The 54,699-nt window shown below is 70.5% G+C and carries 57 protein-coding genes and 4 pseudogenes (1 of these 61 only partly in view); 39 read left to right on the top strand and 22 right to left on the bottom strand.

All coding sequences use genetic code 11. The features are described from left to right. Both ACWDZ4_RS27370 and ACWDZ4_RS27365 read right to left on the bottom strand, forming a co-directional pair. A protein-coding gene (locus ACWDZ4_RS27370) for a DUF397 domain-containing protein (protein WP_451511049.1) crosses the window boundary here: on the bottom strand, positions 1-112 show its 5' end (the start). 137 nt of this gene lie to the left of the window's left edge; the window shows 112 of its 249 coding nt (coding positions 1-112); its start codon is at positions 110-112; the stop codon falls past the left edge of the window. After that, positions 109-933: a helix-turn-helix domain-containing protein gene (locus ACWDZ4_RS27365; protein WP_451511048.1), complete on the bottom strand. Its 825-nt coding sequence runs from the start codon at positions 931-933 to the stop codon at positions 109-111. Before ACWDZ4_RS27365 ends, ACWDZ4_RS27370 begins: the two co-directional genes overlap by 4 nt. 112 nt (positions 934-1,045) lie before the next feature. Between ACWDZ4_RS27365 and ACWDZ4_RS27360 the strand changes: the two genes are divergently transcribed. Continuing rightward, positions 1,046-1,456, top strand: a complete 411-nt coding sequence (locus ACWDZ4_RS27360; RefSeq protein WP_451511047.1) for an ATP-binding protein — start codon at positions 1,046-1,048, stop codon at positions 1,454-1,456. On the opposite strand, the gene ACWDZ4_RS27355 is transcribed toward ACWDZ4_RS27360, so the two are convergent. Continuing rightward, the gene (locus ACWDZ4_RS27355; RefSeq protein ID WP_451511046.1) at positions 1,431-2,318 is read right to left on the bottom strand and encodes an NAD(P)-dependent oxidoreductase; all 888 of its coding nucleotides are present in this window, start codon (positions 2,316-2,318) and stop codon (positions 1,431-1,433) included. The two genes, ACWDZ4_RS27360 and ACWDZ4_RS27355, sit on opposite strands and share 26 nt — an antisense overlap. 188 nt (positions 2,319-2,506) lie before the next feature. On the opposite strand from ACWDZ4_RS27355, the gene ACWDZ4_RS27350 reads away from it, so the two are divergent. Next, the gene (locus tag ACWDZ4_RS27350) at positions 2,507-2,779 is read left to right on the top strand and encodes a DUF1876 domain-containing protein (RefSeq protein WP_451511045.1); all 273 of its coding nucleotides are present in this window, start codon (positions 2,507-2,509) and stop codon (positions 2,777-2,779) included. A gap of 59 nt (positions 2,780-2,838) precedes the next feature. Here the strand turns inward: ACWDZ4_RS27350 and argS are convergent, their stop codons facing one another. After that, positions 2,839-4,605: an arginine--tRNA ligase gene (gene argS, locus ACWDZ4_RS27345; protein ID WP_451511044.1), complete on the bottom strand. Its 1,767-nt coding sequence runs from the start codon at positions 4,603-4,605 to the stop codon at positions 2,839-2,841. Between the two features lie 146 nt (positions 4,606-4,751). On the opposite strand from argS, the gene lysS reads away from it, so the two are divergent. Both lysS and ACWDZ4_RS27335 read left to right on the top strand, forming a co-directional pair. After that, positions 4,752-6,533, top strand: a complete 1,782-nt coding sequence (lysS, locus tag ACWDZ4_RS27340; protein ID WP_451511043.1) for a lysine--tRNA ligase — start codon at positions 4,752-4,754, stop codon at positions 6,531-6,533. A gap of 186 nt (positions 6,534-6,719) precedes the next feature. After that, complete coding sequence (locus tag ACWDZ4_RS27335; RefSeq protein ID WP_451511042.1) at positions 6,720-6,920, top strand: hypothetical protein; 201 nt, start codon at positions 6,720-6,722, stop codon at positions 6,918-6,920. Here the strand turns inward: ACWDZ4_RS27335 and ACWDZ4_RS27330 are convergent. From ACWDZ4_RS27330 to ACWDZ4_RS27320, 3 genes are all read right to left on the bottom strand, one after another. Next, positions 6,917-8,245, bottom strand: a complete 1,329-nt coding sequence (locus ACWDZ4_RS27330) for a DUF2637 domain-containing protein (RefSeq protein ID WP_451511041.1) — start codon at positions 8,243-8,245, stop codon at positions 6,917-6,919. The two genes, ACWDZ4_RS27335 and ACWDZ4_RS27330, sit on opposite strands and share 4 nt — an antisense overlap. 176 nt (positions 8,246-8,421) lie before the next feature. Next, the gene (locus ACWDZ4_RS27325) at positions 8,422-9,132 is read right to left on the bottom strand and encodes a DUF3558 family protein (protein WP_451511040.1); all 711 of its coding nucleotides are present in this window, start codon (positions 9,130-9,132) and stop codon (positions 8,422-8,424) included. A gap of 41 nt (positions 9,133-9,173) precedes the next feature. Next, positions 9,174-10,124 (bottom strand): DUF3558 domain-containing protein, encoded by a 951-nt coding sequence (locus ACWDZ4_RS27320; RefSeq protein ID WP_451511039.1) that lies wholly within the window; start codon positions 10,122-10,124, stop codon positions 9,174-9,176. A gap of 159 nt (positions 10,125-10,283) precedes the next feature. Here ACWDZ4_RS27320 and ACWDZ4_RS27315 point away from each other — a divergent pair, with 159 nt between their 5' ends. From ACWDZ4_RS27315 to ACWDZ4_RS27295, 5 genes are all read left to right on the top strand, one after another. After that, positions 10,284-11,477, top strand: a complete 1,194-nt coding sequence (locus ACWDZ4_RS27315) for an RtcB family protein (protein ID WP_451511038.1) — start codon at positions 10,284-10,286, stop codon at positions 11,475-11,477. A gap of 373 nt (positions 11,478-11,850) precedes the next feature. Continuing rightward, positions 11,851-13,068: a Cmx/CmrA family chloramphenicol efflux MFS transporter gene (locus tag ACWDZ4_RS27310; protein ID WP_451511037.1), complete on the top strand. Its 1,218-nt coding sequence runs from the start codon at positions 11,851-11,853 to the stop codon at positions 13,066-13,068. 336 nt (positions 13,069-13,404) lie between these two features. Further along, the gene (locus tag ACWDZ4_RS27305) at positions 13,405-14,106 is read left to right on the top strand and encodes a hypothetical protein (protein WP_451511036.1); all 702 of its coding nucleotides are present in this window, start codon (positions 13,405-13,407) and stop codon (positions 14,104-14,106) included. Between the two features lie 70 nt (positions 14,107-14,176). Further along, on the top strand, positions 14,177-14,557 hold the full coding sequence (locus ACWDZ4_RS27300; RefSeq protein WP_451511035.1) for a phage holin family protein: 381 nt from the start codon (positions 14,177-14,179) through the stop codon (positions 14,555-14,557). Beyond that, positions 14,533-15,210 (top strand): DUF3618 domain-containing protein, encoded by a 678-nt coding sequence (locus ACWDZ4_RS27295; RefSeq protein WP_451511034.1) that lies wholly within the window; start codon positions 14,533-14,535, stop codon positions 15,208-15,210. Before ACWDZ4_RS27300 ends, ACWDZ4_RS27295 begins: the two co-directional genes overlap by 25 nt. Positions 15,211-15,444: 234 nt before the next feature. On the opposite strand, the gene ACWDZ4_RS27290 is transcribed toward ACWDZ4_RS27295, so the two are convergent. Both ACWDZ4_RS27290 and ACWDZ4_RS27285 read right to left on the bottom strand, forming a co-directional pair. Continuing rightward, positions 15,445-16,200, bottom strand: a complete 756-nt coding sequence (locus ACWDZ4_RS27290; RefSeq protein WP_451511033.1) for an SDR family NAD(P)-dependent oxidoreductase — start codon at positions 16,198-16,200, stop codon at positions 15,445-15,447. A gap of 10 nt (positions 16,201-16,210) precedes the next feature. After that, the gene (locus tag ACWDZ4_RS27285; RefSeq protein WP_451511032.1) at positions 16,211-16,573 is read right to left on the bottom strand and encodes a YnfA family protein; all 363 of its coding nucleotides are present in this window, start codon (positions 16,571-16,573) and stop codon (positions 16,211-16,213) included. A 101-nt stretch (positions 16,574-16,674) separates the two neighbouring features. Between ACWDZ4_RS27285 and ACWDZ4_RS27280 the strand changes: the two genes are divergently transcribed. Then, entirely contained in the window at positions 16,675-17,307 is a 633-nt protein-coding gene (locus tag ACWDZ4_RS27280) for a TetR/AcrR family transcriptional regulator (RefSeq protein ID WP_451511031.1), read from the top strand. A 43-nt stretch (positions 17,308-17,350) separates the two neighbouring features. On the opposite strand, the gene ACWDZ4_RS27275 is transcribed toward ACWDZ4_RS27280, so the two are convergent. From ACWDZ4_RS27275 to ACWDZ4_RS27265, 3 genes and pseudogenes are all read right to left on the bottom strand, one after another. Continuing rightward, positions 17,351-18,094: a Mut7-C RNAse domain-containing protein gene (locus ACWDZ4_RS27275; protein WP_451511030.1), complete on the bottom strand. Its 744-nt coding sequence runs from the start codon at positions 18,092-18,094 to the stop codon at positions 17,351-17,353. Between the two features lie 72 nt (positions 18,095-18,166). Beyond that, positions 18,167-18,449, bottom strand: a pseudogene (locus tag ACWDZ4_RS27270) (PH domain-containing protein); the annotation flags it as partial. Positions 18,450-18,458: 9 nt separating this feature from the next. Next, positions 18,459-19,049 (bottom strand): hypothetical protein, encoded by a 591-nt coding sequence (locus ACWDZ4_RS27265; RefSeq protein ID WP_451511029.1) that lies wholly within the window; start codon positions 19,047-19,049, stop codon positions 18,459-18,461. 116 nt (positions 19,050-19,165) lie between these two features. On the opposite strand from ACWDZ4_RS27265, the gene hemL reads away from it, so the two are divergent. The 8 genes from hemL to ACWDZ4_RS27225 all read left to right on the top strand — a co-directional run bounded on the left by hemL (position 19,166) and on the right by ACWDZ4_RS27225 (position 28,051). Further along, positions 19,166-20,482, top strand: coding sequence for a glutamate-1-semialdehyde 2,1-aminomutase (gene hemL / locus ACWDZ4_RS27260; RefSeq protein WP_451511028.1), 1,317 nt, complete (start codon positions 19,166-19,168; stop codon positions 20,480-20,482). Beyond that, complete coding sequence (locus ACWDZ4_RS27255) at positions 20,479-21,153, top strand: histidine phosphatase family protein (protein WP_451511027.1); 675 nt, start codon at positions 20,479-20,481, stop codon at positions 21,151-21,153. Before hemL ends, ACWDZ4_RS27255 begins: the two co-directional genes overlap by 4 nt. 153 nt (positions 21,154-21,306) lie before the next feature. Next, the gene (locus tag ACWDZ4_RS27250; protein WP_451511026.1) at positions 21,307-22,563 is read left to right on the top strand and encodes a hypothetical protein; all 1,257 of its coding nucleotides are present in this window, start codon (positions 21,307-21,309) and stop codon (positions 22,561-22,563) included. A gap of 67 nt (positions 22,564-22,630) precedes the next feature. Further along, positions 22,631-23,254 carry a TlpA family protein disulfide reductase gene (locus ACWDZ4_RS27245; protein WP_451511025.1) on the top strand — a complete coding sequence of 208 codons (624 nt, stop codon included), beginning with the start codon at positions 22,631-22,633 and terminating at the stop codon, positions 23,252-23,254. A gap of 4 nt (positions 23,255-23,258) precedes the next feature. Continuing rightward, positions 23,259-24,026, top strand: a complete 768-nt coding sequence (locus tag ACWDZ4_RS27240; protein WP_451511024.1) for a cytochrome c biogenesis CcdA family protein — start codon at positions 23,259-23,261, stop codon at positions 24,024-24,026. 5 nt (positions 24,027-24,031) lie between these two features. Continuing rightward, positions 24,032-25,801, top strand: coding sequence for a cytochrome c biogenesis protein ResB (gene resB, locus ACWDZ4_RS27235; RefSeq protein WP_451511023.1), 1,770 nt, complete (start codon positions 24,032-24,034; stop codon positions 25,799-25,801). Then, positions 25,798-26,883 carry a c-type cytochrome biogenesis protein CcsB gene (gene ccsB / locus ACWDZ4_RS27230; RefSeq protein WP_451511022.1) on the top strand — a complete coding sequence of 362 codons (1,086 nt, stop codon included), beginning with the start codon at positions 25,798-25,800 and terminating at the stop codon, positions 26,881-26,883. Before resB ends, ccsB begins: the two co-directional genes overlap by 4 nt. Positions 26,884-27,058: 175 nt before the next feature. Further along, the gene (locus tag ACWDZ4_RS27225; protein ID WP_451511021.1) at positions 27,059-28,051 is read left to right on the top strand and encodes a hypothetical protein; all 993 of its coding nucleotides are present in this window, start codon (positions 27,059-27,061) and stop codon (positions 28,049-28,051) included. On the opposite strand, the gene ACWDZ4_RS27220 is transcribed toward ACWDZ4_RS27225, so the two are convergent. After that, positions 27,999-28,415, bottom strand: a complete 417-nt coding sequence (locus tag ACWDZ4_RS27220) for a PLD nuclease N-terminal domain-containing protein (RefSeq protein WP_451511020.1) — start codon at positions 28,413-28,415, stop codon at positions 27,999-28,001. The two genes, ACWDZ4_RS27225 and ACWDZ4_RS27220, sit on opposite strands and share 53 nt — an antisense overlap. 89 nt (positions 28,416-28,504) lie before the next feature. Here ACWDZ4_RS27220 and ACWDZ4_RS27215 point away from each other — a divergent pair, with 89 nt between their 5' ends. Both ACWDZ4_RS27215 and mqnP read left to right on the top strand, forming a co-directional pair. Next, positions 28,505-29,962 (top strand): menaquinone biosynthesis decarboxylase, encoded by a 1,458-nt coding sequence (locus ACWDZ4_RS27215; RefSeq protein ID WP_451511019.1) that lies wholly within the window; start codon positions 28,505-28,507, stop codon positions 29,960-29,962. Next, entirely contained in the window at positions 29,959-30,861 is a 903-nt protein-coding gene (gene mqnP, locus ACWDZ4_RS27210; RefSeq protein WP_451511018.1) for a menaquinone biosynthesis prenyltransferase MqnP, read from the top strand. Before ACWDZ4_RS27215 ends, mqnP begins: the two co-directional genes overlap by 4 nt. Here mqnP and ACWDZ4_RS27205 read toward each other — a convergent pair. Next, the gene (locus ACWDZ4_RS27205) at positions 30,851-31,468 is read right to left on the bottom strand and encodes a rhomboid family intramembrane serine protease (protein ID WP_451511017.1); all 618 of its coding nucleotides are present in this window, start codon (positions 31,466-31,468) and stop codon (positions 30,851-30,853) included. The genes mqnP and ACWDZ4_RS27205 overlap by 11 nt on opposite strands. A gap of 93 nt (positions 31,469-31,561) precedes the next feature. Here ACWDZ4_RS27205 and ACWDZ4_RS27200 point away from each other — a divergent pair, with 93 nt between their 5' ends. The 7 genes from ACWDZ4_RS27200 (at position 31,562) to ACWDZ4_RS27170 (ending at position 37,731) form a co-directional block, all read left to right on the top strand. Then, positions 31,562-32,254 (top strand): UbiX family flavin prenyltransferase, encoded by a 693-nt coding sequence (locus ACWDZ4_RS27200; protein WP_451511016.1) that lies wholly within the window; start codon positions 31,562-31,564, stop codon positions 32,252-32,254. Between the two features lie 67 nt (positions 32,255-32,321). Continuing rightward, entirely contained in the window at positions 32,322-32,777 is a 456-nt protein-coding gene (locus ACWDZ4_RS27195; RefSeq protein WP_344496238.1) for an Lrp/AsnC family transcriptional regulator, read from the top strand. A 91-nt stretch (positions 32,778-32,868) separates the two neighbouring features. Then, positions 32,869-34,047 carry an aminofutalosine synthase MqnE gene (mqnE, locus tag ACWDZ4_RS27190; RefSeq protein WP_451511015.1) on the top strand — a complete coding sequence of 393 codons (1,179 nt, stop codon included), beginning with the start codon at positions 32,869-32,871 and terminating at the stop codon, positions 34,045-34,047. Positions 34,048-34,132: 85 nt separating this feature from the next. Next, a complete protein-coding gene (locus tag ACWDZ4_RS27185) occupies positions 34,133-34,657 on the top strand; it encodes an N-acetyltransferase family protein (RefSeq protein ID WP_451511014.1) in 525 nt (174 codons plus the stop codon). A gap of 144 nt (positions 34,658-34,801) precedes the next feature. Next, entirely contained in the window at positions 34,802-35,056 is a 255-nt protein-coding gene (locus tag ACWDZ4_RS27180; RefSeq protein ID WP_451511067.1) for a DUF4229 domain-containing protein, read from the top strand. 379 nt (positions 35,057-35,435) lie between these two features. Further along, complete coding sequence (locus ACWDZ4_RS27175) at positions 35,436-36,782, top strand: dicarboxylate/amino acid:cation symporter (protein ID WP_451511013.1); 1,347 nt, start codon at positions 35,436-35,438, stop codon at positions 36,780-36,782. A 193-nt stretch (positions 36,783-36,975) separates the two neighbouring features. Beyond that, entirely contained in the window at positions 36,976-37,731 is a 756-nt protein-coding gene (locus tag ACWDZ4_RS27170) for a restriction endonuclease (RefSeq protein ID WP_451511012.1), read from the top strand. Positions 37,732-37,763: 32 nt separating this feature from the next. Here ACWDZ4_RS27170 and ACWDZ4_RS27165 read toward each other — a convergent pair whose 3' ends face one another. Then, a complete protein-coding gene (locus tag ACWDZ4_RS27165) occupies positions 37,764-38,051 on the bottom strand; it encodes a hypothetical protein (RefSeq protein WP_451511011.1) in 288 nt (95 codons plus the stop codon). A 120-nt stretch (positions 38,052-38,171) separates the two neighbouring features. Beyond that, positions 38,172-38,375 (bottom strand): cold-shock protein, encoded by a 204-nt coding sequence (locus ACWDZ4_RS27160; protein WP_003984261.1) that lies wholly within the window; start codon positions 38,373-38,375, stop codon positions 38,172-38,174. Positions 38,376-38,737: 362 nt separating this feature from the next. Here ACWDZ4_RS27160 and ACWDZ4_RS27155 point away from each other — a divergent pair, with 362 nt between their 5' ends. The 5 genes from ACWDZ4_RS27155 (at position 38,738) to ACWDZ4_RS27135 (ending at position 43,344) form a co-directional block, all read left to right on the top strand. Continuing rightward, entirely contained in the window at positions 38,738-39,601 is an 864-nt protein-coding gene (locus tag ACWDZ4_RS27155; protein WP_451511010.1) for a menaquinone biosynthetic enzyme MqnA/MqnD family protein, read from the top strand. Positions 39,602-39,762: 161 nt separating this feature from the next. Continuing rightward, positions 39,763-40,959 (top strand): cyclic dehypoxanthinyl futalosine synthase, encoded by a 1,197-nt coding sequence (mqnC, locus tag ACWDZ4_RS27150; protein WP_451511009.1) that lies wholly within the window; start codon positions 39,763-39,765, stop codon positions 40,957-40,959. Positions 40,960-40,969: 10 nt separating this feature from the next. Further along, positions 40,970-41,623, top strand: coding sequence for a hypothetical protein (locus ACWDZ4_RS27145; protein ID WP_451511008.1), 654 nt, complete (start codon positions 40,970-40,972; stop codon positions 41,621-41,623). A gap of 106 nt (positions 41,624-41,729) precedes the next feature. Then, on the top strand, positions 41,730-42,425 hold the full coding sequence (locus ACWDZ4_RS27140) for a demethylmenaquinone methyltransferase (protein ID WP_451511007.1): 696 nt from the start codon (positions 41,730-41,732) through the stop codon (positions 42,423-42,425). 7 nt (positions 42,426-42,432) lie between these two features. After that, on the top strand, positions 42,433-43,344 hold the full coding sequence (locus ACWDZ4_RS27135) for a glutaminase (protein WP_451511006.1): 912 nt from the start codon (positions 42,433-42,435) through the stop codon (positions 43,342-43,344). Positions 43,345-43,577: 233 nt separating this feature from the next. Here the strand turns inward: ACWDZ4_RS27135 and ACWDZ4_RS27130 are convergent, their stop codons facing one another. Then, complete coding sequence (locus tag ACWDZ4_RS27130) at positions 43,578-43,751, bottom strand: hypothetical protein (RefSeq protein WP_451511005.1); 174 nt, start codon at positions 43,749-43,751, stop codon at positions 43,578-43,580. Between the two features lie 316 nt (positions 43,752-44,067). Here ACWDZ4_RS27130 and ACWDZ4_RS27125 point away from each other — a divergent pair, with 316 nt between their 5' ends. Continuing rightward, positions 44,068-45,351 carry a geranylgeranyl reductase family protein gene (locus tag ACWDZ4_RS27125; RefSeq protein ID WP_344496210.1) on the top strand — a complete coding sequence of 428 codons (1,284 nt, stop codon included), beginning with the start codon at positions 44,068-44,070 and terminating at the stop codon, positions 45,349-45,351. A gap of 276 nt (positions 45,352-45,627) precedes the next feature. Here ACWDZ4_RS27125 and ACWDZ4_RS27120 read toward each other — a convergent pair. Next, a pseudogene (locus ACWDZ4_RS27120) lies at positions 45,628-46,483 on the bottom strand (IS5 family transposase). Positions 46,484-46,816: 333 nt separating this feature from the next. Between ACWDZ4_RS27120 and ACWDZ4_RS27115 the strand changes: the two are divergent. The 3 genes from ACWDZ4_RS27115 (at position 46,817) to ACWDZ4_RS27105 (ending at position 50,193) form a co-directional block, all read left to right on the top strand. Next, the gene (locus ACWDZ4_RS27115; RefSeq protein WP_451511004.1) at positions 46,817-47,641 is read left to right on the top strand and encodes an alpha/beta fold hydrolase; all 825 of its coding nucleotides are present in this window, start codon (positions 46,817-46,819) and stop codon (positions 47,639-47,641) included. Positions 47,642-47,878: 237 nt separating this feature from the next. Continuing rightward, a complete protein-coding gene (locus ACWDZ4_RS27110) occupies positions 47,879-48,676 on the top strand; it encodes a hypothetical protein (protein WP_451511003.1) in 798 nt (265 codons plus the stop codon). 68 nt (positions 48,677-48,744) lie between these two features. Next, positions 48,745-50,193 (top strand): endonuclease/exonuclease/phosphatase family protein, encoded by a 1,449-nt coding sequence (locus tag ACWDZ4_RS27105; RefSeq protein ID WP_451511002.1) that lies wholly within the window; start codon positions 48,745-48,747, stop codon positions 50,191-50,193. Between the two features lie 277 nt (positions 50,194-50,470). Here the strand turns inward: ACWDZ4_RS27105 and ACWDZ4_RS27100 are convergent. Further along, positions 50,471-51,100: pseudogene (locus ACWDZ4_RS27100) on the bottom strand (MarR family transcriptional regulator); the annotation flags it as partial. Between ACWDZ4_RS27100 and ACWDZ4_RS27095 the strand changes: the two are divergent. Next, entirely contained in the window at positions 51,035-51,661 is a 627-nt protein-coding gene (locus tag ACWDZ4_RS27095) for a DUF4097 family beta strand repeat-containing protein (protein ID WP_451511066.1), read from the top strand. The pseudogene ACWDZ4_RS27100 and the gene ACWDZ4_RS27095 sit on opposite strands and share 66 nt — an antisense overlap. Before the next feature lie 190 nt (positions 51,662-51,851). Here the strand turns inward: ACWDZ4_RS27095 and ACWDZ4_RS27090 are convergent, their stop codons facing one another. Together ACWDZ4_RS27090 and ACWDZ4_RS27085 are read right to left on the bottom strand one after the other, a co-directional pair. Then, positions 51,852-52,277 (bottom strand): DUF6003 family protein, encoded by a 426-nt coding sequence (locus tag ACWDZ4_RS27090; protein WP_451511001.1) that lies wholly within the window; start codon positions 52,275-52,277, stop codon positions 51,852-51,854. Between the two features lie 106 nt (positions 52,278-52,383). Continuing rightward, positions 52,384-53,766, bottom strand: a complete 1,383-nt coding sequence (locus ACWDZ4_RS27085) for a serine hydrolase domain-containing protein (RefSeq protein WP_451511000.1) — start codon at positions 53,764-53,766, stop codon at positions 52,384-52,386. Between the two features lie 110 nt (positions 53,767-53,876). Here ACWDZ4_RS27085 and ACWDZ4_RS27080 point away from each other — a divergent pair, with 110 nt between their 5' ends. Beyond that, complete coding sequence (locus ACWDZ4_RS27080) at positions 53,877-53,999, top strand: hypothetical protein (protein WP_451510999.1); 123 nt, start codon at positions 53,877-53,879, stop codon at positions 53,997-53,999. Positions 54,000-54,049: 50 nt separating this feature from the next. Here ACWDZ4_RS27080 and ACWDZ4_RS27075 read toward each other — a convergent pair. Beyond that, positions 54,050-54,231 (bottom strand): annotated as a pseudogene (locus ACWDZ4_RS27075) (helix-turn-helix domain-containing protein); the annotation flags it as partial. Between ACWDZ4_RS27075 and ACWDZ4_RS27070 the strand changes: the two are divergent. After that, on the top strand, positions 54,231-54,542 hold the full coding sequence (locus ACWDZ4_RS27070; RefSeq protein WP_451510998.1) for an imine reductase family protein: 312 nt from the start codon (positions 54,231-54,233) through the stop codon (positions 54,540-54,542). The pseudogene ACWDZ4_RS27075 and the gene ACWDZ4_RS27070 sit on opposite strands and share 1 nt — an antisense overlap. The last annotated feature ends 157 nt before the right edge of the window (positions 54,543-54,699 follow it).

The following is a 54,699-nucleotide window of genomic DNA, read 5'->3' as shown; positions in this document are numbered from 1 at the left end:
CGCCTTGCTCGCTGCTGTAGCTGGACTTGCGCCAGGTGTAGGCGACTTCGAGGCAGTTGCCGCCGTCGCTGCCGCTGTACGTCGACTTGAACCAGTGCAGTGCGGTGCTCATAGCTCTCCCAGCAGACGATCCAGCAGGCCACGGGAGTCCTCGGGGGTGAGGGCCTGTGCCCGCAGCATCGCATACCTTCGCGCCACGATGGACACCTCGCCCGGGTCGGAGACCCACTGACTGCCGCGTTGGGTCTCGGCGTAGGCGAGGTGCTGGTGGTCGGGAGTCTCCAGCAGGACGAAGGGGCCGTCCAGTGCGGCATGAGCTGTGCGGTTCAGTGGGAGAAACTGAACAGACAAGCAGGGGAGTTCAGATTTCACGCGTAGGTGGGCCAGCTGTTCAGCGTGGACCTGGCGGTTGCCAAGAGGGAGGCGGAGAACCGGCTCCCAGATGACGTAGCTGACGGTAGGCGGGACTCTGCGGTGCAGGATCTCCTGGCGCTCGATACGGGCAGCGATCTGAGCTTCCATCTCATCTTCGTCGTACGCCGGGACACGGCTCCGGAAGACTGCGCGGGCGTACGTCTCAGTCTGGAGCAGACCTGGCAACACCTGGTTGTCGTACGAGGACAGCGCGATGGCTTCGCGTTCATGGTCGAGGAACTGCTCCGCCCACAGGGGGAACAGATCGATTTCGGGGAGGTTCTCCACACCTGCCGACAGTGCGCCCTTCGTGTCGAGCAGTTTGTCGAGCGTCTCGGCCAAGTCCGCCTTCAACGGCCGTCTGCCCTGCTCGATCGAGGCGATCGTCTCCTCGTCGGCTCCGATGCGCTCACCGAGCGAGCGCTGGGTGTAGCCCGCCGCCCGGCGGAACGCCGCCAGCTGGGCCCCCAGCATCTTCATCGCCGACGCGTTCTTCTTCGGACGTTTCCTGGGGCTCATGCCGTCCAACTCCCCACATCTGCCCGTGCTTGACCCGGTGCGAACCCGTACAAGAAATCTGTACGGGTTGGCTCAGTGCTCCACGCTAGTCACTCTCCGCAACCCTCGTCCCGTGAACGAGACAGAACAACTGCTGTTGCTGTGCGAGAGGTTCTACCGGCGGGACCGGCGCTCCGTGTCCGCCGCCAGGGAGTTCGCACGCCGGGCTCTGGCCGACTGGGGCATGGACGCGCGCATGGACGACGTACTGCTGTGCGTGAGCGAGCTGGCGACCAACGCGCTGGTGCACGGCGTTCCACCGGGGCGGGGGTACCGGTTGCGCCTGTGGCTGTACGGGGGAGGGGTACTGCGTATCGAGGTGCACGACAGTGGTGACGGGCTGCCCCGCGTGCGGGAGCCGGACGGGGAGTCCGGGCGGGGGCTTCTGCTCGTGACGGCGCTCGCCGACCGGTGGGGGGTCGGCGAGCGCGAGCCCGGGAAGGTCGTGTGGTGCGAGTTCACCGTGCTGGACGCTCCTTCTTGAGCAGGTCGGCGAGGCGGGAGAGGCCGTCCGCCGCGTGGCCCTCCTCCACCGAGCGGTCCAGGAGCTTCTGGAAGGGGACGAAGAGTTCGGGGCTGACGCCCTGGTCGTCGTACGTGGTGAGGAAGTTCCGGAAAGCCGCCTGGTTGATGCCGAGGCTGGAGACGTCGGTGAGGTGCTGCCCGGAGTCGATGGCCGTGGCCATCTCCGGGATCAGTCCGCTCAGCATCGCCGAGACCCAGGCGCGCAGCGGCTCGGCGAACTCGGTGGCCGTGACGTTCTCCGTACGGATCAGGGCGAATGCCTGCGCCACGCCGATCACCATGCCGTACATGCCGGTGAGGAGCGACAGGTCGTGGAGGGCCGCGCGGCCCGGGTCGGTGCCGACCCACTGGGTGCCGCCGAGGGCGGCCAGGGTGGGCCGGTGGGTCTCGTACGCCTGCTCGTCGCCGCTGTAGAGGATGTACGCCGCCGGGGTCGCGATCATCTGCGGGACCGCCATGATCCCGCCGTCGATGTACGCGGCGCCCTGCTTCCCGGCTCGGGCGGCGAGGTCGCGGGCCTGGGCCGGGGTGCCGTTGGTGAGGTTGACCAGGGTCTTGCCGGTGAAGTCGACGTCGGCGAGGGTCTCGGTGACGTTGTCGTTGGTGGTGAGGCAGACGATCACCAGCGGGCTCGCAGCCACGGCGTCGGTGACCGTCCCGGCGGGGGTCGCCCCCCGCGCGGCCAGGGAGCCGGTCCTGGCGGCGGAGCGGTTCCAGACGGTGACCGGGTGGCCGGCCTTCAGGAGGGCGGCGGCCAGGGCGCCGCCCATCATGCCGAGGCCGAGGACGGACACGGGAGGCAGGGGAAGGGGCTGGGACACCGAGGCTCCTGGGGGGAGGTTTCTGATGTTTCCGGGGCCCTTTGATCCTCGCCGGGCGCTGAGTCGGCGACAAGTACCGACCAATAAGTCAGGTACTCACCTTCTGGTAAGTGGGGAGTGGTGATCAGCGGTCCGGCGGCGCACCCTGGAAGGAGAAGGGGGAAGGGAACTGCTGGAGGTGAGCGGCCATGCACACACTCGTCGGATGGCACATCGAGATGGAGTTCGAGGAGCACGACGGCAGGACCAGGGCGGCCGCGATGGTGCGGCTCAGCGACGGCGTGGAGCTGCGGGCCCACGGGTACGCCAAACGGCACCCGACCGACGCCGAACAGCTGCGGGTCGGCGAGGAGGTCGCGGGCGCGCGTGCGCTCATGGACCTCGCGTCGCAGCTGCTGGGGAAAGCCCACGGTGAGATCGACGAGGCCGCCGGGCGGCCGTCGTATCCGCTGACTCCGTGACCGGACGCGGAGATGCCCCCACCGGATGAACCCGGTGGGGGCATCTCCGCGTCGCGTGGTCAGAGGCGCTCGGGCGTGCGGATGCCGAGCAGGGCCATGCCCCGGTGGAGCGTGCGGGCGGTCAGGTCGCAGAGGAGGAGGCGGTTCTCGACCTGGGCCGGGGACTGTGCCTTCAGGACCGGGCACTCCGAGTAGAACGTCGTGTAGTGCGAGGCCAGCTGGTACAGGTACGCCGCCAGCTTGTGCGGCTCGTACGCCGACGCCGCCTCGGCCAGGCTCTCCGCGAACCGGTCCAGGTGCAGACCCAGCGCCCGCTCGGCGTCGGCGAGTTCGAGCTCCGGGTGGGCGGCCGGCTTCACGTCGCCCGCCTTGCGGAGGATCGACTGGATACGGGCGTACGCGTACTGGAGGTACACCGACGTGTCGCCGTTCAGCGACACCATCTGGTCCAGGTCGAACTTGTAGTCGCGGGACGCGGAGGTGGAGAGGTCGGCGTACTTCACCGCGCCGATGCCGACCTGCGTGCCGCGCTCGGCGATCTCCTCCTCGGTCAGGTCCTGGGCCTTCTCGCGCACGACGGCCGACGCGCGCTCGATCGCCTCGTCGAGGAGGTCGACGAGCCGGACCGTCTCGCCCTCACGCGTCTTGAACGGCTTGCCGTCCTTGCCGAGGACCGTGCCGAAGGCGAGCTGGACCGCCTGCACGTCGTCGCCCAGCCAGCCGGCCCGGCGGGCGGTCTCGAAGACCATCTTGAAGTGGAGGGACTGGCGGGCGTCCACGACGTACAGCAGTGTGCTCGCGCCGAGGTTCTGGACGCGGTCGCGGATGGCGGAGAGGTCGGTGGCGGCGTAGCCGTAGCCGCCGTTCGACTTCTTGACGATCAGCGGGGACGGCTTGCCGTCCGGGCCCTTCACGTCCTCGAAGAAGACGCACAGCGCGCCGTCGGAACGGATCGCCACGCCCGAGTCCTCCAGGATCTGGCAGGTCTCTTCGAGCATGGCGTTGTAGCCGGACTCGCCGACGACGTCCTCGTCGTGGATCTCCATGTCGAGCTTGTCGAAGACCGAGTAGAAGTAGATCTTCGACTCGTCGACGAAGCGCTGCCAGAGGGCGAGGGTCTCCGGGTCGCCGGCCTGGAGGGCCACGACACGGTCCCGGGAGCGCGCCTTGAAGTCCTCGTCGGAGTCGAAGAGCGCGCGCGACGCCTTGTAGAGGCGGTTGAGGGACGACATCGCCGCCTCGCCCTCCTCCGGGCCGCCGTGCCGGTGGTCCAGCTCGTGCGGGTGCTCGGTCAGGTACTGGATGAGCATGCCGAACTGGGTGCCCCAGTCGCCGATGTGGTGGCGGCGTACGACCTTCTCACCGGTGAATTCGAGGATCTCGACCATCGCCGCGCCGATCACGGCGGAGCGCAGGTGCCCGACGTGCATCTCCTTGGCGACGTTCGGCTGCGCGTAGTCGATGACGGTCGTGCCCGGCCGCTCGGCCGACGGTACGCCGAGACGGTCGTCGGCGGCGCGGGCCGCGAGGGTCTCGATGATCGCCTTGTCGGCGACCGTGATGTTCAGGAAGCCGGGGCCGGAGACCTCGATGTCCCTGATCAGGTCGTCGCCGTCGGCGGGCAGCCCGGCGACGACCCGCGTGGCCAGCTCGCGCGGGTTGGCCTTGGCCTTCTTGGCGAGCGCGAGGATGCCGTTCGCCTGGAAGTCGGCCCGGTCGCTCCGTCGCAGCAGCGGGTCGGCGGCGCCGGCCTCCGGCAGGGCTGCCGAGAGGGCGTCCGCGACGCGCTGGTTGACGGTCGAAGCGAGGGAATGGACCGAGGCCATGAGCTGCCGTTCCTGTCGAGAGGAAAGTGGAATGTGCAGACGAGTATTTCATGTGGGGTGGGGGGTGGTCCCCTCGTATAAAGGCAGCCTCGGCGGGGCCGCTCCGTCTGGGAGAATGGCTGTGCCAGCTATCGAGGAAGAAGGACGTGCCGATCGTGGCTCAGAGCAGCACAGAGACCGACTGGGTCTCCCGGTTCGCGGACGAGGTCATCGCCGAGTCGGAGCGACGTGCCCCTGGGGCGAAGCACGATGGTGCCGGCGCACCGGTGGTCGTCGTCGCGTCCGGCCTCTCCCCCTCCGGGCCGATCCACCTGGGCAACCTGCGCGAGGTCATGACCCCGCACCTGGTCGCGGACGAGATCCGGCGGCGCGGGTACGAGGTCCGGCACCTCATCTCGTGGGACGACTACGACCGGTACCGCAAGGTGCCGGAGGGCATCCCCGGGGTCGACAAGGCCGCGTGGACCGAACACATCGGCAAGCCGCTGACGTCGGTGCCCGCGCCGGCCGGGTCGGCGTACCCGAACTGGGCCGAGCACTTCAAGGCCGCCATGACCGAGGCGCTCGCCGAGCTCGGTGTCGAGTACGACGGGATCAGCCAGACCGAGCAGTACACGAGCGGGGCCTACCGCGAGCAGATCCTGCACGCGATGAGGCACCGGGCCGACATCGACGCCGTGCTCGACCGGTACCGGACGAAGAAGGACCCCGGGCAGCAGACCAAGAAGCAGGGGCAGAAGCAGGGTCAGAAGCCGGTCGACGAGGCCGAGCTGGAGGCCGCCGAGGGGTCCGGGGCGGCGAACGAGGACGACGGCAGCGGCGGCGGCGCGGGGTACTTCCCGTACAAGCCGTACTGCACGGTGTGCGGCAAGGACCTCACCACGGTGACGGCGTACGACGACGAGAGCACCGCTCTGTCGTACGTGTGTGCCTGCGGGCACTCCGAGACCGTGCTGCTGAGCGAGTTCAACGGCGGCAAGCTGGTCTGGAAGGTCGACTGGCCGATGCGCTGGGCGTACGAGGGCGTGGTCTTCGAGCCGAGCGGTGTCGACCACTCGTCGCCGGGGTCGTCGTTCGTGGTGGGCGGGCAGATCGTGCGTGAGGTCTTCGGCGGCGTGCAGCCGATCGGGCCGATGTACGCCTTCGTCGGCATCAGCGGGATGGCGAAGATGTCCAGCAGCAAGGGCGGCGTGCCGACGCCGGCCGACGCGCTGAAGATCATGGAGGCGCCGCTGCTCCGGTGGCTGTACGCGCGCCGGCGGCCCAACCAGTCCTTCAAGATCGCTTTCGACCAGGAGATCCAGCGGCTCTACGACGAGTGGGACTCGCTGGAGAAGAAGGTCGCCGAGGGGACGGTCCTGCCGGCCGACGCGGCGGCCCACTCGCGTGCGATCAGGACGGCCGCCGGTGAGCTGCCGCGGACGCCGCGCCCGCTGCCGTACCGGACGCTCGCCTCGGTGGCCGACATCACCGCCGGGCACGAGGACCAGGCGCTGCGCATCCTGAGCGAGCTGGACCCGGAGCACCCGGTCACCTCGCTGGACGAGGTGCGGCCGCGCTTCGACCGCGCCGAGAGCTGGATCACCACCCAGGTCCCGGCCGAGCAGCGCACGGTCGTGCGCAGTGAGCCGGACGCGGAGATCCTGGGGTCGCTGGACGAGGCCGGGCGGGAGTCGCTGCGGCTGCTCGTCGACGGGCTCGACTCGCACTGGTCGCTGGACGGGCTCACGACGCTCGTCTACGGCGTGCCGAAGGTGATGGCGGGGCTGGAGCCGGACGCGAAGCCGACGCCGGAGCTGAAGGTCGCGCAGCGGTCGTTCTTCGCGCTGCTCTACCAGCTGCTGGTCGGGCGGGACACCGGGCCGCGACTGCCCACGCTGCTGCTCGCGGTGGGGGCGGACCGGGTGCGCAAGCTGCTCGGGGCGTAGCCGCTCCCGCGTCGACGCGCCGACGGAAGGGCCGCCGCCCCCGGATCGACTGCCGGGGGCGGCGGCCCTTCCGTGTGCGGGCGGAGGCGCGGGGGAGGGGTGCCCGGTGGCGCTGCGTCCTTCGGCGTACCCGGGGTTCGGCCGGGGCGGGACGCCCCCGAGGGGGCGGCGGGCGAGCGTAGGGATATGAGGGGAATCACCGAAGCAGCCGGCTGGATCATCGGTATCCAGGGCGCACTCGGAGTCGTCGGAAGCGTCCTCGGGGACAACCCCTGGGGCCTGTCGCCGCAGTGGTGGGGCATTCCGGCCGGGGGCTGCATCGCCCTCGCCGTGGCCGCGGCCGTCCTGGCGCCGTGGGGAGGGGCGGCACGCAAGAAGCGGGCCTAGGCGATGTGTTCGGCGTCGAGTTCGTGCTGGTGGCGGACCTGGAAGCGGTTCGTGTACTCCGTCAGTTCACCGGGGGTCGGGACCTCGGCGTACATGTCCTGGAGGTAGGAGCCGAACTGGCGGGGCGTCGGGACGGCGTTGTACTCGCCCAGGTACTTGCGGAACGCGTCGTAGTAGATCTCTTCGGGGGAGATCTCTTCGGGCTCGGGGTGGTGCCCGGCGTCCGGGTACCGCGCCGGGTCCTGCTCGTGGCGCGGGCCCGGGATGGAGCCGAGGGGGTGGGCGGGGTCCGGGGCCTCGGCGTACGCCGCCGGGCCGTAGGCGTTGCCGTACGTCTGCTGTGCCTGCTGTGTCTGCTGTGCCTGCTGTGCCTGCTGTGCCTGCTGTGTCTGGGGTGCGGCGAACCACGGGCTCTCGTGCGAGCCGGGGCCCTCCTCCGGGGCGGCGTGGGTCTCGTCCTCGCGCTCGTGCTCGTGGTCCATGTCCGGGGCTTCCAGCCACTCCTCGTCGGGGTGGGGCTGCCCGTGCGCCGGCGCCTGTTCCTGTTGCTCCCGTACCGGCTGGGTGTGGGCCTGGGCCTGGGGCGGCAGTGCCCGGCGTTCCTGGGGCCGCGTCCCGATCTCCGGGGCCGGGGGCAGCAGCGCCGGCTCGATGCCGGCCGCGGCCAGGCCCGCGGCGGCCGTGTCCGCGAGCGGGACGCCGTACTTCGCGAGACGCAGCGGCATCAGCGACTCGACGGGGGCCTTGCGGCGCCAGGCACGCCCGTACCGGGCCTGGAGGCGCGCCTGGTAGATCAGGCGGTCCTGCTCCAACTTGATGACCTGCTCGTACGAGCGCAGCTCCCACAGCTTCATGCGCCGCCACAGCTTGAACGTCGGCAGGGGCGAGAGCAGCCAGCGGGTCAGGCGTACGCCCTCCATGTGCTTGTCGGCCGTGATGTCGGCGATCCGGCCGACCGCGTGCCGCGCCGCCTCGACCGAGACCACGAAGAGGACCGGGATGACGGCGTGCATGCCGACGCCCAGCGGATCGGGCCAGGACGCCGCGCCGTTGAAGGCGATCGTCGCGGCGGTCAGCAGCCAGGCCGTCTGGCGGAGGAGGGGGAACGGGATGCGCATCCAGGTCAGGAGGAGGTCCAGCGCCAGCAGGACGCAGATGCCCGCGTCGATGCCGATCGGGAAGACCAGCGAGAAGTCCCCGAAGCCCTTCTCCTGGGCCAGCTCGCGCACGGCGGCGTACGAGCCGGCGAAGCCGATCGCGGCGATGACCACCGCTCCGGCGACGACGACACCGATCAATATGCGGTGCGTGCGTGTCAACTGCATCGCGGCCACCCGCGATCCCCTCCCGTTACGTCGAACTTGGCGGGGTCAGCCTGGCACATGTGTGCGGGTCCCGTTGCGCGGGTACGGGCGGAGCCCGGCCTCCGGGGGGAGGGCCGGGCTCCGTGAGCTGCCGGAAATCAGGCGGTAAGCGCTGGTTTCCCTTCTCCTGCCGAGTGCTACTTGGTCGCCGCGGCGACCGAGGCCACCGCCTCCTTGGCCGCCTTCTGGGCGCCCTTCAGCAGGTCGGAGACCTTGGGGGACGTGGCGCCCTGGTAGCCGGCGCCGTTGTAGACGACGGTGGCGACGACGTTCTCCGTACGTGTCACGACCGTTGCGTACTTGAAGTCCGCGTCCGTCTTGCGCAGGTCGTACGTCACCACTGTCGCCTGGTCGCCGATGGAGTCGGCGGCCTGGGACTCGACCTTCTTCGCACCCTCCGTCGCCTTCGCGCCGTCGACCTGCTTCGCGTAGTACTCCTCGGCCAGCTTGTCGCCGGGGCCGCGGGTCTGGTCGGAGTCGTACCGCATGAAGGAGACGGAGAGCCAGCGGTACTGGGAGCCGTCGACGCCCTTGTTGTCCAGGCCGTTCCAGGAGCAACCGCCGCGTGTGGAGACGTCGTTGGACTTGTCGGTCGTACCGGACCTGTCCTTCGCCTCGGGCACCAGCGAGTCGACCGTCTTCTTCTTGACCGACTTGCACGGCTCGGGCAGCTTCGAGAACGCCGCGGGCTCGACGGTCGGCGTCGCCGACACCGTGGGCGAGGCGCTGGCGGACGGGGACGCGTCCTTCTCGCCTTCGGAGTCCGAGGAGCAGCCGGCGGCGACGAGCATCACCGGGACGGCTGCGCAGGCGAGAATGCGAGAGAGTCGCGGGGCTGATCGGTGCATGGTTCCTTCGCTCATGGGTCGGCTGATCACTGGTCGGCTGATCACTGGTCGCTGAACTGCTCGGCGAGCCTGCGGGCCAGGGCCCGCGTCTTCTCCTGCAGTTCCTTGCTGTCGGGGACATCGGTGGTCAGGGAGGGCTGCGCGCTGTACTGGACGGTCACGATGACGTTCGAGGTGCGGAACACCACGCTGACGGTGCGGCGCTGGGTGGTCGAGCCGGAGCGGGCCAGGGTGTCGTCCAGGAAGGCGGCGTCGCCGAGGCCGGTGAGGACACGGGGCTCCAGACCTTCGGGGGTCTGGGTGCCGGTGCCGGGCGCGGTGCCGGACTCCGTGCCGGGCCCGGCGCCGTTCTCGCCGTCGGACGCGTCGCTGCCGGGAGTCGGGGCGCCGGACTCGCCGCCGTCGGCCCCGGAGGTGGCCCTGTCGTCGGCCCTGGAGGCGGACGCGGTGGGGGATTCGCCGGTTCTGGGGGGCGCGCTCGCTTCTCCCTCGCCGCCCTTCCCCTCGCCTTCACTCGCGCTCGCGCTCTCGTCCTCCGTCGGGCGCCCGGTGGGGGCCGGGAGGTCCGCCGCGGCCTCCTGCCTGGCGTACACCTCCTTCGCGCGGTCGTCGTCGCTGACGCCGGAGTCGTACGAGACGACCCGCTCGAAGTCGATCAGGAGCTGGTGCGTGGCGCCCGGGGAGTCCGCCTTCCAGCGGCAGCCGACGCGCCGGTCCGTGTCGTACGTGACGGCGGCGGTGCCCGCGTACGCCTTCTCCTGCTGCTCCTCGGGGAGCGTGGCGACGCCGGGGAGGAGGTTGCGGAGGGTGCTCCGGTCGACGGAGCCGCAGGGCTCGCGGAGCGTGCGGTACTTGCCGGGGGCGGCGACGGAGGTGGTGGTGTCGTCCGCCTTGGAGTCGGCGGTGGAGCCTTCGGTACCGGAGCCGCCGGTGCAGCCGGCGGTGAGCGCCGCGAGGAGTGCGACGCCGGGTACGTACGCCTTTCGCTGCACGGCCCAGGCCCCCTTCGATCAGAAATACGGTTGCCGCGCGATGGCGGCCGATGGACACAATGTGTATCGCACGCGCTGGCCAAACGCTGGTCCGCTGTCTCTTTCGCGGTACTTGATGCCAGATTTGCGTTTTCTTTATTTCGGGGGAGTTGAGGGGTTATGTCGTATGTAGAGGTTCCGGGCGCGAAGGTTCCGATCCGGATGTGGGCGGATCCCGCCACCGTCGAGGGCGGCGCGATGCAGCAGCTCCAGAACGTCGCCACCCTGCCCTGGATCAAGGGCCTCGCCGTCATGCCGGACGTCCACTACGGCAAGGGCGCCACCGTCGGCTCGGTGATCGCGATGCACGGCGCGGTCTGTCCGGCCGCGGTCGGGGTGGACATCGGCTGCGGCATGTCGGCGGTGAAGACGTCGCTGACGGCGAACGACCTTCCGGGCGACCTCTCGCGGCTCCGGTCGAAGATCGAGCAGGCGATTCCGGTGGGCCGGGGAATGCACGACAGTCCGGTCGACCCGGGGCGGCTGCACGGCTTCCCGACGGCGGGGTGGGACGACTTCTGGGGACGGTTCGACGGCGTGGCCGATGCGGTGAAATTCCGTCAGGAGCGTGCCACGAAGCAGATGGGGACCCTGGGGTCGGGGAATCACTTCGTCGAGTTCTGTATTGATTCGACCGATTCCATTTGGCTGATGCTCCACTCCGGCTCGCGGAACATCGGGAAGGAGCTGGCCGAGTACCACATCGGCCAGGCCCAGAAGCTGCCGCACAACCAGGGGCTGATCGATCGTGACCTGGCGGTCTTCGTCTCGGACACTCCGCAGATGGCGGCGTACCGCAACGATCTCTTCTGGGCGCAGGAGTACGCGAAGCACAACCGCGCGATCATGATGGGGCTCTTCCAGGACGTGGTCCGCCGGGAGTTCAAGAAGGCCGGGGTGACCTTCGAGCCGGTCATCTCCTGCCACCACAACTACGTCAGCGAAGAGCGTTACGAGGGCATGGACCTGCTGGTCACCCGCAAGGGGGCGATCCGGGCGGGCTCCGGTGACCTCGGGATCATCCCGGGTTCGATGGGCACGGGTTCGTACATCGTGAAGGGGCTGGGGAACGAGAAGTCGTTCAACTCGGCCTCGCACGGCGCCGGTCGGCGGATGAGCCGCAGCGCGGCGAAGCGGCGCTTCTCCACGCGGGACCTGGAAGAGCAGACGCGGGGCGTGGAGTGCCGGAAGGACTCCGGTGTCGTGGACGAGATCCCGGCCGCGTACAAGCCGATCGAGCAGGTCATCGACCAGCAGCGGGACCTCGTCGAGGTCGTCGCGAAGCTGAAGCAGGTCATCTGTGTGAAGGGCTGACGACGCCCCGGGCGTGGGAGGCGGACGGCGGAAGGCGCGAGGTGGAAAGCGGAGGGCCCCGGCTGTGGTTGCCGGGGCCCTCCGCGCATGCGGAAACCGGTGGAGAGGCCCGGAGGCGTGCTGGTAGCTTCGCGGGTATGTCCTGCCCTGAATCCGACAGAGGCTAGCCACCGGTCGTTCGGTGGCCGACCCCTTGGCGTGCTGAAGCCGCCGGCCCGAGAGGCCGTGGGCGTGCTTCGCGCGGCTGTCGTCGCCGGATCGCCGGTCTTCGCGGACTCCCCCCTTCCTTGCTCTGGCTCTGTGCTCTGGGCTCTGGGCGTGCGGGGGTCCGTTTCCTGCTGGTTGATCCGCTGACCGCTTCTGGGGTTCCTTCATGCCATTTGCTGTTTTCGTGCTCGGGCTGGCCGTCTTCGCCCAGGGCACATCGGAGTTCATGCTGTCCGGCCTGGTGTCGGACATCGCCGACGATCTGAACGTGTCCATCCCGGCCGCCGGGCTGCTGACCTCGGGGTTCGCGATCGGGATGGTGGTCGGGGCGCCCCTGATGGCGCTCTGGAGCCGGAAGTGGCCGCGACGGCGGGCTCTGCTGGTCTTTCTGGGGGCCTTTGTCGCCGTCCATGTGATCGGTGCTGTCACGCCCAGCTACGGGGTGCTGCTCGCGACGCGGGTGGTCGGGGCGCTCGCGAACGCCGGGTTCTGGGCCGTTGCCCTGGTGGCCGCCGTCGGCATGGTCGCGCCCGAAGCCCGGGCGCGTGCCACGTCCGTCGTGGTCGGCGGGGTCACCGTCGCCTGCGTGGCGGGTGTGCCCGGCGGCGCGCTGCTGGGGGAGCAGTGGGGGTGGCGGTCGGCGTTCTGGGCGGTGGCCGTCTTGTCGCTGCCGGCTGTCCTCGCGATCGCGCGGACGATTCCGGACGAGCGGACCGAAGCCGGGGAGGCGGGCGCGCGGGAGGTGAGCGCGCGGGAGGAGCTGCGGGTTCTGCGGGAGGCTCCGTTGCTGCTGACGCTGGTGACGATGGCGCTCGTGCAGGGAGCCACGTTCTGTGCGTTCTCCTACGTGGAACCGCTGGTCACGCAGGTCACCGGACTGGGGGACCTGTGGGTGCCGGTCGTGCTCGCGCTCTTCGGGGTGGGGTCGTTCGTCGGGGTGACCGTCGCGGGGCGGATCGCCGATGTGCGGCCGGACGCGCTGGTGGTGGCCGGTATGGCGTCACTCGCGCTCGGGTGGGCGGTACTCGCGTCGGCCGCCGGAAGTCCGGTGGCGGCGATCGTGCTCGTATGCGTGCAGGGGATGCTCGCGTTCGGTACCGGGACGGTGTTGATCTCGCGGGTGTTCCGCCTGGCGGTGAAGGCGCCGACGCTGGCCGGGGCGTTCGCCACGGCGGCGTTCAACGTGGGCGGGGCGGTCGGTCCGTGGGCCGGCGGGCTCGCGATCGGGGCGGGGTTCGGTTTCCGTTCGCCGGTGTGGGTGAGCGCCGGGTCGACGGCCCTCGCGCTGGTCACCTACGGGGCGCTGCCGGCGGTACGGCGGCGGGGCGGGACCACCGGGAACCGCTCGGGCGCGGAGGCCGGGCGCGTGTCTTCCGGGGCCTGAGGCGGGGGCCGAGGGCGGGGGGCCGAGGGCGGCAGCGGCGGGCGGGGAGGTGCCCTGGGCGCGGTGCGATCTCGGAATGTGGTTTTCGATCGTTTCGCTCGCGCGTGGGTGGTTACCCGGAGCTTGTCCCAGCCAGCACAAGAGCACACGGGGCGTGACGCAGACCTCGGCGTACCGAGCCGGGCGAGTGCGTGACAGCACGCGGTGACGGTGGTGGAGCGGTTCACCCGCAGAGGTGGAGCCGCCCACCGGCAGCCCGCCCGCGGACCGGCCCGGCCCAGTCCGGCCGCTGCCGGTGTGCAGGGTTCTGCGCGCCCCCCGAAGAAGGTGGAATCCATGAGTGATGTGTCCGCGAATGGTGGTGCCGGGCGTGTCCAGCAGGCCGGGCAGACAGCGAAAGAGGAGGCGTCGGTCACGGCCGGTCAGGCCAAGCAGGCCGCGAGTGAGGTCGCGGGGTCGGTCGCGCAGCAGGCCAGGACAGTCACCGACGAGGCCCGGCAGCAGGCCGGCACGGCGGTGCGTGACCTGCGGGAGCGCGTGAACGACGAGGTGCGGGGCCAGACCGAGCGCGCGGCGGGCACGGTGCGGCAGTGGGCGGACGATCTCGCCGGGCTGGCGCAGAACGCGCCCGGTGATTCCCCGGTGCGCGGCCTGGTGGAACAGGCGGCCGACGGCGGCTACCGCGCTGCCGACTACCTGGAGAAGAACGGTGTGGGCGGCGTGGTCGACAACGTCCGCGACTTCGCCCGCCGCCGGCCCGGGATGTTCCTGGGCGGAGCGGCGCTGGCGGGTCTGGCCGTCGGCCGGCTCGCCAAGGCGGGCAAGGCGAGCAGCGGCAGTGGCGAGGGCAGCACGGGGAACGGCAGTACGGCGGCCGGTGGCGTCGTCACCCCGGCCGCCCCACAGGTTCCCCCGGTGCAGCCGCTGCCCCCGGCCGACGGCACTGTGCCCCCGGCCGACGGCACTGTGCCCCCGGCCGACGGCACTCTGCCGCGGGCCGCCGGGTGGGGCGGAGCGCCCGGTACACCGGAGGTGTGAGATGTCGACGTATTCGCCGCAGGCCCCGCTGAAGCGGAGGCAACAGAGTTCGGTGGGGGAGAGGCCAATCGTGGAGGACAGGTCGGTGGGAGAGCTGCTGTCCGAGGTCACCTCGGACGTACAGATGCTCTTCCGCAAGGAGATGGAGCTGGCCAAGCTCGAAATCCGTGAGGAAGCCACCAAGGCGGGCAAGGCCGCGGGAATGTACGGCGGAGCGGGATTCGCCGGCTACATGGTGGCCCTCTTCGCATCCCTGGCAGTCGTGTTCGGCCTGGCGAACGTGATGGACGCGGGCTGGGCCGCCCTGATCGTCACGGCGGTGTGGGCGGTGGTCGGCGCCGTCCTGTTCGTGAAGGGGCGCGCCCGGATGCGGACCGTGTCACCGAAGCCGGAACAGACCGTGCAGACACTGAAGGAGGACGCCCAATGGGCACGTCACCCGAACAAGTAAGGGCCGACATCGAGATGACGCGGGAGAAGCTGTCCGGCGACGTCGACCGGCTGGCCGACCGCACGAGCCCGCGCCGGATCGCGCAGCGTCGCACCCAGCGCGTTCGCGGTGCGGTGTCCGGGGTGCGGGAGCGGGTCATGGGCACCGCCTCGCACACCACGGGCCGGGCCCAGGAGCGTACGCAGCAGACCGCCCAGTCGGTGCAGGAGAGCGTCGGGCAGGCGGCGGACACCGTGCGCCAGACGGCGGGCCAGGCGGGCGAAGCGGTCCGGAAGGCGCCCGAGGAAGCGATACGGCAGACGGAGGGCAACCCGCTGGCGGCCGGTCTGATCGCCTTCGGCGCGGGGCTGCTGGCCGGCTCGATGCTGCCGAGTACGCAGGCCGAGCAGCAGGCGGCCGAGCAGCTGTCGGACCGGGCCAGTGGAGCCGTCGAACCGGTCAAGCAGGCGGCGGCCGAGTCGGCGCAGCACCTGAAGGAGGAGGCCACCCAGGTCGCGCAGCAGGCGGTGCAGGAGGTCAAGGAGACCGCCGCCGAGGCCGCCCGTACGACGAAGGAGCAGGCGCGAGACCAGGCCGGACAGGTCACGGAGCAGGCTCGCCAGTCCGGTCAGACGGTCGCGGGCGAGACCCGGGACCAGACCGGGCGGGGATGAGCGGCCCGCGGCGCGCTCTTTGACGGCGCGCTCTTCGGCTACGCGCTCTGCTGTGGCGGCCCGCACCGGGATCCCGATTCCCGGTGCGGGCCGTTTTTCCGCCGGTGCGGCCGGTGCGGCCGGTGCGGCCGGTGCGGGCGGTGCGGGCGGTGCGGGCGGTGCGGGCGGTGCGGCCGGTGGCGCGGCCGGTGCCGGTGGTGTCCGGGCGGGGAGCTGCCGGCCGCGCGGGCGCGGTCACAGTTCGCGGTGGACCTTGGTGTTGGAGGCCTGGGCGCGCGGACGGACCACCAGAAGGTCGATGTTGACGTGGCTGGGGCGGGTGACCGCCCAGGTGATGGTCTCGGCCACGTCGTCGGCGGTGAGGGGTTCGGCGACGCCCGCGTAGACCTTGGCGGCCTTGTCGGTGTCGCCCCGGAAGCGGGTGGTGGCGAACTCCTCGGTCTTGACCATGCCGGGCGCGATCTCGATCACGCGGACCGGGGTGCCGACGATCTCCAGGCGGAGGGTCTCGGCGAGGACGTGCGCGCCGTGCTTGGCGGCGACGTAGCCGCCGCCGTTCTCGTACGTACCGTGGCCGGCGGTGGAGGAGAGGACCACCACCGTGCCGTCGCCGCTCGCGGTGAGGGCGGGGAGCAGGGCCTGGGTGAGGTTGAGGGTGCCGATGACGTTGGTCTCGTACATCTGGCGCCAGTCGGCGGGGTCGCTGGTGGCGACGGGGTCGGCGCCGAGCGCGCCGCCCGCGTTGTTGACCAGGACGGCGAGGGTGCGGAAGGCGGTGGCGAACTCGTCGACCGCCGCGCGGTCGGTGACGTCCAGCGCGTACGCCGTCGCCTGGTGGCCCGCGGCGGTGAGTTCGGCCTCCAGCGCCTCGATGCGGTCCTTGCGGCGGGCGGTGAGGACGACGCGGTAGCCGGCGGCGGCCAGCCGCCGGGCTGTGGCGGCGCCGATCCCGCTGCTTGCTCCGGTGATGACGGCGATAGGCGTAGGCATGGTGTACAGGCTAGCGAGAGCGTGGTGCGTACATGATCAGGGCCATTCCGGCGAGGCAGACGAGCGCGCCGACGACGTCCCAGCGGTCGGGGCGGTAGCCGTCGGCGATCATGCCCCAGGCGAGGGAACCGGCGACGAAGACTCCGCCGTACGCGGCGAGGATGCGGCCGAACTCGCCTTCGGGCTGGAGGGTGGCGACGAAGCCGTACGCGCCGAGGGCGACGACCCCGGCGCCGATCCAGATCCAGCCGCGCCCGTGTCCCTGCCCGTGGTCCCGGCCTCCGCCGCGCACGCCCTGCCAGACGAGCCAGGCGCCGCCGATCTCGAGGAGGGCGGCGAGGAGGAAGAGGGCGGCGGAACGGGCGACGGTCATGCGTCCAGCGTGTCATGCGTGCCACACGTGCCAGGGGAAGAGGAGCGGCCGCCTCTTCCGGACCATGGTCCGTCAACGGTTGTCGGCCTACATTCGTTGGCATGAGCGAACTGCCTGGCCCGCCTCCACCCGCATCCGCACCTTCACCCGCCCCCGCCCCGGCGCCCCGCCGGTCCGACGCCACCAGGGCGGCGATCCTCGACGCCGCCCGCGAGCGGTTCGCGGCCGACGGGTACGAGCGCGCCACCATCCGCGCGATCGCGCGCGACGCCGGGATCGACCCGTCGATGGTGATGCGCTACTACGGCAACAAGGAGGGGCTGTTCGCCGCCGCGTCCGAGTTCGACCTGAGGCTGCCGGACCTGCGGGAGGCGGCCGGACCGGGCGCGCTGCCGGGACGGCAGGTGGGCGCCGTCCTGGTCGGGCACTTCCTCGACCGCTGGGAGGAGGACGAGGTACTGACCGCGCTGCTGCGGGTCGGTGCCACCAACGCCGCCGGGGCCGAGCGCATGCAGGCCGTGTTCCGGGAGCAGCTCGGTCCCGTCGCCGCCGCTGTCGGCCCGCGCCCCGAGGAGGCGCCGAAACGGGCCGCGCTGGTGGCCTCCCAGATACTCGGCATGGCGCTGGCGCGGTACGTGCTGCGGCTGCCGCCCGCCGTGGAGATGACGCGGCAGGAGGTCGTCGACTGGCTGGCGCCCACCGTGCAGCGGTACCTGACGGCGGAGCGGCCGTAGGCGGGAGGAGCCGGGAGGAGGCGTTCCTGATCCGCCGGCCGGATCAGGAAGCCTGTGCCGCCGTGTCGCCGTAGGAGCGCAGGGCGTCCTCGACGATCGTCTGCAGGCGCGAGTGGTGTGCGCCGTTCCAGTAGACGCGCCGGCACGCCGTGCACTGGGCGAAGACGTCGTACGTACGCTCGGTGCCGCCTTCGAGGAACCCGCTGACGGATTCCTTCGTGGCGTTCTCGAGGTCGCCGTTGCAGGCGACGCAGCGCGTCCACGGCGTGAGGACGGGCGCGAACCGGCTGAGCACGTCGTCGAGCTGCTCCTCGGGGCGGTCGCTGTAGACGTACGCGCCGGCCCACAGCTCACGGCGCCGCAGCAATCCTCGGTCCCGCGACAGCAGTACGCGCCGGTCGCGCGCCGAGTACGCCGCGAGGGCCGGGTCGCCGACGTCCTCGCTGAAGTACGCCGCGTCGATGCCCAGCAGCCGCAGCCGCCGTGCCAGCGTGCCGAGGTGAACGTCGAGGAGGAAGCGCAGCGGCGCCCCCGGCACCCGCTGCGGCCGCCGCACCGCGTGCACGTCGACCTTCTCGCCCGCCGCCGGGACGTGCGAGACCGGGACTTCGCGGCCGTCGACGAGCAGCTGTCCCGCTTCGGTGAGCGGGATGCCGAGCGACTCGACGACATGGCCGAGCGACGAGGCGCCGTCGGTGGCCAGGGCCGTACGCCCGGCGCGCCGCCGCGCCGCGACGAAGAGGTGCAGCTCGGGGGCGACGCTGAGGTGGATCTCCGGTCCGTTCACGCCGCCAGCATGCCACCGGGGCGTACGCCTCATCCAGCGGCTTTCCGGCCGGTGGGGGGCGATCGGAGGCGGTCACGGCCCGGGGCCCACGGGGTTCGCGGGGGCTTTCGCGGAGCCCGGCTCACGGACGGTACGGGTCAGGCCGGCCGGAGCGGCCGCGAGGCGGACCGGCGTGCCCGCGAGGCGGACCGGCGTGCCCGCGCCGTCGAGTTCGGCGATGTGCCGGCTTCTGGGAACGGTGTCGCCGCCGCTGCCCCGGGCACGCCGCACGTCCTTGACGGTGAGCCGCTCCACCGGTATCCGTTTCGCCGCGAACCGGCCCGGGGCCGGAGCGGGACGTCACCGCGGGCGGGCCGACTCGGGATCAGGGCCACACCAGGCAGTACGGCTGATGCCCCGCCTCGTGCAACCGGTGGCTGAAGTCCTGCCACTCGTGCAGCAGCTGGTAGACGTTGAACGCGTCGCGCGGGCCCCCGCGGTCCGGGACCGTGGACCAGATGAAGGCCGCCGCGCCCACCGACTCCTCGCCGACGCCGCGCAGCGGGTCGACGACCGTCATGGGGAGCTTGACCACCGCGTAATCGGGGTGGAGCACGACCAGCTCCAGCGGCGGCACCTTGTGCAGGGGTATGCCCTCGATGCCGGTCAGGACCATCGCGGCCACCGTCTCCGGCTTGATCTTCGTGAACATGCCGCCCATGCCGAGCTCGTCGCCGCCCAGCTCCTCCGGACGCATCGAGATGGGCACGCGGGCAGCGGTGGCTCCGTTCGGAGCGCCGAAGTACTTGTAGGTCACCCCCACCCGGCCACTCCTGTTTCCCGTGTCCGCGTTCACGTTCGCCTCGCGCCTGTCCGCCCGCGCCCCGCGCCCCCGCTCACGCCGGTGCCGGCCGCGCTGGGACCCGTCGGGACCCAGATCGTCGGTCCCCTCGCCCACTCCGCCACCGCGATGCATATCTCCACCCGACCACTCGCGGCCACGGCCGCGCAACCCGATCATCGTGTCAGTGACCTCCCCCACGACCGTGCGGCGAAACACCTGTCCGCAAGACCGCCGGAGCCTCTGACACCATGGCTTGTGTGAGCTTCCCCTATGACGCCCCAGTTTCGCAGACGCTTTTCGACCGCGCGTCCCTCGTGACGCCCGGCGGCGTGAACTCTCCGGTCCGTGCATTTCGTGCCGTGGGCGGTACGCCCCGGTTCATGGTGTCCGGTACCGGTCCGTACCTCACCGACGCCGACGGCCGTGAGTACGTCGACCTCGTGTGCTCGTGGGGGCCGATGATCCTCGGCCACTCCCACCCCGCCGTCGTCGCCGCCGTCCAGGAGGCCGTCGCCCGCGGCACCTCCTTCGGTACGCCCGGCGAGGGCGAGGTCGCCCTCGCCGAGGAGATCGTCGCCAGGGTCGCGCCGGTCGAGCAGGTGCGGCTCGTCTCCAGCGGCACCGAGGCGACCATGTCGGCCATCCGTCTCGCCCGCGGCTTCACCGGCCGGGCCAAGGTCGTGAAGTTCGCCGGCTGCTACCACGGCCACGTGGACGCGCTCCTCGCCGCCGCCGGATCCGGCCTCGCGACCTTCGCGCTCCCGGACACCCCCGGTGTGACGGGCGCGCAGGCCGGCGACACGATCGTCCTGCCGTACAACGACCTCGACGCCGTACGGGCCGCCTTCGCCGCGCACCCCGGCGAGATCGCCTGCGTCATCACCGAGGCCTCGCCCGGCAACATGGGCGTCGTCCCGCCGGCCGACGGCTTCAACGCCGGGCTCAAGGCCCTGTGCCAGGCCGACGGCGCGCTCTACATCTCCGACGAGGTCATGACCGGCTTCCGTACGTCGAAGGCCGGCTGGTACGGCATCGACGGCGTCGCCCCCGACCTCATGACCTTCGGCAAGGTCATGGGCGGCGGCTTCCCGGCCGCGGCCTTCGGCGGCCGCGAGGACGTCATGGCGCACCTCGCGCCGGCCGGCCCCGTCTACCAGGCGGGCACCCTCTCCGGGAACCCGGTCGCGACCGCCGCCGGCCTCGCGCAGCTGCGGCTGCTCGACGACGGGGCGTACGCCGTGGTCGACGCGGTGTCGCGGGAGATCCAGGAGCTGGTCACCCTGGCGCTCACCAAGGAAGGCGTCGCGCACCGCGTCCAGAGCGCCAGCAACATGTTCTCGGTCTTCTTCACGGCCGACGAGGTGCGCAACTACGACGAGGCGCGGAAGCAGGAAGCCTTCCGCTTCAACGCCTTCTTCCACTCGATGCTGGCCGACGGCGTCTACCTCCCGCCGTCCGCCTTCGAGTCCTGGTTCGTCTCCACCGCCCACGACGCGCGGGCCGTCGAGCGCATCGCCGCCGCGCTGCCCGCCGCCGCCCGCGCCGCAGCGGAGGCCACCGCATGAGCGAGACCACCGTCGTCCACCTGATGCGCCACGGTGAAGTGCACAATCCGGACGGGGTGCTGTACGGGCGCCGGGCCGGGTACCACCTCTCCGACCTCGGCCGGCGGATGGCCGACCGGGTCGCCGAGCACCTCGCGGGGCGCGACATCACACACGTCGCCTCCTCGCCGCTGGAGCGCGCCCAGGAGACCGCGGCGCCGATCGCCACGTCGCACGGCGTCGACCTGGCCACCGACGAGCGGCTGATCGAGGCGGCCAACGTCTTCGAAGGCAAGACCTTCGGGGTCGGGGACGGCGCGCTGCGCAGGCCCGGCAACTGGCGGCACCTGACGAATCCGTTCCAGCCGTCCTGGGGCGAGCCGTACATCGAGCAGGTCGTACGGATGATGGGCGCCCTGAACGCCGCGCGCGACGCGGCCCGCGGGCACGAGGCGGTCGCCGTCAGCCATCAGCTGCCGATCTGGATCGTCCGGAGCTTCGTCGAGCGGCGGCGGCTGTGGCACGACCCGCGCAAGCGGCAGTGCACGCTCGCCTCGCTCACCACCTTCACGTTCCAGGGCGACAAGATCGTGTCCGTCGGCTACAGCGAGCCGGCCCGCGATCTCGTACCCGCGCACCTGCTGGCCGGCGCCAAGCCCGTGAAGGGTGAAACGAAGGCATTCGGCGCGTAATCCCGATCACTCCCCGGTCGGTTTCCGACCACGCCTGGGAAAAATATGCCGGTTCGCCGGAACCGACGTCTTCATCCGCACCTCTAACCCGTCGTCCGTTGTAAGAGCCGACGGGCACCTACGGGGATGACGAGTGCGGATGGGGACACGGGTATGCGGGACATGAGCCGAAGGGGTCTGCTGGGACTGGGACTCGGAGCAGCGGCCGCGGCCGGCCTGGCCGGCTGCGGCGCTGCCGGGGCGTCGGGCCCCCGGAGCCCCGGCCCCGCCCGGGGCAAGGGCGGCGGGGACGGGGCCGGCACCCCGTCCCCGACCGGAACGGCCGGCGACGTACGGCTGATAGGCGACGGCTCGACGGCCGACACCGGCAAGCAGCCGAACCAGCCGGACAGGCCCGTACCGCTCCAGCCGGGCGAGACCCCGCCGCAGTTCGTGATCTTCTCCTGGGACGGGGCGGGCGAGGTCGGCAACGGCCTGTTCCCGCGCTTCCTGAAGCTCGCCGAGGACCACGACGCGGCGATGACCTTCTTCCTCTCCGGGCTCTACCTGCTCCCCGAGTCGAGGAAGAGCCTCTACAAGCCGCCGAACAACCCCGTCGGCGCCTCCGACATCGGCTACCTCACCGACGGGCACATCAAGGACACGCTGAAGTACGTCCGCCGGGCCTGGCTCGAAGGACACGAGATAGGCACGCACTTCAACGGGCACTTCTGCGCGGGCTCGGGCACCGTCGGCAACTGGACGCCCGCCCAGTGGGAGAACGAGACCGCCCAGGCCAAGTCCTTCGTCACCGAGTGGAAGACCAACAGCGGCTGGACCGACCTCGACCCGCTGCCCTTCGACTACGAGAAGGAACTCGTCGGCGGCCGCACCCCCTGCCTCCTCGGCCAGGACAACCTCCTCCCGACGGCGAGGAAGCTCGGCTGGCGCTACGACGCCAGCTCGCCCGGCGGCCGCCAGATGTGGCCCGTCAAGCGGGGCGGCCTGTGGGACCTGCCGCTCCAGGCGATGCCGTTCCCGGGCCATTCCTTCGAGGTGCTCTCGATGGACTACAACATCCTCGCCAATCAGTCGAAGAATTCGACCCGGGGCGTGCCGTCCCGCTACCCGGGCTGGAAGAAGCAGGCCACCGAGGCATATCTCTCCGGTTTCCGGCGGGCCTACGAGAGCAATCGCGCGCCGTTCTGCATAGGCAACCACTTCGAGCAGTGGAACGGCGGCATCTACATGGACGCCGTCGAGGAAGCGCTCAAGGGCATGGCGGGCAAGAAGGACGTGCGTCTGGTCTCCTTCCGGCAGTTCTGCGACTGGCTCGACGTGCAGGACCCGAAGGTCCTCGACAAGCTGCGCTCCCTCCAGGTCGGCCAGTCCCCGGCGGGCGGCTGGAAGTCTTTCCTTAAGAGCTCTTGACAAGGGGCTTTACGGGCACCATGGGGGGCGCGGAAGATCCCTGGAACGCTCATGCGAAACTTTTCACATGAGCCTTAGCCGCGCCCCCCGCCGCCGCTCGAACCGCACCCGCCACGCCGCGTCGGCGGCCGCCGTCGCGGTCGCGGGCGCACTCACCCTCTCCGCGTGCGGAGGCGACGGCGCCACGGCGTCGGGGTCGAGCGGTGCGAAGTTCGTGACCGGCAGCGGGGGCATCTCCACCGTCGCCGAGGGCGAGCGGCAGGACGCCCCGAAGCTCGACGGCGAGACGCTCGAAGGCGAGAAGCTCGACATCGACGACTTCAAGGGCAAGGTCGTCGTCCTGAACGTCTGGGGTTCGTGGTGTTCGCCCTGCCGGGCCGAGGCGCCGAATTTCGCGAAGGTCGCCAAGGAGACCAAGGACAAGGGCGTCGAGTTCGTCGGGATCAACACCCGTGACGACTCCAAGGGCCCCGCGATCGAGTTCGAAAAGCAGTGGGGCATCACCTATCCCAGCTTCTACGACCCGATCGGCAAGCTGGTTCTCCGCTTTCCCAAGGGCAGCCTGAATCCCCAGGCCATTCCGTCGACGATCGTGATCGACCGTGAGGGCAGGATCGCGGCCCGTTCCCTGATGGCCCTCAACGAGAAGAAGCTGCACCAGATGATCGACCCGCTGATCGCGGAGAAGTGACCAAGTGAGCGTTCTCGCCGCCGCGGTCACCGACCCGAACACGACGGTTCTGAGCGGTGCCCTGGTTCTCGCGCTGCCGATCGCCGTCGCCGCCGGTCTCGTCTCGTTCTTCTCGCCGTGCGTGCTGCCGCTCGTACCCGGCTACCTGTCGTACGTCACCGGAATCAGCGGCACCGACCTGGCCGAGGCCAGGCGCGGGCGCATGGTCGCGGGGGCCTCGCTCTTCGTGCTCGGCTTCAGTGCCGTCTTCGTCTCGACCGGGGCGCTGTTCGGCTTCTTCGGGTCGACGCTCCAGGAGCACCAGGAGACGCTCTCCACGGTGCTCGGCGCACTGATGATCCTCATGGGCGTCTTCTTCATGGGGCTGCTGCCCTGGATCACCCAGCGCGAGTTCCGCTTCCACAAGCGGCCGGCGGCCGGACTGGCGGGCGCGCCCGTTCTGGGCGCCCTCTTCGGCATCGGCTGGGCGCCGTGCACCGGCCCGACGCTCGGCGCCGTCCAGACGCTCGCCCTCAACGACGGGAGCGCGGGGCGCGGGGCCGTACTGACCGTCGCGTACTGCCTCGGCCTGGGCGTGCCCTTCGTGCTCGCCGCGATGGCGTTCCGGCGGGCGCTCGGTGCGTTCGCCTGGGTCAAGAAGCACTACGCCTGGGTGATGCGCATCGGCGGACTGATGATGATCGTGACCGGCGTCCTGCTCGTCACAGGGATCTGGAACGGCATCATCCAGGACATGCAGGGCTGGACCCGAGGCTTCACGGTGGGGATCTGAGTTCCATGAGCAAGACCGAGACGACCGACGAGACGACCGACGAGGCGAGCGCGGCGGCCGCGGCCGCCGCGCACGACGAGCAGGAGCTCGGCGAAGCCGGCGCCCAGCTCTCCACCGCCCCCCGGGAGCGGGCGGTCCCCGGCTCCTTCGGCGGCGTGATGCGGCCCGGCGCGGCCGGCCGGATCGCCTGGGCCTGGCGCGAGACGACGGGCTGGGTGCGCTGGTTCTGGCGGCAGCTGACGTCGATGCGCGTCGCGCTGATCCTGCTGTTCCTGCTGTCGCTGGGCGCGATCCCCGGGTCGCTGGTCCCGCAGACCGGTGTCGACGAGACGAAGGTCGAGGAGTTCCGGGCGGCGCACGAGACGCTCGCGCCGCTCTACGACGACCTCGGGCTCTTCGACGTCTACAGCTCGGTGTGGTTCTCCGCGATCTACCTCCTGCTCTTCGTCTCGCTCATCGGCTGCATCGTGCCCCGCACCTGGCAGTTCGTGGGCCAGCTCCGCGGCCGCCCGCCGGCCGCGCCCGGCCGCCTGACGCGGCTTCCGGCGTACACCACCTGGCGTACGGAGACGGACCCCGAGCAGGTCCGCGAGGCCGCGCTGGCGATGCTCGAGCAGCGCCGTTTCCGGTCCGATGCCGCCGGTGACGCGGTCGCCGCCGAGAAGGGGTACCTGCGCGAGGCCGGGAACCTGATCTTCCACGTCGCGCTCATCGTGATGCTGGTGTCCTTCGCCACCGGGCAGCTGTTCAAGTCCGAGGGCGGCAAGCTGATCGTCGAGGGCGGCGGCTTCGCGAACACCCTCACGCAGTACGACGACTTCACGTCCGGGTCGCTCTTCGACCGGGACCACGACCTGGCGCCGTTCAGCTTCACGCTCGACAAGTTCGTCGGGACGTACGAGCGCACCGGCCCCCAGCGCGGCACGCCCCGTACGTACGAGGCCCGTGTGACGTACGCCGAGGGGGCGGACGGCGCCGAGAGGAAGACCACGATCGAGGTGAACCGGCCGCTGGAGGTCGACGGCTCGAAGGTCTACCTGATCGGCCACGGGTACGCCCCGGTCGTCACCGTCAAGGACGGCAGGGGCAGGGAGGTCTTCAAGGGCGCGGTGCCGCTGCTGCCCATGGACTCCAACGTCACCTCGTCCGGCGCGATCAAGGTGATGGACGGCTACCGCGACAAGGACGGCAAGAAGGAGCAGCTGGGCTTCCAGGCGTTCTTCGTGCCGACGTTCGCGGGCGCGGGCCAGGGCACGATGCTCTCCCAGTACCCGGGCCTCGACTTCCCCGTCCTCGCGCTCAACGCCTTCCACGGCAGCCTCGGCGTGGACGCGGGCCTGCCGCAGAACGTCTACCAGCTCGACAAGCGCAAGATGAAGGCGTTCAAGGACGACCGGGGCGCCGACCTCAAGCAGCGGCTGCTGCCCGGCGAGACCATGAAGCTGCCGGACGGCGCCGGCTCCATCACGTTCGAGAAGGACGTCAAGGAGTGGGCGACCTTCCAGATCTCGCAGCAGCCCGGCACCGTACCCGCACTGGTGGGGGCCGTCGCCGCGATCGCGGGACTCGCCGGATCGCTGTTCATCCAGCGCCGCCGCGTCTGGGTCCGGGCCGTACGGGGCAAGGACGGCGTCACCGTCGTCGAGATGGCCGGACTCGGCCGCAGCGAGTCCTCGAAGCTCCCCGAGGAACTGGCCGACCTGGCCGCAACGCTCAACTCACAGGCGCCGACGGCACCTGATCCCGCTGAACCTGTCGAAGGAGTCCGCGCGTGAATCTCGCGGCCGCAACCAACGAGAACCTCGCCCACATCAGCAACGTGCTGATCTATTCGTCGATGGCCGTCTACACACTGGCCTTCCTCGCCCACATCGCCGAGTGGGTCTTCGGCAGCCGCAGCAAGGTCGGCCGCACGGCCGCCGCGCTGACCGCCGGCGGCGGGGCGACCGCGAAGGCCGCCCCCGCGGTGACCGTGCGCTCCGGCGGCTCCACGACCGTCCTCGACAAGCCGAAGGTCGTCACCCGGTCCGCGGCGGGCACCCGCGACGTGCCGGACGGCCCGGGAGCGGCCGGCGGCACCGAGAAGGGCGACCTCTACGGACGCGTCGCCGTCTCGCTGACCGTCCTCGCCTTCCTCGTCGAGGCGGGCGGCGTGATCGCCCGCGCCCTGTCGGTGCAGCGCGCGCCGTGGGGCAACATGTACGAGTTCTCGATCACCTTCTCCACCGTGGTCGTCGGCGTGTACCTGGCGATCCTGGCCGCGAAGAAGAACGTCCGCTGGGCCGGTCTGCCGCTGGTCACCACGGTCCTGCTGGACCTGGGCATCGCCACGACGTGGCTCTACACCGACAGCGACCAGCTGGTGCCCGCGCTGGACTCGTACTGGCTGTGGATCCACGTCTCCACCGCGATCTTCTGCGGTGCGGTGTTCTACCTCGGCGCGGTCGGCACGGCCCTCTACCTCTTCCGTGACGGGTACGAGGCGAAACTCGCCCGCGGCGGCAGGCCGGGCGCCTTCGCCTCGTCCGTCCTGGAGCGCCTTCCGTCCGCCGCCTCGCTCGACAAGTTCTCCTACCGCGTGAACGCCGCCGTCTTCCCGCTGTGGACGTTCACGATCATCGCGGGCGCGATCTGGGCGGGCGACGCGTGGGGCCGCTACTGGGGCTGGGACCCCAAGGAGGTCTGGTCCTTCATCACCTGGGTCGCGTACGCCTGCTACCTGCACGCGCGCGCGACGGCGGGCTGGAAGGGCCGCAAGGCCGCCTACCTGGCGCTCTTCGCGTTCGGCTGCTGGCTGTGGAACTACTACGGCGTGAACATCTTCCTCAGCGGCAAGCACTCGTACGCGGGCGTCTGACCCGCTCCCGGGCCCGGCCGCACAAGCCCGGCCCAGGGGTGGGGCCGGTGCCACGGCGGACGAGATCCCCGTGGCACCGGCGAACCCCGGGACGCCGCGGTCGTGCTGAGGTTCACGCCGGACCTTCCGCAGCCCGCGCACCGGGTCTGGCCCGCCGTCGCCGCTGAGGAGGGCCTTGCGGGAGTGGCTCGCCGCCGCCGAGCGGCCGGAGCCGCGCCTGGGCGGCGTGGTGGCGCTGCGGTGGCCGGACACCGGCGACGGAGGCGACGCCGCCGTCGCGCACGGCACGGTCACCGCCTGGGACCCGGACCGCTACCGCGAGCTGTACGCCGGCCAGTCGGTGCGGGGCGGTGCGGTGGCCGTCCTTCGCGGGGGCTTCGGGGCCGGTGCCGCGCCGGGGCGCCTCCTCGGGCGCCGAACGTCCGGGTACGGCGTGAGCTTCGGGGTGGTTGCGTTCGGCGCCCTGCGGGAAGCGCCCCGACGCGTCCCCTCCCGGCACCGCGGTGTGCGAGGCGGGGCCGTGACCGGGGAGGAGGCGCCCTCCGCCGTGCGGCGGGCGGGGTTCGTCCTGTCGACGGTGTGGCCGGCCCGCACGCCCGTGGAGGGTGAGGGCATGACAGCGATTGCTCCTCGGTGGGCCGTACGGGCCGCTCACGCCACTGTTGTGGTCGTGCTTCCGTCCTCGCTGCGGCGCACGGCGCTGGCCCTGGGGGTTCCGCTGGGCTGCACCCGCCGGCAGCTGGTCACCGAGTACCACGCGCCCGGCTGGGGCACGGCGTACATGGTCGGCCTGAGCCTGCTCACGGAGGCGCTCGCCCTGCTGACGCCCGGCCTGGTCCGTCCGTGGGGCGAGGCCGCCCCGTCCTGGCTCCCGGTCACCGGCGGCAGGCCGGTCGGCGTTCGCGTGGTCATGACCGCTGCCCGCGTCGGCGCTGCGATCGTGACGTTCGTCTGGTGGGGCAGCCTCGCGGCGCTGTTCTTCACCGACTTCGACCAGGCCGGCGGTCTCGCCGGCGGCCACTACGTTTTCATGCCGGCCTGCTACGCCCCGTTGCTGGCCCGGGGCCCGCTGCTGGCGGCGGTGACCGTGTCGTACGGCCGCCGCTGTCAGCGGGTCACTTCGACGGCCCGGACTCCTCGGGGCCGGGGCCGTCCTCGCGCCGCTTGAGCTCCTCCTCGCGGCGGCGCAGGTCCGCTTCCCAGTCCTTCATCATCGACTCGTCCTTCTCGTCCTTCTCGTCCTTGAGGGACTTCAGGAAGTCGGGGTTGTCGTCGGGGGCGACCCAGGTGTTCTTGGGACCGCGGCGCCCTTCGGAGGGCGTGCCGCCGGAGCCGTTGCGGGCTCCCTTGCGGACCTTGCCGACCGCGAGCCAGGCGACGGGGCCGATCAGCACCTCGCCGAAGAGCAGCACGATGATCACCCAGACCACCTTGGGAAGGTGACGGACCTCTTCCTCGGGGGTGTTCAGGCAGTCGATGAAGGCATAGATCCACAGCGCCAGAACCAGCAGGAACGGCAGATACCTGAGCATGAGGGCAAGCTCCCAGAGCGTGGACCGCAGGGCGGCGTGGGCAGCCCCGGTGACGGGCCAAGCGTAGTGCGTACCGGATACTGGACCGCATGGCTTACGACGATCTTCGCTCCCTGCTCCGGGCGCTGGAGCGCGAGGGCGACCTCAAGCGCATCAAGGCCGAAGTCGATCCGTACCTGGAGGTCGGGGAGATCGTCGACCGGGTGAACAAGGCGGGTGGTCCGGCGCTCCTCTTCGAGAACGTCAAGGGCTCGTCGATGCCCCTGGCGATGAACGTCTTCGGGACCGACCGCCGGCTGCTCAAGGCGCTCGGCCTGAAGTCGTACGACGACATCCGGGACAAGATCGGCGGGCTGCTGAAGCCCGAGCTTCCGCAGGGTTTCGTGGGGGTGCGGGAGGCGTTCGGCAAGCTCGGGTCGATGGCGCACGTGCCGCCGAAGAAGGTCAAGTCCGATGCGGCGCCGGTGCAGGAGGTCGTGCTGAGGGGCGACGACGTCGATCTGGACACGCTGCCCGCCCTGTTCACCTGGCCGGAAGACGGCGGGTCCTTCTTCAACCTGGGGCTCACCCACACCAAGGACCCGGAGTCGGGCATCAGGAACCTGGGGCTGTACCGGCTCCAGCGCCACGACAAGCGCACGATCGGGATGCACTGGCAGATCCACAAGGACAGCCGGAACCACTACCAGGTGGCGGCCCGGCGCGGTGAGCGGCTGCCGGTCGCGATCGCCTTCGGTGCGCCGCCGGCCGTGACGTACGCCTCGACGGCTCCGCTGCCGGGCGACATCGACGAGTACCTCTTCGCGGGCTTCCTGTCGGGGAAGCGGGTGGAGATGGTCGACTGCAAGACGGTCCCGCTCCAGGTCCCGGCCCAGGCCGAGGTCGTGCTGGAGGGGTGGCTGGAGCCCGGGAAGATGCTGCCGGAGGGGCCCTTCGGCGATCACACCGGGTTCTACACGCCGCAGGAGGACTTCCCGGCGCTGACGATCGACACGGTCACGATGCGGCGGCGTCCGCTGCTCCAGTCGATCGTGGTGGGGCGGCCGCCCACGGAGGACGGGCCGCTGGGGCGGGCCACGGAGAGCTTCTTCCTGCCGCTGCTCAAGATCATCGTTCCGGACATCGTGGACTACCACCTGCCGGAGGCGGGCGGTTTCCACAACTGCGTCATCGTGGCGATCGACAAGAAGTACCCGAAGCACGCGCAGAAGGTCATGCACGCCATCTGGGGCGCGCACATGCTCTCGCTGGAGAAGCTGATCATCGTGGTCGACAAGGACTGCGACGTGCACAACTACCACGAGGTGGCCTGGCGGGCGCTGGGGAACGTCGACTACTCCCGCGACCTCACGGTGGTCGAGGGTCCGGTGGACCATCTGGATCACGCGTCGTACCAGCAGTTCTGGGGCGGCAAGGCGGGCATCGACGCGACGAAGAAGCTGCCCGAGGAGGGCTACACCCGGGACGGGGGCTGGCCGGACATGGTCGAGTCCGACCCCGAGACCTCCGAACGGGTGTCGAGGCGCTGGAAGGAGTACGGGCTGTGAGCAGCACGGCGGCCGCGGTTCCGCAGGTCGGCAGGACCAAGGCGTTCCTGCGGCTCGTGATGATCGAGCACTCGGTCTTCGCGCTGCCCTTCGCCTACATCGCCGCGCTCACCGCGATGTTCCAGCTGGACCGGAACATCCACTGGGGCAAGCTGCTGCTCGTCACCCTTGCCATGGTCGGGCTGCGTACGTTCGCGATGGCGTGCAACCGGATCATCGACCGGGAGCTGGACGCCCGTAACCCGCGCACCGCCCACCGCGAGCTGGTGACGGGCGCGGTCTCGGTCAGGTCCGCCTGGACCGGTGCGCTCGTCGCCGTCGTGGTCTTTCTCGGTGCCGCGGCCGCGCTGAACCCGCTGTGCCTGGTGCTCGCGCCGATAGCGGTCGTCCCGATGGTGGTCTATCCGTACGGGAAGCGCTTCACGAATTTCCCGCACGCCATTCTGGGCCTCGCCCAGGCCATGGGTCCCGTCGGAGCCTGGCTGGCGATCACGGGGGAGTGGTCCTGGGACGCGGTGATCCTCGGCCTCGCGGTCGGCATCTGGATCGGCGGCTTCGACCTGATCTTCGCCACCCAGGACGTCCAGGCGGACCGCGCGCACGGGGTGAAGTCCGTGCCGGCCCGTTTCGGGGTCCCGGCCGCGCTGTACGGGGCGCGGGCCTGCCACGCGGTGACGACCGTCCTGCTGGTCTGGTACGCGCTGGCCACCGACGCGGGGGCCTTCTTCTGGGCCGGTCTGGTGATAGTGACCGCGGCCTTCTTCTACGAGCACACGATCGTCAAGCCGCACGACCTGTCCCGCCTCAACCGGGCGTTCTTCTCGACGAACGGCTTCATCGGGATCGCCCTGTTCGGGTGCGCGCTGCTCGACCTGCTGGTGCGCGGCCTCACGGTGTGAGGCGCGCGGGGCCCATGAGGGGCGTCCGCCGCCGGAACAGGAACGCGGCGAGCACGCCGCCGGCCAGGCCGAAGAGGTGGCCCTGCCAGCTGACGGCGGCATGGGCCGGGAGGACGCCCCACAGGATCGAGCCGTAGACCGCGGCCACCACCAGGCCGGTCACGATGTCCAGCGCGCTGCGGTCGACGAAGCCGCGGACCAGCAGGTAGCCGAAGAGCCCGAAGACGACGCCCGACGCGCCCGCCGTGTTGGAGTGGTCGGGGGCGGTGAGCCAGACCCCCAGGCCGCTGACGAGCACGATGACCAGGACGACGCCCACGAAGCGGCGTATGCCGCTCAGGGCGGCGAGGAAGCCGAGGACCAGCAGCGGGACGGTGTTCGAGGCGACATGGTCGAAGCCGTGGTGCAGGAACGACATCGGGAGTACGTCGCGCAACTCGCCGACGTCGCGCGGGCTCACCCCGTACGGGTTCAGCGCGCCCGTCGCGGCGTCCAGCGCCTCCAGGACCCACAGCAGCGCGACCCAGCCGAGCATCAGCGCGGCGGCGGCCTTCGCCCGGTGCCCCCGGCTCCGGTTCCGGCTCTGTTCGGCGGTGGTCGGTGGCATGGCGTCCCCCTGCGGTACGTGTGGCTCTGCCGGTGGAACGTCCCGGGCACCTGACTCGGTTCCGCCCGGGGGAGCCCGGATAAGGTCGGGCACGTGGAGTCAGGACATACACGCAGTCAGCAGCCGCGCCGGCCATGGGTCGTAGGGGTGTCCGGGGCGTCGGGCACGCCGTACGCCGCCGCCGTGCTGCGCGGGCTGCTGGACGCGGGCGAGAGCGTGGACCTGGTGGTCAGCCGGGCCTCGCGCCTGACGCTGCTCGACGAGACGGGCATCGCGTTCCGGGACGCCCACTGGCAGGAGGACCTGCGGACGTGGCTGGCGCGCGGCGCGGACGGCAGGCCGGACACGTTCGCCGCCGATGTGAGCGACGTGCGGTACTGGGCGGCCGGGGACCTCGCCGCCGGGCCCTCGTCGGGTTCGTACCCGGCCAAGGGGATGCTCGTCGTGCCGGCGTCGACGGCGAGCGTGGCCGGGGTGGCGCTGGGACTGTCGAAGGACCTGCTGCAACGGGTGGCGAGCGTGACGCTCAAGGAGCGGCGCAGGCTCGTGGTCGCGGTGCGGGAGACGCCGCTGAGCGGCCAGACCCTCAAGCACATGGTGGCGCTGGACGAGGCGGGAGCCGTGGTGCTGCCCGCCTCCCCGGCGTTCTACGCGGGAGCGACGCACATCCAGGATCTGGTGGACTTCGTCGCGGGGCGGGTGCTGGACGCGGCGGGGGTGCCGCACGGCTTGTACCGCCGCTGGGAGGGGCAGCTCGGGGGCTCCCGGAAAGATGATGGGCGTTGAGCACTGCACGCCTTAGATTGCACACATAAACTCGCGGTATTGCTGAACAATGGAAGGCTTCAGGCATATGGACGCCGTGGACAGGCAGCTCATCCAGGCTCTCAGAGAGAACGGCAGGGCCTCGTACGCCGAACTCGGCCGGCTCGTCGGGCTCTCGGGGCCCAGCGTCACCGACCGCATCAACCGTCTTGAGGCGGCCGGTGTCATCACCGGCTACCGCGCGACGGTCGACGCGAAGTCGCTCGGCCTCGGTGTCACCGCGCTGATCGGCATCTCGCTCTCGGACGCGGCGGACCACGAGGACGTGGCACGCAGGCTGCGCGATCTCGAGGAGATCGAGGACTGCTGGTTCATCGCGGGCGACGACTCGTACATGCTCAAGATCCGGGCGGGGGACGTGGACGGCCTGGAGAAGACGATCCGGCGGCTGTCCGGCACGCGGGGCGTCTCGCGCACCCGTACGACGATCGTGCTCTCCACGAAGTGGGAGAACCGGGTCGGGGAGCTGCCGGAGGAAGCCTGACGCGGAGCGTCAATGGGGGTCCTCCCGCCCGGAGGGTGGGGGAGTACCGTGTTGAGGGTTTGATTCGTAGAGAAATGGGAGGCGGCCGGAGATGACTGCATCTATCAAAGATGTAGGGCTCAAGCGCGAGCTGGAGCAGAAGGTCCGGGCGGGTGAGCGACTGACCCGCGAGGACGGCATCGCTCTCTACGAGTCCGACGACCTGGCCTGGCTGGGCGGCCTCGCCCACGAGGTGCGCACGCGCAAGAACGGCGACGTCGTCCACTTCAACGTCAACCGTCACCTCAACATGACGAACGTGTGCACCGCGTCGTGCGCGTACTGCTCGTTCCAGCGCAAGCCGGGCGAGAAGGACGCGTACACGATGCGCATCGAGGAAGCCGTCAAGCTCGCCAAGGCGATGGAGAACGAGAACCTCACCGAGCTGCACATCGTCAACGGCCTCCACCCCAGCCTCCCGTGGCGCTACTACCCGCGCTCCCTGAGCGAGCTGAAGAAGGCCCTGCCGAACGTCTCGCTGAAGGCCTTCACGGCGACCGAGATCCACCACTTCGAGACCGTGTCGGGCATGTCGGCCTCGGAGATCCTGGACGAGCTCATCGAGGCCGGCCTGGAGTCGCTGACCGGCGGCGGCGCCGAGATCTTCGACTGGGAGGTCCGCCAGCACATCGTCGACCACCGCACCCACTGGGAGGACTGGTCGCGCATCCACCGCCTCGCGCACGAGAAGGGGCTCAAGACCCCGGCGACGATGCTGTACGGGCACATCGAGGAGCCGCGCCACCGCGTGGACCACGTGCTGCGGCTGCGCGAGCTCCAGGACGAGACCGGCGGTTTCCAGGTCTTCATCCCGCTGCGCTACCAGCACGACTTCGAGGACATGAAGGACGGCAAGATCCGCAACCGTCTTCAGGCCCGTACGACGATGGCGAGCGGCGCCGACGTGCTGAAGACCTTCGCGGTCTCGCGGCTGCTCTTCGACAACGTCCCGCACGTCAAGGTCTTCTGGGTCATGCACGGCGTGCAGACCTCGCAGCTCGCGCTCCAGCACGGCGCGGACGACATGGACGGCTCGGTCGTCGAGTACAAGATCACGCACGACGCGGACAACTACGGCACGCCGAACAAGCTCGGCCGTGAGGACCTGCTGGAGCTGATCCGGGACGCGGGCTTCCGCCCGGTGGAGCGGAACACGCGGTACGAGATCATCCGCGAGTACCCGGGACCGGACGCGGACCGCCGCGAGTCGCCGCAGGCGATGCGGGTCTGACGCCGTACGGGCGGGCGGTCCGGGGACACCCGGGCCGCGGGACCGGCCGTACGGGCGCCGGGCCGAGCCGTTTACTGTCGAAGGCATGCCGCTGAACTTCGCACTCGATCCGCGGATCGGCCCCCGCCTGCGCGACGGCGTCCTGTCCCTGTGGACGGACGTCTCCAACGCGGGCGGCGCCGTCGGATTCGTACCGCCCGTGACCGTCGACGACATCCGGCCCGAGTGGGTCAAGCACCTCGCCGCCGTGAGCGAGGGCCGTACCCGGCTGCTCGTCGGGTACGACGAGGAGGGCGCCGTCGCCGCCACCGCGTTCCTCACGTACAACACGCACCGGCTGATGACCCACTGGATCTGGCTCTACACGGTGATGGTCCACCCGCGCCACCAGGGCAAGGGGTACGGCCGCGAGCTGATGACGGCGGCCGCCGAGGCGGCGCGGTCCTTCGAGGGGATCGAGGCGATACGGCTGACCTGCCGCGGCGGCACCGGAGCCGACCGGTTCTACGCCTCCTGCGGCTACAAGGAGGTCGGGCGGGTGCCCGGCGCGATCCGGGTCGCACCGGGCGACGACCGCGACGACATCGTCATGCTGCTGCCGCTGGAATGACGGGAATGCTGGAGGAATGCCGGGAAGGGCAGGGGCCCGGCAGAAGCTTCGGCCCCCTGTGCTTGACTGGTAGGGACCCTTTAGGTTGCCGCTGAGAAGAAGGTCCCCGTGAACACCAGGCACGCAACGATTCGCTACACCGCGATGCGCCTTGGCGTCTTCGTGGGCTGCTTCTTCGTCATCTGGGGCCTGGTCCACTTCGGCGTGCTCCCGGCCGGCCTGGGCGACTCCAACCTGCTGTGGGTGCTCATGCTCGCCATCGTCGTCTCCGCGCCGCTCAGCTTCGTGCTGCTGCGCAAGCAGCGCGACGCGATGTCCGAGCGGATCGTCGAGCGTGTGGACAGCGTGAAGGCCAAGCTGGAGTCGAACCGCAGCCAGGAGGACGGCCTGGCCCGGTAAGGGCCGCGTAAGGTACGTCACACTTCCCGCCACCCCGGTTCCGGACATCTGTCCGGGGCCGGGGTGGCGGCGTCTTCCGGGCCGGGGCCGGGGCGCGCGTGCCCAAAGAACAGCTTTGATGTTCTCAAAGTACAAGTGTTAACGTGTTCAGCATGAAGACATCCGCCGCGCACTCCCCTGCCACGAGCGTTCCGCTCGTGCTGGTGGCGCGCCTGCATGTCGATCTCTGCCGCTGCATGTCCGCGGCCTGTCGCCGCCACATCTGACATCAGAAGCGACTTCACGCAGCGGCGACGCCCACAGCTCCGGTTCCACGTACAGCTCACGGCCGCCGCACCACCGTCCCCGTATCCCCATACGTAAGCAACGGAGTGTGTCCGTGTCCGCGAACTCCGCGATCACGCCCGAGGACCGGAAGCCCCGCTTCCGAATATCCGACAAGTTCCCCTTCTGGGCCCAGATCATCACCGGTCTGGTCCTGGGTGTCCTGCTGGGCTGGCTCGCGCGCAGCCAGGACATCAGCTGGCTCAAGACGACGCTGGAGCAGGTCGGCGGCATCTTCGTCCAGCTGCTGAAGCTGGCCGTCGCGCCGCTCGTCTTCTTCGCGATCCTGGTGTCGATCACCAACCTGCGCAAGGTCAACAACGCCGCCAGGCTGGCCTCGCGCACGCTGCTCTGGTTCATGATCACGTCACTGATCGCGGTCGCCATCGGCCTCGCGATCGGCCTGGTCACCAACCCGGGCGCCGGTACGGGCCTGACGCCGAAGGACGGCAAGGAGCCCGAGGGCTCCGGCTCCTGGATCGACTTCCTGACCGGCATCGTGCCGACCGACGTCATCACGCCGTTCACCGAGCTGAACGTGCTCCAGATCGTCTTCATGGCCGCCGTCGCCGGTATCGCGGCGCTCCAGCTCGGTGAGAAGGCCGAGCCGATCCTCAAGCTCAGCGCTTCGGTCCTGGAGCTGCTCCAGAAGGCCCTGTGGTGGGTCATCCGCCTCGCGCCCATCGGCACCGTCGGCCTCATCGGCTTCGCCATCGCCGACTACGGCTGGGACCTGATCAGCAAGTACGCGACCTTCACCGCCGACGTCTACATCGGCTGCGCCCTCGTGCTGTTCGGCGTCTACCCGCTGCTGCTCGCGACGGTCGCCAAGGTCAACCCGCTCCAGTTCTTCAAGGGGGCCTGGCCGGCCATCCAGCTGGCCTTCGTCTCCCGCTCCTCGGTCGGCACCATGCCGGTCACCCAGCGGGTCACCGAGCGCCTCGGTGTTCCGAAGGAGTACGCGTCCTTCGCCGTGCCGTTCGGTGCGACGACCAAGATGGACGGCTGCGCCGCGATCTACCCGGCGCTCGCCGCGATCTTCATCGCGCAGATCTTCGACGTACAGCTCGGCATCCAGGACTACCTGCTGATCGCCTTCGTCTCGGTCATCGGCTCGGCGGCCACCGCCGGTCTGACGGGCGCGACGGTCATGCTGACCCTCACCCTGTCGACGCTGGGCCTTCCGCTGGAGGGCGTGGGCCTGCTGATGGCGATCGACCCGATCCTGGACATGATGCGGACCGCGACGAACGTCGCGGGTCAGGCCCTGGTGCCGGTCATCGTCGCGGCCCGGGAGAAGATCCTCGACCACGACGCGTACAACTCGGCCTCGTCCTCGCCGGTCGACGAGTACGACGTGCGTGAGGCCGGACAGAAGGCGGCCGTGCCGGTCACCGCGTAACCGCGCTGCCGGAACCGGACCGCCGAAGTGTGCCCCCGACGCCCCGCGTCGGGGGCACTCCGGCGTGGGGCGGGGCGCGGGGAGCGCCGTGTGCTCGCTGTGCTCGCCCGGGAGCCGTTGAATCCGGCCGGGCGGGGCATACGGAAACCAGAGCGATCTTGAAGAGGTCGTACGGAGGACGGAGCCGACGCAGATGCCGATACCCACCCGCCGGAGCCGCACCGCACGGCGCGGGCCCGCTTTCCGGCTCCGCGAGACCGCGTTCGGTCTCGGCCTGGTCGCCATCGTCGTCTGTGGGGTCGGACTCACCTTCAAGGCGGCGCTGGGGGAGGGCGACAACCTGCCGGCGGCCGTCCTGGCAACGGTGGCTCTCGTCGTCGTGGCCGCGGCGGTGGTCCGGGGCGGCCGTCGCCGCCGGCGGAGCGTCCGCCCCGCCGCCGTCGCGGACATCGATGTCGTGGAGGCGGCCCGGGGCAGGGCCGAAGCCCCGTACCCGGAAGCCCGGTACACCGAAGCCGCGCCCGCCGAAGCCGCGCCCGCCGAAGCCGCGTACGTGGACTACGCGGCCATGGACCCGGACACCTTCGAGCGGTCGATCGCCGAACTGTGCGAGCGGGACGGCTGTGTGGAGGTCCAGGTCGTCGGCGGCGCCGGGGACCTCGGGGCCGACGTCATCGCGACGACTCCGGACGGACGGTGCGTCGTCATCCAGTGCAAGCGTTACGGGCCGGCGAACAAGGTCGGCTCGCAGGACGTCCAGCGTTTCGGCGGCACGTGCTACGCCGTCCACGGCGCCCAGGTCGCCGCTGTCGTGACCACGGGAGAGTTCACCGAACCGGCGGCGGAGTACGCGGACCAGTGCGGGATACTCTGCGTCGACCACCAGGCACTCACCGCGTGGGCCGACGGGACCGGCCCGGCGCCCTGGGACCACGTACCGGCCGTGTAGCCCGTATCGCGCCTCCTGCGGGCGTCGCGAGATCAGACCTGGGACTCCATGCGGTCGACCGCGTTCTTGGCCGTCAGCAGGTCGCTGCCCGTGGTCTCGCGGTAGAGCTTGATCGCCTGGATCTTCTTTCCCTCCCGCACGAGCGCGGCGACCTGATCCGTCGCCGGGTCGGGTACGTGGATGCCCAACTGCTCCATGACGAGGTCGAGCTTCTGCTCCAGCCGGGCAACTCTGTGGTGGGTGCGCCTGAGTCTGTGCTCGTTGGCCGAGACCAGCAGCGCGACGAGGGCGACGACGAGGAGGGCTATCACGATATCCATGATCCACGACCCTATCCCCGGGGCAGCGGGTGAGCCGCATGCAGGCAGGAGCCCCGTTCCTCGCGGAACGGGGCTCCTTGGGTACTGCTACTTCGACCGCGATCCGGTCGGACCGGGCAACTAGACCGGGGTGACGTTCTCCGCCTGCGGGCCCTTCGGGCCCTGCGTGACGTCGAAGTTCACCTGCTGGTTCTCCTCGAGCGAGCGGAAACCAGACGCGTTGATCGCGGAGTAGTGGACGAAGACATCCGGGCCGCCGCCGTCCTGGGCGATGAAGCCGAAGCCCTTTTCAGCGTTGAACCACTTGACGGTTCCGGTAGCCATAAGCCCTCCCATGGGCCAAAGGGTTGCCCTGCTCCAGAACCTGCAAACAAGTCTGAAAACTACAAAAGCCTGCGGGTTACATGCTCCGCAGGCTCTGTACTGCAAGGGAAACCAAACTGCAACTTGCGGCGAGCGTAGCACGCACCCCGAGGCGAGTGGAAGAGGGAAAGATCACGCCGTCCGGAGGTTTGGACGGCCCTGTCGCGGCACCTTCGGGGGCGCCTTTCCGGGGGTCCGGCCGGAGACCTTCCGCAGCCTTTCCCGGAATTCTCCGGAGCCCTTCCCGGGACCTTCCGGAGCGCTTCCGAAGGGGCCCGGACCCCGGCGTCGGTCTGTGCGGCAGACAGGTCTAGCCTCGCGATGTGGACAATTCAACTGCTGCCGGCCACCGTCGCAGCCGGCCACGTGTCGGCCACATCCAGTTCCTGAACTGCCTGCCCCTGTACTGGGGGCTGGCCCGTACCGGAGCGCTTCTCGACTTCCAGCTGTCGAAGGACACCCCTGAGCGGCTCAGCGAGCAACTGGTGCGCGGCGATCTCGACATCGCGCCCGTCACCCTTGTGGAGTTCCTCCGCAACGCCGACGATCTCGTCGCCTTCCCCGACCTCGCGGTCGGCTGCGACGGCCCCGTCATGTCGTGCGTGATCGTTTCCCAGGTGCCGCTGGCCCGGCTCGACAAGGCCCGGGTCGCGCTCGGTTCGACCTCGCGCACGTCGGTGCGTCTGGCGCAGCTGCTGCTGGCCGAGCAGTACGGCGTCCAGCCCGACTACTACACGTGCCCGCCCGACCTCGGCGTGATGATGCAGGAGGCGGACGCGGCCGTGCTGATCGGCGACGCGGCGCTGCGCGCCTCGCTGCACGATGCGCCCCGGCTCGGGCTCCAGGTCCACGACCTGGGGCAGATGTGGAAGGAGTGGACGGGGCTGCCGTTCGTCTTCGCGGTGTGGGCGGCGCGCAAGGACTACCTCGCGCGTGAGCCGGACGTCGTGAAGAAGGTCCATGAGGCGTTCCTGACCTCCCGCGACCTGTCCCTGGACGAGGTGGCCGAGGTCGCCGAGCAGGCCGCCCGCTGGGAGGTCTTCGACGCGGAACTGCTGGAGCGCTACTTCACGACGCTGGACTTCCGCTTCGGTCCCGACCAGCTGGCGGGCGTACGGGAGTTCGCGCGCCGGACCGGACCGGACACCGGGTATCCGGCCGACGTCACGGTCGAACTGCTCGGCTGACCGCCGCCGCCCCCGGGCCGCCGGCACAGCACGCAGCCGGCCGTGCGGTACGGGGGAGGGGCCAGGCGGTGCGGCCGCCCGACGCGGGCGCCCGCTGCTCGTCCGTACGGCTGGCGTAGGCTGGGCCGGTCCGTCCACACCCTGCCGAAAGGGACACTCCGGTGACTGAGAAGGCCGACCTCACAGCCGTCCTCGACCGCGCTGCCGAGGGTGGGCGGATCACCCCGGAAGAGGCCCTCGACCTCTACCGCTCCGCGCCGCTGCACGCCCTGGGCCAGGCCGCGGACGCCGTGCGCCGCCGTCGCTACGCCGGTACGGAGCACATCGCGACGTACATCATCGAGCGCAACATCAACTACACGAACTCGTGCGTCACCGCGTGCAAGTTCTGTGCCTTCTACGCCGCTCCCAAGAGCGACAAGGTGTGGACCCGCGACCTCGACGACATCCTGCGGCGCTGCGCGGAGACCGTCGAGCTCGGCGGTACGCAGATCATGTTCCAGGGCGGTCACCACCCGGACTACGGCGTCGAGTACTACGAGGAGCACTTCGCCGCGATCAAGGCGGCGTTCCCGCAGCTCGTCATCCACTCCCTCGGCGCCTCCGAGGTCGAGCACATGGCCCGGATCTCGGGCGTGAGCGCCGAGGAGGCCATCCGCCGCATCCACGCCGCCGGACTCGACTCCTTCGCCGGCGCCGGCGCCGAGCTGCTGCCCGAGCGGCCGCGCAAGGCCATCGCGCCGCTCAAGGAGTCCGGCGAGCGCTGGCTGGAGATCATGGAGCTCGCGCACCGCCTCGGCGTCGAGTCGACGTCGACGATGCTCATGGGTACGGGCGAGACCAACGCCGAGCGCATCGAGCACCTGAGCATGATCCGCGACGTACAGGACCGGACGGGCGGCTTCCGCGCCTTCATCCCGTACACCTACCAGCCGCAGAACAACGCGCTGAAGGGCCGTACGCAGGCCACGCTCTTCGAGTACCTGCGCCTGATCGCCGTCGCCCGCCTCTTCCTCGACAACGTCGCGCACATCCAGGGCTCCTGGCTGACGGTCGGCAAGGAGGTCGGCCAGCTGTCGCTGCACTACGGCGCGGACGACCTCGGGTCGATCATGCTGGAGGAGAACGTCGTGTCGTCGGCCGGGGCCAGGCACCGGTCCAACCGGATGGAGATCATCGATCTCATCCGCAGGTCGGGACGCGTGCCCGCGCAGCGCACGACGACCTACGAGCACATCGTGGTGCACGACGACCCGGCGAACGACCCGGTCGACGACCACGTCGTCTCGCACCTCTCGTCGACGGCCATCGAGGGCGGCACCGCGCACCCCGAACTGAAGATCCTCAGCGCGAGCTGACGGGGCCGAGTTGCTGACGATCCACGCCGCCGACCTGGTCGTCCCGGTCGCCGGGGAGCCGATCGCCCGGGGCGCGGTCGCCGTCGACGGTACGACGGTCGTCGCACTCGGCCCGTACGAGGACGTGGCCGCCGCCCGGCCGGCGGCCCGCGTCCGCCGCTGGCCCGGAGTCCTCACTCCGGGGCTGCGCAACGACCGCGGCGGCTTTCTGCTGGAGCACACCTATTTCCCCGAGGAGCCGGGCGAGTTCGACGCGCTCGGCCCGGACCCCCTCACCGGTGCCGCCCTCGCCGCGCTGCGCATGACCGAGGCCCGCTGGGGCAACAGCGCCCGCCGCTGCACCCAGAAACTCCTGGCCCACGGTGTGGTCGCCGTCACCGGCCCGCTCGGGATCGCGGCCGTCCGCCAGGCGGTGCGGCGGGCCGGCCTCACGGTCGGGGGCGGGGCGGCGGACGACGCCCCGGCGACGGCTTCTGGTGCGGGGCTGGACCCGCTGGCCGGGGGCGCCCCACTGGCTTCCGTGGTCGCGCACCCGCTCGCCGTCGGCTCCCGCGCCGACCTCGCCGTCTTCGACGTGCCGGACGAGGCGGCGCTGCGCGCGCGGGGGACCGGGACGTGCGTCGCGACGGTCCTGGGCGGACGGCTGGTGCACCGGCGGCGGTGAGCCGCACCCGCCGATGACCGCGTCCGCACAGCCGATGACCACGTCCGCGCCGCCGATGACCGGGCCCGCTCCGCCCGCGGCGGGCGGGCCCGGCACAATGGGCGGCGTGACCCGCGCATCCCTGAACAAGAAGCCCGCCGAAGTCGCCTCGATGTTCGACGAAGTGGCGGAACGCTACGACCTCACCAACGACGTCCTGTCCCTCGGACAGGACCGGATCTGGCGCAAGGAGGTCGCCAGGGCGGTGGACGCCCGCCCGGCCCAGAAGATCCTGGACCTGGCCGCCGGAACCGCCACCTCCTCGCAGCCCTTCGCGCGGGCCGGTGCGTACGTCGTGCCCTGCGACTTCTCGATCGGCATGCTGCGGGTCGGCAAGCAGCGCCACCCGTGGATGCCCTTCACCGCGGGCGACGGGACGGAACTGCCGTTCCGGGACGACACCTTCGACACGGTCACCATCTCCTTCGGGCTGCGCAACATCCAGGACACCGACGCCGCGCTGCGCGAGCTGTACCGCGTGACCAGGCCCGGCGGGCAGGTCGTGATCTGCGAGTTCTCGCACCCGACCTGGGCGCCCTTCCGGACCGTGTACATGGAGTACCTGATGCGGGCGCTGCCGCCGGTCGCGACCGCCGTCTCGTCGAACCCCGACGCGTACGTCTACCTCGCCGAGTCCATCCGCGAGTGGCCCGACCAGCCGGCGCTGGCGTCCCGGCTCCAGCAGGCGGGCTGGTCGAAGGTCGCGTGGCGCAACCTGACGGGCGGAGTCGTCGCCCTGCACCGCGGTACGAAGTCCCGGTAGACCTCCCGTGGACTACCAGTCGGTCCTGGAGCGGATCGCGAAGGACATCGCACCGCAGGTCGGCAGCGGCAGGACCGCCGAGTACATCCCGGCGCTCGCCGCCGTCGACCCGCGCCGCTTCGGCATGGCCGTCGCGGACGTCGACGGGAAGGTGTACGGAGTCGGGGACTGGCAGCGCCCCTTCTCCACCCAGTCGATCACCAAGGTATTCACGCTCGCGCTGGTCCTGGCCACGGGCGGCGACGGCCTGTGGGAGCACGTCGGCCGCGAGCCGTCCGGCAACCCCTTCAACTCCCTGGTCCAGCTGGAGTACGAGAACGGCATCCCGCGCAATCCGTTCATCAACGCCGGCGCGCTCGTCGTCACCGACCGCCTCCAGACCCTGACCGGCGACGCGAGCAGCGAACTCCTGGAGTTCCTGCGCGAGGAGAGCGGGAACCCCGGCCTGGCCTTCGACCCGGAGGTGGCCGGGTCGGAGTCCGCGCACGGCGACCGCAATGCGGCCCTGGCCCACTTCATGGCCTCGTACGGCAACATCACCAACCCCGTCCCCACCCTCCTCGACCACTACTTCTGGCAGTGCGCGATCGAGATGAGCTGCGCCGACCTGGCGCTGGCGGCCCGCTTCCTGGCCCGCCACGGGCTGCGCGCCGACGGCTCGCGCCTGCTGACGCGCAGCGAGGCCAAGCAGATCAACGCCGTGATGCTCACCTGCGGTACGTACGACGCGGCCGGCGAATTCGCCCACCGGGTCGGGCTGCCGGGCAAGAGCGGTGTGGGCGGCGGGATCGTCGCGGTCGTTCCGGGGCGGTGCACGCTGTGCGTCTGGAGCCCGGGTCTGGACGAGCGCGGCAACTCGGTGGCGGGCGTCGCGGCACTGGACCGGTTCACGACGCTGACGGGACTGTCGGTCTTCTAGGACGGGGCGGAGTCGCGAAGTGTCACAGCGGGGAGGGGCAGGGAAAGAAAGGAACTCCCGGGAACCGCCCGGCGGGGAAGAGGAGTCAGTGCGCACAGGAACCGCTCTCCCCGCGCACTTCCTGCACTCTCCGCTCTCCCCGCCTCCGGGGTCCCCATGCCGCTGCACTGCCCGAACTGCGGAACCGTTCCTGAGCACTGGGTTTCAGTGGGCCCGGTGGTCTGGACCGCTGGTCAGTGGCGCGCCCCGGCCCGGCGGGTGAAGTGCAGCAGCCGGGTCGGCGCGTGCCGGATCCGGGCGTCCCGGTGCGCTGAATTGCCGGAGAGGCCGTGGGAGAAGCGCTGCGGGTCACCGACCGGGTTGCCGCGGACGTCCAGGTGCCGGGCGGCGAGGTGGTCGTCGTTCATGTCCACCCCCCCCCGCACCCACACTGCCTGAAGGGGCAGGGCGGGGGCGGGGGTGCGGGTCCAGGACGCGGTCACCTACCAGCGCCCCGGTCCGGGTCGTGGGGGATGCGGTAGGCGACCGCCCGGTTCGCGCCGATCCGGGCACGGGACCGCGACGGGCAGTACGCCCGCAAGACCTTCGACACCGCGCCGGCCCCCTGGACCCCGACTGACCTGACCCGCCGACCCTTCGGAAGGGCGCTCGGTACGCCCCAATAGACTGCCTTCGACCTGTGCCCCCGGGCACGCGACGTCGAGTCTTACGGGAGATCCCGCCGTGACCGAGCCCCTCTCCGAGCACACCGCAGATGTGATCGTCGTCGGGGCCGGACCCGCCGGCTCCACGACCGCCTACTACCTGGCGAAGGCCGGACTCGACGTCCTGCTCCTCGAGAAGACCGCCTTCCCGCGCGAGAAGGTCTGCGGCGACGGCCTGACCCCGCGCGCCACCAAGCAGCTGGTCTCGATGGGCATCGACATCTCCGAAGAGGCGGGCTGGCTGCGCAACAAGGGCCTGCGCATCATCGGCGGCGGCGTACGCCTCCAGCTCGACTGGCCGGACCTGGCCTCGTACCCGGACTACGGACTCGTCCGCAAGCGCGACGACTTCGACGAGCAGCTCGCCCGCCAGGCCCAGAAGGCGGGCGCCCGCCTGCACGAGCGCTGCAACGTCGGCGAGCCGGTCCTCGACCCCCGTACGGGCCGGATCACCGGCGTCAACGCCAAGCTCGGCGAGGAGAAGACCCCGGTCACCTTCCACGCCCCGCTGGTCGTCGCCGCCGACGGCAATTCGACCCGCCTGTCCCTCGCCATGGGCCTGCACCGCCGCGAGGACCGCCCGATGGGCGTGGCGGTCCGTACGTACTTCACCTCCCCGCGCCACGACGACGACTACCTGGAGTCCTGGCTGGAGCTGTGGGACCGCCGGGGCCCGCAGGACCGCCTGCTCCCCGGCTACGGCTGGATCTTCGGCATGGGCGACGGCACGTCCAACGTCGGCCTCGGCATCCTCAACTCCTCCAAGGCGTTCAAGGAGCTGGACTGGCGCGAGGTCCTCAAGGCGTGGTGCGCGTCGATGCCGGAGGAGTGGGGCTACACCCCGGACAACATGACGATGCCGATCCGCGGCGCCGCGCTCCCCATGGCGTTCAACCGGCAGCCGCACTACACCAAGGGCCTGCTCCTCGTCGGTGACGCGGGCGGCATGGTCAACCCGTTCAACGGCGAGGGCATCGCGTACGCCATGGAGTCGGGCCAGATCGCAGCCGACGTCATCGTCCAGGCCCACGCCCGCGCGACCCCCGCCCAGCGCGAACTCGCCCTCCACGCCTACCCGAAGATCCTCAAGGAGACGTACGGCGGCTACTACACGATGGGCCGCGCCTTCGTGAAGCTCATCGGCAACCCGAAGATCATGAAGCTCGCGACCCAGCGCGGTCTGACGCACCCGGTGCTGATGAAGTTCACGCTGAAGATGCTGGCCAACCTGACCGACCCGACGGGCGGCGACGCGATGGACCGCATCATCAACGGCCTGGCCAAGGTCGCGCCGAACTCGTGACCCGGGCGCCTGCGAGGCAGGACACAGCCCTGTGCGGCACGTCCATTTCCGGTTGTCTCATGCCTGGGCCCTCCACGGGCGGACGGGCGGCGGCGCTTGAGCTTCGGGAAGCGAGGTGCGAGCGCCTTTTGCTGGGAAGCAGGGCTGTCGCCGTGTGGCGTGCGGCACAGCAAACGACCCCCAAGCGGTGGTGGAACACCGCACAGGGGTCTGACCAACAAGATCGTGGAGCCGATCTCATGGCTGTTCAGCAGCTTGGACCAACCGGCAAATGGATCACCTGAGGCGACGTGTGGTGGAACGCTGATCCCAGCGGTACCGAATGGTGGCGTGGCGGATCAGCAGGCGGAGAGTGGCGAGTGCTGCGGCCAGGGGGAGGTAGAACTCGACGACGGTGCTGTTCTTCTCTTCTCGGTGCAGCGTCGTAGCTTGCCGTAGCTGTTCATCCACGAGTGCGTTCGTTCCACGACCCACCGCTTGCCGGCCTGAATCGGGGCGGGCACGCCCTTGCGGGCGATCTCACCGGTGAAGCCCAACTCCCGGAGAAGAGCGCGGGACGCCTTGCTGTCATAGCTCCGGTCGAGGTTGACGTTCACGTCGTCCGGCAGTGGCCCGACCTGGTCCATGGCTGCATGGAGAGTCGGTCCGAGTAGGGGCGAGTCATGGCGGTTGGCTCCCGTTGCGACCAGGCCGAGCGGGACACCGCAGGCATCAGTGGCGACCGAGCGTTTCAGGCCCTGCTTCCCGCGGTCCACCGGGACCGGCCCGCACTCTGGCCGCCACACGGGGCCTTCGTGATGCAACCATCCACGGATATCTCGGACAGCTCCAGGCCGATCATCCGGTCGTACGCTTTCAGAGCGAGAACATGCACCACTTCGGATATGCCCTGCTCAGCCCCTTCTTTGACACGTCGACGGATGGTCCGGTCAGAGCATCCAGGGCTGGAGACCCGTTCGTAGCCCGAGCCGTGGACCAACGCGAACACTACGTGCTCGAACACGATCCGGTCGGGGGCACGACGGCGGTGACAGCCGAGCGGATGGCCCGCAGTGAACTCCTCCCGAGCCGGCAGGAGCGCCACGAACTGATTCCAGAGGGGTTCTAGCAGGGAAGATGGCAGTGCGGGCACGGCTGTCCTTCGTGATACTGAGCGTAGAGAACTAATTGCTCACGTGGACCCGTGCCCGTTCTGAGGCTCATCCGACCCCCCGGACACCTGCTGGCCAGCGACTTGCCGGGAAGGTGTGAGTCACCCGGCAGCGGCCGGCAGATCAAGGGGATCGTGACTTCAGCCCCCGAAGATCGTTGACCTCGCGTGATCTACCCCGGCATGCCGCTCAAGACGCCTCTGCCTGCCGAGACCGCTCCGTCACCGGGCGAGGCACTTGTGCGGAGGCATCGCTGGCAGGGCTTCTCCTGCGAATCACGTGTGGTCCGCGCCCCCGCCCCGTGTTTCCCGCCCGTGCTGATCATCGGCGGGGCATTCCAGCGCAAGGAATCGTGGGGACGCTGCGAGGACGTGTTCCTCGAAAGCATGGACGTGTTGACCGTCGACCCGCCCGGCTGGGGCGCCGCCGACTTGCTGCCCGAAACCTACGGCGCCGACTTTCTTGCCGACGCCATCTGCCACATGCTCGACGAGTGCGGTGTCGGGCTGGTCAACGTGCTGGCCGGCTCCTACGGAAGCGCCATCGGCTACGAGATGGCCCGGCGTTACCCCGACCGGGTCGGGCGCGTGGTCCTGGTCGGCACGATGACGGCCATCCCCGACCACGCGCAGGCCGCGATGCGCCGCACGCTGGAGTACCTGGCCGCAGGAGACATGGAGACGTACGCGCACGCGATGGTCGATCTCCTCATGACGCCAGAGCGCCTCGCGGACATCCCCAACGGCACCCGCGTCCGCAAACTGCTGCTGCGCCGCATCGTCAACCTCTCCGAGGCGGAAACGCACCAGATGTACATCAACACCCTGCGCCTGCTCACTCATCAGGCCCTCGACACCAGCCAGCCGCCTCGGGCGCCGGTCTTGACCGTGACCGGCGAATACGACTCGTTCACCACTCCGGAGCTGTGCCGCCAGATGGCAGCGGCGTGTGCCGACAGTTGGTACGCCGAGATCCGCGATGCCGACCACATGCTCATCCTGGAGCGGACCGCGGAGACCGCCGACTTGATCACCCGTTTCCTCGCTGGCAAGCCGCTAGACGGCCTGCCCTACTGCCACAGCGTCGAACGAGTGTCACCGGCCATTCCCCCGGCCACCGAGCCCACTTGCATGATCTGACTCACGCCGCGCCATAGGCTCCACCCGGGTTGTCGCGGAGCGCCGGGGGCGTCTCCCTCCACACGGTAGGGCGCTGATTCAAACGGGCGAAAGGGCAGCACAGCCAGACCGTGATTACTGAGCGTAGAGAACTGCATGATCACGTGACTCGTGGTCGTTCCGATGCCCGCGCCACCTCCCGGGCACCTTTTGCCGGTCGGTCTTAGCCGTGCCACCCTGCACGCGCCCGCCCATCCGATGGCCAAGCCCGGATTCGGAAAGCAGTCCGCACCCGGCCAAGAACCCCGTCGCGGGCGCGACTTCGCACACCTGCCCAAGCGTGAAGCGGCGATCGCCGGATACATCGACCGGCTGCCCGACGGCGCAGGCATCTCGATCAAGACGCTGGCCAGGGAGCTGGACGACTTCGGCCAGTGCGCCATCGGCACCGCCCTGCGCAGGCTCTCCGAAGCCGGGCACCTGCGGCGCGTACGCCGTGACGTGCAGGACGCCGAAGGCGCGCGGTGGGTCTACCGCACCTACTTCACCCGCACCGCCCGCCCCGACGCCTGGTGGGCCGCGTTCCTCGGCGGTGACGTTCCGCAGTCCGGGACGGCCGACCCCGCGCCCGCGCGGGAACCCGACGCGCGCGGCCGCGACGCCCTCGCCCGGCTCGTCCACCAGCATCCCCAACTCGCCCTGTCCGCGGTGGAATGCGAGGCACTCGCCGGTCTGGCCGGGGACTGGTTCCGGCGGGGGGCCACCGAGGCGCAGTTCGTGCGGGCCGTCGCCTCGATGCTGCCCGACCCCGTCCGGCATCCGTTCGGCTTCGTACAGAGCCGGCTGATCAGGAAGCTGCCGCCCGTGCCCCCGGCCCCCGTCCAGGGCCGGTACGTCATGGAGTGCACCGACTGCCACGCCCCCGGTACGCCGGAATCCCTGCCCGGCTCCGGGAAACGCTCCGTACGCACAGGCTCCGCCCGGCGCCCTGAGCCGTCCTGGCCGGACGTGATCACTGAGGGAAGCCGTACGCTCTGTCGCGTCAAACTTCTGTGATCTTGTAAGGGGAGCGCATGCGCCGAATAATGGGCGCTTTCACAGCATTTGTCGGGATAATCGCCGGGGTGCTTCTCACCACGGCAACGGTGGCCCACGCCACGGATGTTTCGGCGGACGCGGTATGGGTCGAGAAGTCGGCAGGGCAGAAATGGGCCCTCAAGGCGCCGAACGGAAAGTACGTCCGGGTGGAGATGCACGACACCGGAAAGTACGAGTGGCGCCTGCGCGCGGTGAGTACCGAGGTCAATGCGTGGGAGAGATTCACGCTCCACACCAATCACCCGACGCAGAACATCATGAGTCTGCGCTCTGAGACCACTGGGTTCTTCGCCACTCCCGAGTTCCTCGACGGCGAGGACCGGGAAGGGATGCTGCGTGCCAGGGGCGGGAATCTCGGTTCGTGGCAGCAGTTCGAAGTGAACTTCTCGGCTGCCCCCTCCTCGGAGAAGCCGGGGTCGCACCGGGTCACCTTCAAGACCGTGGCACCCGGCCACGAGGGCAAGTACGTCGTCGCGGACGCGGGCGGCACCCTTCGGGCGACGGCGACGTCTTCCACGCCCGCGCCGTTCCTGCTCGAACCGGTCGACGGCTTCGTCAATCCGGGCACGCAGCCCCCGCCGGCCTACGGGCCCGTGGCGGGGTCGGCCCTGAACGTGATGACCTGGAACGTATGCGCCAACAACAATGAGCGATGTGACTGGTCGGCCGATCGCGCCGGGACTGTCGAACTGACCGACGCGATCAGGGAACGCCTGAAGGTGAACGGAAGGAACCCCGACGTCATCTTCTTCCAGGAGTTCTGCGAGAAGCACGCGAAGCGTGTCGAGGAAATGCTGGAAGTGGAGACCGGCACGAAGTGGGACGTCAGGTTCGCCCCGATCCACAACCAGGTCGACGGGGTGAACGTCCAGAAGCAGTGCGCCATGGGACCGAAGCCGGATTATCTGGACCGCGGCGCTTACGGTGTGGCGCTGGCGGTTCCGGACGAGAACCTTTTCTACCAGCGCCACGACTTCCCGTCTCCGGCGGGCAAGGAGCAGCGCAGCGCGCTGTGCGCGTCGATCCCCTCGCGGGCGGTGGTCGCGTGCACTTCCCACTTCAGCGCCGGTCCGCCCTATGACGATCTGACCGAAGACGGCTACTGGCGCAAGGAGCAGGGCAAGAGCTTCCTGGGTCTGGTGACCGACTGGCGGGCCAGGGGGTACCGCCCGGTGTTCGGCGGGGACATGAACGTCGTACCGCCCGCCTCCAATGCGGGCGTCGGCGAGGGAGGTCCCAGCTCGGCGCTGGTACCCATCTACGACCAGTACCTGGAATGTTCACAGGGCAACGATCCTTCGAAGGTCCGTGGGGGAGAGCCCACGGCCAACGGCGTCGGCGGAGTGCCCACGAGGAAACTCGACTACATCTTCGCTCCGAAGACATCAGGGTTCGCCAACTGCGTGGTCTCCGCCTCGGACGGAAAGTCGGACCACTGGTCGCTGCACGGCACGGTGACCCTGCCGACCGAGTAACGGCGGTACCCGACCTCGATTCTTCAGCGAGGACAGGCCGCTGATCGGCCCGGCGGTCCGCCCGTACCGTCCTCGCGTCTGTCGAGGCGGGCTTTCGCGTGGCGCTGCGGGTGCGCCGGATTCCACGAGCCCGACGGCCGGTGCGGCGATGGGCCGCCGGGTCGGCCGCCGGGCGTTCCGGCAGCGTCACAGGACGGTCGCGCCACGCCGCCCGCGGGCACGGCCTGGGGCTGGCCATCAGGACGAGGCGGCTGTCTGCCCTCGACCTGAAGGTGGCTCAGGCAGTGCTGTCCGAGGTCGTTTCGGGTTTCGTGTGGAGGATGTCGCGGGCCTGCTCCGCGGCTCGGGCGATGCTCTCGGAGACGAAGTCGAGGAAGCGGGCGACGTTCTCCAGGCGGGTGGCGGCCGGGGTGTCGGGGCCGAGGACGCCGACGCCCTCCCGTGCGGTCTCGACGATCTGGGCGGTGGACCGGGCGCTGGCGATCATCGACTGGTACCAGATGTCGTCGTCGACGACGTAGCGCTCGCGGCGGCGTTCGCCGGGCTCCCGGCGGACGAAGCCCTGGCTTTCGAGGAACGTGATGGCCTTGGAGACGGACGCCGGGCTGACCTGGAGGCGCTGGACCAGTTCGGACGCGGTGAGGCTGCCGGTGTCGGTGAGGGTGAGGCAGGCCATCACCCGGGACATCATCGTGGGCATGCCCGACGCCATCAGGACGGTGGTGAACGTCTCCTCGTACGCCCGCACCGCTTCGGCGTCACGTCCATGGGGCTGCGGGGGCGCCTGTGTCCCCCGGGGGGCGGTCTGCCCGCGCCGGTGGGTGCGGCGCTCGGTGGCGCGGTGGGCGAGGTCGGCGCGGTAGGTGGCGGGACCGCCGTTGCGCATCACCTCGCGCGTGATCGTCGAGCCGACGCCGCCAAGAGCCGCGACGTCAAGGCCGCGGAGCAGACCACGGTCGTCTACGGCGACGGCGTCCTGCGGATCGAAGCCGCACCGGCGAAGAACCGCATCCTCGGCGCTGCCGGCTCCGTCGAGGTCACCGTCCAGCTGTCCGCCGGCTCCCGCGTCGAGGCGAAGGCGGCCAGCGCCGAACTCCGGGGCGTCGGACGCCTCGGCGACGTCACCTTCGAGAGCGCCCAGGGCTCGGTCAAGCTCGACGAGACCGCGAGCGCCCACCTCGCCCTCCTCGCCGGCGACATCTCGGTCGGCCGCCTGGACGGCCCCGCGCACATCAGCACCCAGAAGGGCGACCTGCACATCACCCAGGCCGTGCGCGGCACGCTCACGCTGCGCACCGAGTCCGGCGACATCTCGGTCGGTGCCGCCCGCGGAGTCTCCGCCGGCCTGGACGCCGGCACCGCCTACGGCCGGATCCACAACACGCTCCAGAACACCGACGGCGCCGCCGCCGGCCTGAACATCCACGCCACCACCGCCCACGGCGACATCACCGCCCGCAGCCTGTAAAGGACCCCCCTCATGACCGACTCGCAGGCACAGTCCGACCGAGGCCCGGCACAACCCCCATGACAGCGCGGGCCGCTCTCCGCAGCCCGCCCCACTCATGCACAGCACACCCTGACCAAGACGCGGTGAAGGTGCCGGTGCCGGTGCCGGTGCGGATATCCGGTGTCGGGCTCAGGCTTCGGTGCCGGGCTCAGGCTTCGGTGGCCGCCGCCAGCGTGGCCGGATCCACCCCGGTCAGTTCCACGATGCGGTGCTGCGGGACACCGGCCGCCAGGGCCTTGCCGAGCAACGCGTCCCGTCCGTCGGCGCAGTCGCGGAAAGCCAGGAGCTCAGCTTCGAGGCGAGCCCTCGACTCCGGAAGACCGGCCTGCCGGACGCGTTCGAGCTCCTCCTCGCTGAGCGGTACCGGCAGCCGCTCGGCTCCTTCCGGAATGAAGCCGTTCTCCTCGGGCGGCAGCACCCGTACGCCCTCCTGGTGCGCCGTGACGCCCTGCGCGTCGAACCACGCCTGCACGGCGGAGGTCTCCAGGCACTCGAGATCACCGACGGCGGACAACGCGACCCCCAGGTGCCTGGCCGAGGCGTCCGCGAGAAACAAGTAGGCGTCGTCCGTCATCTTCGATTCCTTCGTGAGGGTGCTGGATCGGTCGGTTCCGTTCCTTTACCCCGGCACACGCGAGTCACCGCTCGGCCGCACCGCACAGGACCCGGCCGGGGTCCCGTCAGCGCAGCTGTTCGGGTGTGACCAGGGACCGGAGCGGGGGCAGGGAGCCGGGCGCCGACTGCCGGAGTGACGCCGAGGGCCTGCCCGGCGCGCCGCTGAGCGCTCCGTCGACGTACGAGAACAGCGCCGCCCCTATCGGATCCGGCTTCGGCTTGTTCTGCTCGTCGAACCGCTCGTACTTCATGAGGTTGTAGCCGACGGCGACCTGCCTGCGGCCGTTCTCGGTGGAGAGCGCCCAGGTCCCGGCCCCGAAGACACCGCCGTCGTGGCCCCAGTACCAGCCGCCGCTGGGCATGCGCAGGGTGTAGATGCCCAGCCCGTAGCGCATCGCGACCTCCTCGCCCGGCTCGGGCTCGTAGGCCGGGACGGTGGTCTTCATGGCGCGCAGTTCGGCGGGGCCGAGCAGCTTGCCGCCCAGCAGCCGGCGGTAGAAGTCGTTGAGGTCCCGCATCGTCGAGACCATCGCCCCGGCCGTGCCCGCCCAGGACATGTCGTAGACGCTGTAGTCGCGGGCCGGCTCGATGTAGCCGTACATCGATTCGTACATCTTGGCGTGCGGCCCGGATATGCGGGGCGAGCGCGGGAAGTAGGTGTGCCGCAGCCCGGCCTTACGGACGACGTTGCGGGTGATGTACGTTTCCGGGTCCTCGCCCGTGACCTTCCGCAACAGCAGCCCGGCGATGACGTAGTTGGTGTTCGCGTAGGAGTACGTGCCGCGCTCGGCGACCGGCGGCGCCGCGAGCCCGAGGCGGACGAGCTGCTCCGGGTGCAGACGGCGGAAGCGGTTCTCGTCGAGCGTCTTGCCCGGGTCCACGGCCAGGCCGGGGAAGGCGGGAAGTACGTAATCGGGGATGCCGCTGGTGTGGTTGAGCAGCATGCGCACCGTCACCTCGCGTCCCCGCTCGCCGGGTATCAGCTCGGGCAGGTAGCGTCCGATCGGCGCGTCGAGTTCGATGCGGCCCCTGTGGACCTGCTGAAGGACGGCCACCGCGGTGAAGGTCTTGGTGATGCTGCCGATCCGGTGCTCGAAGTCGGGCCGCATCCGGCGCTCGGTCTCCACGTCGGCCAGCCCGGCGGCTCCCCGCCACTGCCCGGACCCGTCGCGAACCGCGGAATAGGCCCCGTACATACCGGCTTCGTGGAAAGCCGCGAGCGAACTCCGGAGGGCCGCGCGGTCAAGTCCGCGCTCGGGCCCGGCGAACGGCGCGACGGACGAGCCGGACCCGGTGGCGGCGGGGGCGGTCGCCGCGGGGGTGGTCACCGCGGGTGCGGCTGCCTGCGCCGGCACGGCCGCGAGCGACAGGACGGCGGCCGTGGCCACCGCGGCCAGGCGGAGTCTCCGATGCTCCGGGCGCGGGGTGTTGGGGCGGGCGAGGGGCATGGGCACTCCTGTTTCGTCACTCGTGCACGATGGGTGTTCGATTTCCCCATCCTCATCGCGCCGCTGCGGCTCGCCCTCCGCCCGCAGCACGATTTTCTGCACAGGAACACATGACAAACGTCAGGCTTCAGCTGTGCTGCGGGTACAGCGGTGCCCACCGCACCGGCCTGACCGTCAACAACCACACCGCCGGCGTCACCGGCATCACGCCGATCAACAGCATCAAGGCGTAGTCCCCTTCCGCCGCTCCCGCTGCTCTCGCCGCTCCCTCCGCTGCCGCCGGTCACCCGGAGCGGCGGACCCGCGGTCCGGCGAAACCGCGCCGGTAGCCGCTGGGAGAGACCCCACCTGGAGCGCGAAGTGCCGGCGCAGATCGGCCGCCGTGCCGAGGCCGCTCTCCTCACCGATGCGGTCGATCGAGAGGTCGGTCGACTCCAGGAGCGACTGGGCGTGGGCCAGGCGGCGTGGCCGCGACGGCGTTCATCCCGGTCGCGGTCCGCTGGCTGAGCGCGGTGACGGGCTTCATGGGGACGTACGCCGGGCAGGTGGACGCCGGTCACCACCCGGGCGACGACGCCACTCTCGACGTACAGCGCGTGGCGATCGAGCACCTGGTCCACGCGGGGAGGAACCGGGGCATCGACGGGCGGCTGCCCGAGCTGTCGGAGGCGTTGATCGAGCGGGCGGTCGAGGAGGGGAACGGCGGGGACAGCTACGCGCGCCTTGTCGAGTTGTTCCACAAGGGCCACAAGGGCCACAAGGGTCACAAGGGCTGAGCGGCACCGGGCGAGTGGTGGCGGTTGAACGTACGACGGAGGGCCGTCGTTCCCGGGCCCGGGTCGAAGTCGTCGTCGTCCTGCGGGCCGCTGTGCTGACCGCCACCCTGGCTGCCCTGGCTGCCCTGGCTGCTGCCCTGGCGCTGCTGGCGCTGGC

This window comes from Streptomyces sp. NPDC003016 (assembly GCF_053591455.1).
This window is presented reverse-complemented; position numbering and strand designations above follow the sequence as displayed.

Coding starts and splice junctions, on each gene's coding strand:
- ACWDZ4_RS27350 (WP_451511045.1), top strand. CDS start 2,507: ATGCACACACTCGTCGGATGGCACATCGAGATGGAGTTCGAGGAGCAC.
- ACWDZ4_RS27245 (WP_451511025.1), top strand. CDS start 22,631: ATGAGCCTTAGCCGCGCCCCCCGCCGCCGCTCGAACCGCACCCGCCAC.
- ACWDZ4_RS27365 (WP_451511048.1), bottom strand. CDS start 933: ATGAGCCCCAGGAAACGTCCGAAGAAGAACGCGTCGGCGATGAAGATG.
- ACWDZ4_RS27110 (WP_451511003.1), top strand. CDS start 47,879: ATGGCCAAGCCCGGATTCGGAAAGCAGTCCGCACCCGGCCAAGAACCC.
- ACWDZ4_RS27265 (WP_451511029.1), bottom strand. CDS start 19,049: ATGCATCGCGGTGGCGGAGTGGGCGAGGGGACCGACGATCTGGGTCCC.
- ACWDZ4_RS27185 (WP_451511014.1), top strand. CDS start 34,133: ATGCCGCTGAACTTCGCACTCGATCCGCGGATCGGCCCCCGCCTGCGC.
- ACWDZ4_RS27290 (WP_451511033.1), bottom strand. CDS start 16,200: ATGCCTACGCCTATCGCCGTCATCACCGGAGCAAGCAGCGGGATCGGC.
- ACWDZ4_RS27325 (WP_451511040.1), bottom strand. CDS start 9,132: ATGCACCGATCAGCCCCGCGACTCTCTCGCATTCTCGCCTGCGCAGCC.
- ACWDZ4_RS27080 (WP_451510999.1), top strand. CDS start 53,877: ATGACAAACGTCAGGCTTCAGCTGTGCTGCGGGTACAGCGGTGCCCAC.
- ACWDZ4_RS27310 (WP_451511037.1), top strand. CDS start 11,851: ATGCCATTTGCTGTTTTCGTGCTCGGGCTGGCCGTCTTCGCCCAGGGC.
- ACWDZ4_RS27220 (WP_451511020.1), bottom strand. CDS start 28,415: ATGCTCAGGTATCTGCCGTTCCTGCTGGTTCTGGCGCTGTGGATCTAT.
- ACWDZ4_RS27085 (WP_451511000.1), bottom strand. CDS start 53,766: ATGCCCCTCGCCCGCCCCAACACCCCGCGCCCGGAGCATCGGAGACTC.
- resB (WP_451511023.1), top strand. CDS start 24,032: ATGAGCAAGACCGAGACGACCGACGAGACGACCGACGAGGCGAGCGCG.
- ACWDZ4_RS27285 (WP_451511032.1), bottom strand. CDS start 16,573: ATGACCGTCGCCCGTTCCGCCGCCCTCTTCCTCCTCGCCGCCCTCCTC.
- ACWDZ4_RS27205 (WP_451511017.1), bottom strand. CDS start 31,468: ATGCCACCGACCACCGCCGAACAGAGCCGGAACCGGAGCCGGGGGCAC.
- ACWDZ4_RS27195 (WP_344496238.1), top strand. CDS start 32,322: ATGGACGCCGTGGACAGGCAGCTCATCCAGGCTCTCAGAGAGAACGGC.
- ACWDZ4_RS27170 (WP_451511012.1), top strand. CDS start 36,976: ATGCCGATACCCACCCGCCGGAGCCGCACCGCACGGCGCGGGCCCGCT.
- ACWDZ4_RS27090 (WP_451511001.1), bottom strand. CDS start 52,277: ATGACGGACGACGCCTACTTGTTTCTCGCGGACGCCTCGGCCAGGCAC.
- mqnE (WP_451511015.1), top strand. CDS start 32,869: ATGACTGCATCTATCAAAGATGTAGGGCTCAAGCGCGAGCTGGAGCAG.
- argS (WP_451511044.1), bottom strand. CDS start 4,605: ATGGCCTCGGTCCATTCCCTCGCTTCGACCGTCAACCAGCGCGTCGCG.
- ACWDZ4_RS27255 (WP_451511027.1), top strand. CDS start 20,479: ATGAGCGAGACCACCGTCGTCCACCTGATGCGCCACGGTGAAGTGCAC.
- hemL (WP_451511028.1), top strand. CDS start 19,166: ATGGCTTGTGTGAGCTTCCCCTATGACGCCCCAGTTTCGCAGACGCTT.
- ACWDZ4_RS27130 (WP_451511005.1), bottom strand. CDS start 43,751: ATGAACGACGACCACCTCGCCGCCCGGCACCTGGACGTCCGCGGCAAC.
- ACWDZ4_RS27250 (WP_451511026.1), top strand. CDS start 21,307: ATGCGGGACATGAGCCGAAGGGGTCTGCTGGGACTGGGACTCGGAGCA.
- ACWDZ4_RS27165 (WP_451511011.1), bottom strand. CDS start 38,051: ATGGATATCGTGATAGCCCTCCTCGTCGTCGCCCTCGTCGCGCTGCTG.
- ACWDZ4_RS27315 (WP_451511038.1), top strand. CDS start 10,284: ATGTCGTATGTAGAGGTTCCGGGCGCGAAGGTTCCGATCCGGATGTGG.
- ACWDZ4_RS27305 (WP_451511036.1), top strand. CDS start 13,405: ATGAGTGATGTGTCCGCGAATGGTGGTGCCGGGCGTGTCCAGCAGGCC.
- ACWDZ4_RS27180 (WP_451511067.1), top strand. CDS start 34,802: ATGCGCCTTGGCGTCTTCGTGGGCTGCTTCTTCGTCATCTGGGGCCTG.
- ACWDZ4_RS27295 (WP_451511034.1), top strand. CDS start 14,533: ATGGGCACGTCACCCGAACAAGTAAGGGCCGACATCGAGATGACGCGG.
- ACWDZ4_RS27335 (WP_451511042.1), top strand. CDS start 6,720: ATGAGGGGAATCACCGAAGCAGCCGGCTGGATCATCGGTATCCAGGGC.
- ACWDZ4_RS27280 (WP_451511031.1), top strand. CDS start 16,675: ATGAGCGAACTGCCTGGCCCGCCTCCACCCGCATCCGCACCTTCACCC.
- ACWDZ4_RS27160 (WP_003984261.1), bottom strand. CDS start 38,375: ATGGCTACCGGAACCGTCAAGTGGTTCAACGCTGAAAAGGGCTTCGGC.
- ACWDZ4_RS27215 (WP_451511019.1), top strand. CDS start 28,505: ATGGCTTACGACGATCTTCGCTCCCTGCTCCGGGCGCTGGAGCGCGAG.
- ACWDZ4_RS27330 (WP_451511041.1), bottom strand. CDS start 8,245: ATGCAGTTGACACGCACGCACCGCATATTGATCGGTGTCGTCGTCGCC.